This is a genomic window from Bacteroides sp. 51, from assembly GCF_010500965.1.
Lineage (GTDB): Bacteria > Bacteroidota > Bacteroidia > Bacteroidales > Bacteroidaceae > Bacteroides.
Genome location: NZ_QVMI01000011.1, coordinates 123,720 through 181,390, shown reverse-complemented (window position 1 = coordinate 181,390; position 57,671 = coordinate 123,720). Strand labels below are relative to the sequence as shown.

Below are 57,671 nucleotides of genomic sequence, written 5' to 3'. Positions count from 1 at the left end.
CACCGTATCCGCATTTTTCCAACGGATAAGATCCCAATAACGATGGTCTTCGAAAGCCAGTTCCACCTGACGCTCACGCTTTACGGCATTCCTGAATTCATTCGGGTCGGTCGTTGTTATCGTAGCCAATGAAGTACTTGCACTGTTGCGCACCTGAGTCAACGCCTGTCTGGCCGAAAGTGTAAAACCACTTGGTTTTGCATCGGGTCCATAGGCTTCATTCATGGCTTCAGCATAGTTCAATAAGACTTCAGCATAACGATACATTATCCATAAATGCTGTGCGGTACCATCTTGCGTTAAATTCAGATTATCAATCATGAATTTCTTCAGGTAATATCCCGTACGGCTGGTATTGGCTTTCGACATATCATCGCTTCCTCCGGGAGATTGATCAATGATACGGTTATTCCACTTACTTCCGTTCGTTACAACAGTTGCAGCCAGACGGGGATCTCTGTTGAAATATGGATTGGAAGGATCGGCCGGACCGACATATTCATAAACAGATACCAGATTCTCGGTAGGAGTAACACCACTATTACCTCCTGGTGTAGAAATAGGATAGTTTGCTTTTTCCAATGAATTTGATGCTGTTTTACGAATAAGATAAATAGACTCCGGATTATTCAAAGCTCCTGTTCCTGAGAAATAAGCCGAATAATCGCGGTTAGCCGGCATAGTATAGTTCTTAAACACAATCAGATCGTGAGCTGCTTGTGCGGCTTTTGCCCATTTATCCTTATCATTAGCAGGATTATTGCGTGGACTTGCAGCATATAACAACGTGCGGGCTTTGATAGCCAGAGCCGTTGCTTTATCAAATCGCCCTGCCCTACTGGCTACATTATCAGGGTGAGTAGCCCAATCCACTTGCAAGTGATCCAACTGAGAATCGATGAGTCCTACGATATGAGTCACCACATCGTCATAAGAAGAACGGGGAATGGCTCCTTTATTCGGGTCTTTATCCATCGTGGTAGTAACCAGCGGCACACCTCCGTACATTTTTATCAGTTCGGAATAATAGTAGGCCATAGCTACTTTCGCCTCTGCCCTGTACCAATTTAATGAGCGAACATCTTTCTCATAATTAATCCGGTTTTCAATATTTGCTATGCCCGAAGTATCCCGGTTAAGCGCCAGAAATTCTTCACCATCTTTGGCATAATCCAGGAAGAAATGTGCTGCCCGGATACCTTCATAGTAGTTGCTATATAAACTGGTCAATGGATTAATATTAGCATTGATTGTTCCTTTGTTGAAAATAGCAGCATTAGAAACAGCAGCAGTCTGCTGTGCTTCATCTGATGCTGAAGCAAACAAATTATTGTCCATTATATTAAAACCAGACTGCAAAGGGGCATAAAATGCATTGGCAAAAGCCCATAGAGTATTGTATCTTGTCTCCACTCTATCGGGAGTGGTGAATGTATCTATTCTCGTATCTAAAAAGTTATCACATCCGGCCAGGGTTATAACCACTGCCGAAAGGAGAATTAAATATCTATTGTTTCTTTTCATAACAGTACATTTAAAAAGTGACTTGAACACCTACATTATATGACTTGAGCGCAGGATAACCGTATCTGCTTTCGGGGTCCATATCGAAATCCTTCAATAAGTTGCTGAACGTAACGGGATTCATAGCATTCACATATAAACGAAGCTTGGAAATTCCCGATCTTTTCACGAACTGATGGCAGAAGTCATAGCCCAGTTCAATATTCTTAAGTCTCAAGAAATCGTTTTTACGTATCCAGAATGAGCTTGCCCGGTAGTTATTCTCATTTTCCTGAGTAGTCAGTCTGGGATATTTAGCATTTGTCCTGTTGTCAATACCTTGCTCCGGATAGTATGCCCAGGCATCTTTAGCCCAAGCATAAGCATTACCGTTATTGACAAATGCTTTGGATTGCGCACCGTAATCAATCAAGCTAACCGAAGCACCGGCAGAACCTGTGAAGAACACAGAGAAATCAAATCCTTTATAAGCTACATCACCACCAAAACTATACGTCCATTTTGGATAAGACGGGCTACCGATCTCAGTAACGTCTGTCTGGTCAATAAATTCATCACTGTTCAAATCCTTATAGCGAAGGTCGCCCGGTTGTACCTTACCAAACATGGGCTCGGGAATACCGGCTTTCAAAGAACCATCGGCATTGAAATCGCTTAACTGATAATAACCAATGGCTTCCAAACCAATCCGGGTACCATAAGCGCGACCTGTACGTGCGTTATATGGATGTGCCGGTGCAACCTCGGCCATATAATCAATCTTATTCTTTGCATAAGCTGCCATTCCGTATAATGAATAGTTCCAATGGCCAATCTTATCTTCAAAAACAGCACTCGCTTCAAATCCCATATTGGTCATCTTACCTACGTTATTGAACTGCATATTACGGCCATAATAATTCATGATTGAGTTATCCATAGTCAGGATACCGGTACGTTTGTCCAAAAACGCATCTACAGTTATGTCGAGTTTATTGAATAACTTCATATCTATCCCGGCATTGTACTTCATACTTTTCTCGGCAAATACGTTTTCATTGGCTATAAATAGCGGTGCCAATGTTTCCTGTCCGTTGAAAGGTGCAGCATTTCCCTGAAAGAAATTACCTACCATACTGTTCGTATAGTACTGCTGATATAGATAACGACCATCCGATGCAAAAGAACTCATCGAGTTGTTCTCACCCGATTCGGCTCCACCGGTTTTACCGGCTGATGCTCTAACTTTCAGGAAATTTATCACTTTATTAGATTGCATGAATGCTTCATTGGACACTACCCATGCTGCTGATACAGCCGGATAGACCCCCCAGCGGTTACCGGGTGCATAAGCATCACTTCCATAATAAGAGAAACCGAATTCGGCTACATAACGCTTATCATAGACATAATTAACTTTTCCATTATTATTCAGATAGTGATATTTGTATCCGAATAAACCATCACCTTTATAATCTGAAATATGAAAATTATAAGCTGCGTTGACATCATGTTTTCCAAAACTGTTTTCGTAACCTACAGTAAAGGCTGCCTGCATCCATTGATCCATATTATCTGCACTGAGTTTGCTGGCAACAATGGTCGATGTTTGATCTGTTGTCTGAGGAACCCCATTAAAATACCTGGCGTAGTTCTTAGTCTTGCTTGAGCCACCAACGGATTTTACATAAAATGAGAAGGCTTCCTGTAAATACAACCCGTCGAATACAAAGTCAAGTTTCTCTTTAAACTTGAAATTACCTTGCAATATACGCTGACGATCTGTTCTCCATCCTAACCCTTTTACAGAACCCACAGGGTTATTGGGGTAAAGCGTTGTACCCGAGAAATTGCTTAAATCATCTACAACCAGGTTATCATAAACCGGATAGATATTCGACGGGTATCTGGCCAGGTTATTCATTAGATCGCTTGTAGCATAGTTCGGACGATTCCTGTCCTCCAGGCGTCCACCCACATCAATACTGGCTTCCAGATACTTGAATAGATTAATATCTAAATTCGTGCGCACATTATATTTACTGAAACGGATATTAGACGACTCATCACTATTGGATGTATTAAACAATCCTTGTTGATTAGCATAAGCCAGAACAACGTTATAGCGGATCATTTCCGAACCTCCACGAAATGAAAGATCAACATCTGTATAAGAACCGTTATTCTTCATAACTTCATCATACCAATCTACATTGGTTCCGGTACCGTTTCTGTAAGCATTCAACTGATCATCGCTATATGTTGGAGTCCAGACCATACCGTTATCATTGCTGATAGCCTGATTATACAGATTAGCAAATTCGTACGAATCGAGTGGTTTATTGATATTGATGGCGTTCTGGATTCCCGAACGAACCTGAAAGTTCACTTTCATTTTGCCGATATTACCTCTTTTGGTTTCAATCCATACGACACCATTCGCGCCTTTCATCCCGAAAGTAGATAAAGATGCCGCATCTTTAAAAACAGAAACACTACCGATCTCAGCAGGTGTAAGATAGCTCAGGTATTCGCGGTTCACTTCAAAGCCATCCACATAGAATTTCATGGTATTGGCGGCTCCGGCATGAGCATAGCTTCCTATCCCGCGAATATACCAACCCGCTCCATCCGAACCGGGTGTACCGTTACCCTGATTTACGATCAATCCGGGTAATCTACCTGATACGGTATTGGTGATATTTGCCGTAGGAGTCTTGTACAACGTTTCACCCGAGACGGTCGATACCGCCCCTGTCTGGGTAATATCCGTTGTTGAGAATAAACTGCCAGGCACTACAGCACGGGAAGCCAGGCTGTCGCCGTCTGCTAGTATGTCCTGAGACATGACATGGAGTGTAACAAATGAAAGCAAGAATCCGAAGAGCAAGCTTTTAATATATTGTTTATTCATAATTTTAGTCCTTATATGATTATACTGAATATCCTAATAGCCCGGATTTTGAACGATTATCCCCTTATTGACTTCATCCTGTAGGAAAGGCTCCAAAAACATTTTCGGATGCCAGTAAGTAACATATGCATTCGCATCCCAATATTCGATCAAAGCAGATGCGGAACCGGAATTTGCCGTCACGCGGAATTGTAATTCCCGCTTCTGTCCACCATGAATATTCGTTGCGATCTCAGGGTGTTTCCAATGTTTTGCATCATAATAACGATGGTTCTCATGAAAATATTCTATGGCTTTTTCACGCCAGATTCTTCTCTTGAGTTGTTCCTTATCCGTTTCGGTAATAGAGGGTAAACCTGCCCGGTTGTGCACCATATTCAGATTCTTCAATGCATTTACCGGATCGCCTGCCTCATTGTAAGCCTCAGCCAGATTCAGATAGATCTCTGCCATGCGGAACAAGGGTGGTTCGAACCATAATCTTGAACCCGCTTTATAATAGAATTTAGTAGATGGGCCAGCGCCATATCCCACCTGTGAAGCTTCAGGGAATCGTCCGGATGTAGCACCCGAATTGATTTCCAGGTTCACCAACCGACGCCCCCAAGCGGTATGTTGCCAGGTACTAATACCCGGATTACTTAAAGAACCTACCCCTATAGCACATACATCCATACGGAAACGGGGTTCTACTTTATCAATATTATCCAACCAATTCTGTGCCGGACGAGGTTTTGATTCGCCCACTTTAGGCCAATCCATATCGTTACCGTCTTTATCGTAATAATTCTCCAAATGATTAGTTAATAAACCCGACTGACCGCTATCGGAACGAGTAGCTTCGGGATAATTTCCTGAAGTATTATAGTATAAAGCGATCTGTCCATCTTCATCTAATTTATAAGATAAAAGCACTTCTTTATTATTCAATACTGAAGTTGCAGTACCATAATCTTCTCCTGCGTTCGGGTTGGGTTGTCCTACGCCTGCACCTCCGGTATTAATTAACTCATAACCGTTAGCTGCCGCCCAGGTTAATACAGCTTCATTAGCAGCTATCGCAGTGCGCCAACGTTCCGGATCAACCTTCCCGAAACATATAAGACTATTATCTTCCGGATTGTCAAAATCAAGATAAGGGGTTGCTGAGTTAAACAGAGGACGGGCAGCGAACATAAGCAAACGAGCTTTCATGGCTAAGGCTGCACCTTTCGTGATACGACCCACATATATACCGTTACCGCCAATGTTTGCCCATGAATCGGGTAAAGCATTTGAAGCTTCGTCCAACAATTCCAGCGTATAATCCAGCGTTTCTTGTAGTGAGAAACGTGGAATAGCCAAATCATCTTCAGGCATAAACGATCCTTTTACGATCGGAACTCCTCCGAAGCGGTAGAACATTCCCATATAACGATAAGCAATAAGTGCCGTAGCTTCACCTTTGATGTATCCTTTCATTTTATCGTCCATATCGGGCACCCGGTCTATATTTTCTTTCACGAGGAAACAAGCACGGATATATTCCCAGTTCTGGCCAAAATGCTCGGCACCGGCACTACCTGTCGTTGAGTTGGTATGTCGTGTAGGCATCAATCCTACAGAACAGATTTGCCAGGTGGCATGCCAGCTCCAACCTTTACTGACTTCTCCTGAAATGGCACCTAATGTACCGTGCCCCAATCCTATACCCGTAGGCCATCCATGTTTCAACACATCACGATAGCAACGGAACAAGGCAGACTCCGCATTTTTAGTGGAAGAATAGATCTTCTCCAAGTCAACAGTACCTGAAATATCCGGCTTTTGCAAAAAGTCATCCTGGCAGGAGTAACTTCCGGCTAAACATCCTATGATGGATAATATTATAAATATCTTTTTCATGATAATTCCTGTTTTAATATTGAATGGTGAATCCGAAAACAACGGTCGTTGTAATAGGATAGACATAAGAATAATCGCTGGTTTCTCTGGTTTCCGGGTCGATACCGATGTGCCTCATCTTGTTTATGAACGTGTATACATTGTTTGCATTGGCATACAAACGCAAAGATGAAATCTTGGCAGCTTGCATAAAGCGCATGCTGGAAGGGAACGTATATCCTAATTCTATGTTTTTAAGTTTAAAGAAATCATTCGGCATCATCCAATAGTCACTGTTTAAGAAGTTATGACTGTTGATATCGGAGTTAAACGTAGCACGAGGATAGGTGATCTTTTCACCTGCTGCATACTTTTCGGGAGTCCACCGTCCGTCATATTGCCATTTGAAGGCATTTCCTGCATTCTTGTAGAATGGAATAGATATTCTGCGCAGGTAGAACGATCCGTTAGCTGTACCATTGAACAGCATTCTCAAATCAAATCCTTTATAGGTGAATCCTAGTTTAACACCAAATTGGTATTGGGCTCTGTTTGGGTAACCGATAGGAGCAATGTCTTTATTGTCAATTACCCCGTCACCATTTAAATCAATATACTTGATATCTCCCAATGTCGTCTTATTACTGGTAAACGTATTGTAAGGGCGTGAGTTTAGTTCTTCTAATGTATTATATAAACCATCGCTCTTCAATCCGAATCGCTGCCCGATGCTGTGTCCTGTTTCATTCATCCAATCGTAAGGGTTAGGAGCTTCTGCCTTATAAAGAATTTTATTCTTGGTATAGCTCATATTTCCTTCGATCTGGTAACCTACTTTACCGATCTGATCATTCCAACCCAATACAACTTCATATCCTTTATTGTTGGTTTCTCCTACATTGGCAGGAGGTACGCTGCCGGCAGCCACACCATACGAAGCGGGTATTACGCCCAAACGGGTGAGGATGTTTTCACGGTCTTCGTTGAAGTAATCAAATGTAAGGGATAGTTTATCTTTAAAGAAACGAGCCTCAAAACCGATATCATATTTCTTGGCTTTCTCCCACGTCACATTCGGGTTACCCAGATTTCCTTCCGCCGCCCCCGGATAATATGCATTGGGAGACGAACCATCGGAAGTTCCGAAATAATACCCGCCTTGATTTAACCGGTAAGTGTTGGGAAGATACAGGTACCTGCTCTGTCCTAACTGGTCATTACCCACTTCACCATACGAGCCACGGAACTTCAGGAATGTTACCCAATCATTTTCGGGGAAGAACGATTCATTGCTGGGTACCCAACCCAGCGAGAAAGCGGGGAAGAAACCAAATCGTTTTCCTTCGGCAAATTGCTCGGTACCGTTGTAACCCATATTGAATTCGGCCATATAGCGTTGCTTGTAGTCGTAAGTAAAACGACCCACCAAACCCATAATACCGGAAGGAGTATTGTTCACATCATCCGGCATGGTGTACCTTGATGCTTTACCCAGGAATAATAAACCGATATTATGATCACCAAAAGTGCCGTCATACGTAAGCCCGGCGTCGATATATAGTTTATTCCAATTGCTATAACCTTTCGAAGTAAAAGTATCACCACCAATACCTCCGCCGAAGAATTCCAATACATTAGGATCGTCCATTCCTCTTCTTACGGTGTATTCCGGTATGGAAGGTCGTTTGGTCACATATCTGTTGTAGTTGTCCTGATAGTTCAACGATGCCTGTATACTCAATCCTTTGACCAGATAAGTCATAGAGTGTTTGATTCTTATGGTATTATCAAGTAGGGTGTTGTAGAGATAACCTGTTCCCGATTTCAACAGATTGTAAACAGCATTCTGATCTCCTACCGTACTTCCGGTTTTCTGAAACAAACTTTCCTGAACGGAACCAGCGGGTCTGTTTAATCCACTAATCAGGTGATTGTCAATAATACCCGGTGCCATAAAGGGGTTACCGTCATAAATATATTGCATAATGATCTTATAACGTGAACTCAGGTTATAAGGATCCTCTGCATCAATACCGGGACCTTGTGTTGTACCAAACTGTCCGGCCATGTTTACCGAAATCGTTGTATTCTTTATTACATCAATATCTACGTTGGCTCTGAAGTTATAGCGTGTAAATTGCGATCCGGTGTCCGATCCATAATATTTAGCCGCATCGGTAATGCTTCCCTGATTGAGATAACCTAACGAAGCAAAATACTTCACTTTCTCCGTACCACCCGACAGGTTAACATTGACCTGCCACTGCGGACCATATTCACCAAACTGTTGTGCATAAAGGTCGTTACTTCCGTAATACAGAGCTGGACTATTTTTTAGTTGTTCGCGTTGAGCAGCCGTTAAGTGCGTCATCGCATCTACTTCTGCCGGAGTGAAATCGCGGTTGTTTTTAAACTTCCACAAGTCGTCTTCACTGTATAGATAGGATGACAATGCCTGATTTCCAAAAGCATCCATTTCATTCTGCACACCTTCATTACGGAAGCTGGCCCAATCATAAGAAGAAAGACCTTTTTGCAGGGCTGTAGCTTTAGTAAATCCGAAGTTGGAAGAAAGACTGACTCTTGGTTTACCTAAACCACCCCTTTTAGTAGTTACGATAATCACTCCATTGGCAGCACGAATACCATACACCGCAGTGGAAGAAGCATCTTTCAATACACTGATTCCTAAGATTTCATTCGGGTCGATAGAGTTGAATGCGGTGAACGCCTGTTCGGCAGCCTGCTCAATTCCATCAATTACAATCAACGGCGCCGTACTACCATAAGTGGCTACACCACGAATAGTGATGTCTGCTTCATTTCTACCGGGCTCTCCTCCTGCCTGCACAGCGCTTAAACCAGGGGTAACCCCAACAAGGGCATTGGATATATTGGAAACCGGCGATGCCAGAATATCCTTACCGGATACGGCAGAAATTGCACCCGTTACGTTTATCTTCTTTTGTGTGGCAAAAGCCGTTACAACAACTTCTTCAATGCTTTGTGCCGCTTCTGCCATCACCACATTGATTGTTGTACGTCCTGCTACTTTAATTTCCTGTGTCTCCATACCCACACTCGAAAAGACAAGTGTTGCATTCGATGGAGCCGAGAGTCTGTAATTTCCATCCATATCAGTAATTGTTCCGGTAAAAGCATCCTTTACCATCACATTTACGCCAATCATTGTCTCCCCAAACTGGTCGGTAATTTGACCTTTTATCATAATATCATTGGTTTGACTGAAAGCCGTTTGTACAGAAATGGCACAAACAAGCATACATTGTAATATCCTATAAGACAGTACATGCGAAAAACGTCTGATTTTTATTTGTTTTTGCTTTTTCATTATTAAAACAATTTGTTACAATTAGTACAAATATTCCATATCTTGAAATTGGATAATAGGGTTAGAATTCAACTTCATGCATTAGACACAGGTAACCTAAGTATACAGGTTGGGCTGTAAAAGTTCTTTTTTGCTTTTCATGTTTACTAAGAATTAGTTATTAATTAGATTTTCAGATATTTCTATTGGAGATACCAAGTGCGGATACTCTTCCTTCCGGTAGGAAAAGAATCAATAGTCAGAGAAACTTATCGATACGTGCAGTGTCTGCTACGATCAGTTTTGCTGGTTAACAAGCCACTGATAGAGCGACTTCATTTTTTCAGTCCGTATGTGATTGATATATTCTGGTTGTCCGGGTTTCAGATAGTCTTTGTTTAGTTTGATAAATCGTTTGCTTAGTTCGTCCGATTCAGAGATAACAGGTTTTAGTTGATTGATCAGTTGCGAAGCGTGCGAACGGGTGTATTCGGGTGACTCATAAAAGGCTTCTATTTTTTTATAAGTCAGATAATTAATCCGAAGATCCAGCATCAATTTATAATGCTCAAACTCTTCTTTGTTCTTCCCAGGCGAAAGTTTACTGAATTTATCCTTCAACTTCATACAATCATCAAGTACAGTGGCTACAGGAGTACCCTTTTCATCTTTAAACGATTGCAGGATCACGAATTGCGGATGAGTAAGATATTCCCAGAATATTTCGCATTCTGCGGCGGTTAGTCCGTACTGTTTGCGGGCATAATCCATCGCAAATTCCTTTCCGTTCAACGGCTGAGTGGAATTGAAAGCCGTACAAGTAGCATCAATCAATACATTAAATCCTAATGTAGGATATACACTACGCACCGGTTGCATATTAATAATCTCCGAGTTGGTGTCATAATGGAATCCGTAAGTTCCACTAGTAGACCACGATGTCTGGATCATTCCTTTATAGTTTTTTTCCCGGGCAAAAGGAACGAAAGTAGTCAGGTTGTTGAAATGCTTTTCCCATTGCGTTAAATAGATGTTGTCCGGGTGCGAGCGCATAGAGCTCGCACCCCACACTTCGGCACCTGTGGCATATAGGTTTTCAAGTTTACCGAAACGGTCGGGTTCCCATCCGTAGTTCCAATCGATCAGAACCAATTCTTTAGGTAATTCATGTACGGCATCGGGATGCATAAGGATAATATCTGCCCAGATAATCGGGGTTTTTCCCATTTCCGTCACAATCTTGCACATCGCCTTAACATAATCCACAAACAACCGGGATTTACCTTCCTTAGCCGCTACGACAGCACAATTCTTGCAATCGCCCAACAGATAAGTTTCGTCGGCTCCGATATGGAAATATTTCGATGGATGCAGGGCGGCTACTTCGCGAAAGATTTCTCCGAATACTTGCGAGGCTTCATTAATCTTTAGCGGACAAACTTGCGACACCTCTTTTTTATCTTCCCGAAGATGTGCATAACGGTCGTGCCTAAGGATATACTCGCAATGCCCGAAGCAGTTTTGTAAAGGAATAACTTCAACGCCTAATCCCGCCGAATAGCTTACCAAGTCTTTTACTTCTGCTTCCGTATAGGCAAATTCATTGCATAGCGTAGCATGTTGTTTGAATGGGAAAGTAGCTTCATATTCGAACAAAAGTGTATTGATCCCCTTCTGTGAGAGTTCAAGAACCTGCTGTTTGATAGCAGGCATTTTCATCACCTCTGTACGGCAATCAATATAGAATCCTTTAACACGGAAACTATGCTCTGCCTGACTTTGCGCTCTCATACCCAAAGACGTACACATGACAAAGATGAATAAAACAATGCTTCTGATTAAAACCGGATGATTCATAGCGATTTAATTAAATTAGATATTTAGCACTATCCTGATCGCAATATAAGGTCGTTGCCTTATGTGTACGGAGGATGGAAGCAGGACAGGCAGCCGTAATTTCTCCATTGACAGTTTCGGCTACCGCATTTGCTTTGGACGCTGCCGGAACAATACAAAAGATTCGGCGGGCCTTCATCATGGCGGGGATGGTTAGCGTAACCGCTTCCTCCGGAACATCTTCAATGCTGTCAAAGCAACCATCGTGTACTTGTTGTTCCCGGCATACGGCATCCAGTACAACGATTTTCACCTGAGCCGGGTCGTCAAACAAAGCAACATGCGGATCATTGAATGCGATATGCCCGTTCTCTCCGATACCCATGAATACAATATCAACAGGGTATTTATCGAGTATCTCGCTATAGCGTTGGCAGATATCTTCCGGAAGAGCGTTTTCCACAAAAAGATAATGAACCGATTTCAGATTAACCTTATCGAATATTTGTCTCTTCAGGTAGTTACCGAAACGTTGGGTATCATTCTCTTTCAGTCCGATATACTCGTCCATATGCAAAGCATTGATACAACTCCATGTTATAGGGTGCTGTTGTAGTGCCGACAGAAATTCATTCTGTGACGGAGCAGCGGCAAACAGGATATTTACCTCATTTTGTTGTTCCAATAATTCGTTAATATATGTTGCAGCATCGAGAGCTGCAGCAAAACCGAGTTGCTCTCGGGTATCGTATATTTTGATATCCAGGAGATCTTTATTCATTTCTTTCATTATAATCAGAATGTTTTTTTTCCTTTTACGAAGGTGTGTTTAATGTTTACATTTTCGTCAAAAACGATTATATCCGCATCATAACCTACGGCGATCTTACCTTTATGACCTTCGATACCCATCATGGTAGCCGGAGTAAGGCTCATCATTTTTACGGCATCCGTCAACGGTTGCCCGGCCACCTGATACATGTTCCGAACCAACCGGTCTGCCGTAGCGACACTGCCGGCAAAAGATTGCCGGTCGGGCATCTTGGCCACCCCATCTTCAATAATGACTTCTTGTCCTCTGGACAGGCTACCTAGAATACTCTTCCCTTCAGGCATCCCCGCTCCTCTCATAGAATCTGTAACCAGGGCGATTTTATCTGCTCCTTTTATCCTGGTTACAAGCTGCATAAGCGGTTTGGGTACATGAATGCCATCTGCAATGATTTCGAGATACATATCGTCCATCAGATATCCGGCTTCAATACAACCTGCATACCGGAAAGCATTTCGGCGGGTAATGCCATTCATACAAGAATAGAAATGGGTGATATGCCTGAAACCATGACGATGGGCTTCGAGAATATCTTCATAGATCGCATCGGTATGTGCGATGGAAGGTTTGATACCCCGTTTGCACAACTCATCGGCAAAAGCCAATGCTCCGGGCAATTCGGGCGCCAGACTCCATCTTGTAATATCGCTGCAACGTTCCAGTATCTCCATATATTCCTGAGGTTCCGGATTCCGCAGGAATTTAGGATCTTGTGCTCCGCGAAAAGCATAGCTGAAGTAAGGACCTTCGAGGTGTAATCCACCGAAAGCCGCTCCTTCCTGCTGGTCTTTTACACGGTTGTATATATCGAAAAAACGAAATAATTCTTCATTCTCCGAGGCCAGAGTCGTAGGATAAAGCAACGTGGTTCCATACCGGGCGTGTGTACGTGCTATACACAGGCAAGCTTCTTCCGTGCAGTCCATAAAATCGGCATCCCCTGCCCCATGCGTATGGATATCAATAAAACCGGGAGAAATATAAGCACCTTCGGCATCCACCGACAGGCAACCGGGTACTTCGACGTTTCCTTTTTCCACGCCTACGATCGTGCCGCCATCTATCACCACCGTACCTATGCCCAGGTTTTGATCGGGAGTGATGATCTCTCCGTTGTAAATGCGTATCATTTGGTTCCTTTCCATAGTTCCGACCATTTATTCACTTTATGCCCGTAAAAAGCATAAAACATTAAGTAAAGAAAACAAGGAATAAGCACAACGTAACCTATACGCAATCCGTAACTATCGGCAAGCATACCGTAAATGACGGGCATAAAAGCATTACCACATAGTGCCATAACCATGAGAGATGATCCACGGCTCGTCCATTTGCCCAGATCATGGATAGCCAACGGCCATATACCGGCATATATCAAGGCATTAGGAATGCCCAACAGACAAAGGAACCAGATAGAAGCATCCGTATCCATACCCAGAAGATGCACATGGCCCGAAACAAATAGTATGCAAATGGAGAATACAAGTCCCACGGTAGTTACAATCCGGAGCATGTTCTTCTGACTGATTACTTTGGGGATCAACAGAATACCCAGGAAATAGCCCAACAAAGCGCAGGATAGTGTTATGCTTGGAAATATCTTAGCTTCGTTCAGGTCGAGCCCCATCATTTCGGCATAGCTGATAACTGTATCAATGGATATGATCTGTGCAGCCACATGGAAGAATATAGCAATGGCTCCCATTATCAGGTAAGGATAATCCAGAATAGATTTCCGGTCTGTATGACTGCTGCTTTCATCGCTGTCTCCGGATGTTATATCGGGAAGCTTTATAAAGCGGATCAGGCAACCGAAAAGGAATAAAAAGCCGGAAAGTATCAGATAGGGAACAATGACCCGGCGGATCAGTTCATCCAACATCGCACTTTTCTCGGCACCTTCGATAGCGTTGTTCTTTATCATTTCGAACAATGCAGAATCGGACGACTTAAGGATAACGGCGGCAAAAAGTAACGGAGCAATAATACCGGCAATTTTATTGCATAACCCCATGATACTGATTCTCCGTGCAGCCGATTCTATCGGACCAATGATCACTACATAAGGATTGGCAGCGGTCTGGAGTATGGATAAGCCTGTACCGATAGTGAAAAGTCCGGTAAGGAATATGCCGTACGTCCGCGTGTATGCCGCCGGGATAAATAAGAGTGTTCCTGCTGCCATAAACCACAGACCGATCATGATGCCGCGTTTATATCCCACTTTGCTCAACAATTTCGACGCAGGAATTGACATCACCAGATAGGCAATATAAAAAGCCAGGGCCACTAAATAAGACTGGGTATGGGTTAATTCGCAGGCCACTTTGAAATAAGGGATCAGAATGGCGTTTACCCACGAAACGAGTCCGAAGATAAAGAACAACATTCCCAGCGTAAACATAGGAATGAGATTCCCGGTTTTGGTGATATTTGTTTTTTCCTGTGTCATAGTATAGTGAAATCGAGTATGGTTATAGTTTAATATAAATTTTTCTTTTATAGAGTATCTGACCGAATATCCAGATAAAGCCGATAAATAAAAGGGCATATATCAGTGAACCCGGATAATCGCCGAATAACGGCTGCATAACACCTTCGTACAAAAACTTCTTTAGGCTGACTACCTGTTCACCGACAGGTAGGGTTATGGTACCTAAGCCAACGGCAACCACCCACCCCAGTACATACATGAAAAGAGGGTTTATGCCAAAAGCTTCAAAGGGGCGGCACCACTTTCTGTGCCCTCGTATGTCAATGATCCAAATCAGTAAAGCTAAGAACAATGAACCTAATCCGCAGGTGACGATGGCATACGAACTTGTCCAAAGTTTCTTATTGACCGGGTCAAGGTATTGGAGCAAATAGCCGGTAAATAGCAATATAGCTCCGAAAATAAAAATCTGTTCGATCCGCTTATGGTTGTCTTTGATATCCGTTATAATATGCCCGACGAAAGCCCCCAACATAACATGCGCTATACCGGGCAGGGTGCTCAATAGTCCCAGAGGTTCGAAAGGAAAGGTTTCTCCACCGGGCAGGGTTTCTTTGATGATATGCCCGGCTCCTAATACGGTAGTGTCAATGATCGCCAGCAGGTTGCCGGAAGATTGTACATAACCGTTAAAGATTTGCATAACAAGCACATACGCCAAAAGTATGCCCGCACTAACCCATAAGTAATATTTCTTTCCTGCTATCTGAGTAAGGAATGCCGCTCCGCAATACGCCAGCGCTAAGCGTTGCATCACCCCGAGAATGCGTAAACTTTCCAGTGCGAATGTGCCTGCACAAATCTTGGAAAAGGCTTCCAGAGCCAAACCTACTACAAAAAGTGAAAGCGTACGCCTTAGTATTTTAACAATCAACTGCCGACTCAATTCACCCTTGTATCTGCCGAATGAAATATGCAGGGAAACTCCCATAATGAACATGAAGAAAGGGAAGACCAAATCGGTGGGGGTAAGTCCGTTCCATTGCGCATGTTGCAATGGCGCATAGACATATTTCCAGGAACCGGGATTGTTTACCATGATCATTCCTGCTATAGTAATCCCTCTCATCACATCCAGTGCAAGTAATCTATGTTGATGGGTCGACATGTTCATTTTTGAATGCAATAATGGTTTCGATACTGTGTCGGGGTGATATTATATATCCGTTTAAAGGCTTTCGACAGATTAATATAATCTTCATATCCCAGATCAAATGCAACTTCGGATACAGATTTATCGGAAGTAATCAGCTTCTCGGCAAACCATGACAACCGTTGTTTAAGTATATATTGATAGATGGATTCGCCTACCGTACTCTTGAACCGCTTTTCGAGTACCCGGCGCGAAACATGTACCTGTCCGAGTATCTCTTTGATGGTGATCTGCCGGTTGTTGTCATCTTCAATCATGCGGATAGTAGATAGCACCAATGGATCGTCGATGGCATAGCCTTCGGTAGATTTCCTTCTTTCGATCCGGATAGGGTTTATCGTAATGTTGAATTGCGGCAAATCCCGGTTGTTGATGATCTGATGCAAATGACATGCTGCCTGGTATCCTCCATTTTCGACATCAAGAACGATGGACGACAGGGGCGGATCGGACATGTTGCATAGTATTTCATCATTATCCACGCCAAGCACGGCGATATCTTCGGGTACCCGGATATTGTTGAGGCAACATACCTCGGTGATGCGCAGAGCAAATGCATCGTCACAAGCAAAGAGAGCTATGGGTTTGGGTAGTTCCTGGAGCCATTTGCCCAAGGCGGTAAGATCGGAAGTGGAACCATAACGTATGTTATATTCTTCGTTATAACATATCAGATTATGACCACTTTCCGTAATCTTCTCGCGGAAGCCGTCTTCGCGCTCCCTCGACCACACCGTCGTACGTGTACCGTAGAAGGCAAAATTCTTATATCGCTTTTTCAGGAAATAGTTGGCGGCCATGATGCCTGTTCCCCAATAATCGCCTGTGATATTCGAAATGCCACTCACCCTGTCGGTGTAGTTCTGAATTATAATTGGAATACCTATTGATTTTAATCTTTGTATATTTACGTTGGATATTTGCCCGATAATGGCATCAGCACCCCACTTTTGCGCAATCTTAATCACCGTATTTTCATACCGGTCGTCCTGGCTTAGAGGAATGCGGTAGAAACTCCATCCGCCCACTTCTTTTGAATACCTGAGAAAACCCCTGAGCATCAGGCGGCTATATTCGCTGGTAAAATCTGATAGTAGTAGAATCCTAAGCATGTTTTCTGGTATTAGATAGATAAAATGATCTTTTAAATGCTTAATACAAATATAGAGAGATCTATCTACTAATAAACGTCAATGAGCGTTTTATTATTGTGAATTTGCGTCAACTTAATATTTATAATGAAAAAACGCAGAGAACCAATTGCTGATTCCCCACGTTTCTTACATTTCAAAAAGAGGGTTTATCTTTATCTCACTTCAACTTTCTGTTCTTTCACGTTATATCCGGAGGCGGTGATAATCAAACCGTTCGTGTCGGGTTTGGCATTATCCGTATCGCAATGAAGCACTACTTTCTCGCCGGGTAGGATGCTGATGTAATTATCATCCCAATACGACGGGCATACAATCTCGCCTTGTGCATCTTTCAGTTTCAAACAGGTAAAAAGCGCAATAGTCGAAGAAGGATTTTCTATTTCCAACCGGATTAGCTTGCCGTTTTTACTATCTTGAAGAGAGGTATTCAGTTTCAAATCGACGTTGGGCATTTTGCGCAGATCTTTAAAATCGGCAAAGCCTGTCATGGGTGTTCCTACCCAATCGGTTTTCTTCCAGTCATATTCATTGGGTATGGACGACAGGCAGTAGAAGTTCTCTGCGATTTGTTCTCCGGCAGCGTTGTAGATATTCAATGATACGAAAGAGTTTTTCAGGGTATTTTCTATCGTGAATATCTTCTTTGATGAGTTGGGTTCGGTAGAAAATGCAATTTCTTCTTCGTATACCGGCTTCGAGTCTATGGAGAAACCTTTGATTACGGCTTTCAATCCTTCACCGGGCGTCAGTGTTTCGTTCACAGCATATATGCCGTTATCTTTATAGTTATATATGAGTTGGTGCGGCATGTTTGCAGTTTTCACCCCATAGTAGGCCGGTACGGGTATTTGGTAATAATCGTACAACTGCCAGTATAGTGAGGGCCATGCAGAGTTCAACATCCACTGAATAAGCCCGGTAGCTTCCTTGCGATTCACGCGGAAGGCTTCGAACATGCTCTTTGTAGATTCATAATTGAGCAAGTATGCGCTTTGAAGATATTCCTGAAGGTTTTCAGGTTTGCCGTACATTCCATCAATCACATTGTTTTGGAAATCAAGTGTATTTAAAGCTACGCGGGCGGTAGTACAGTGGTAATTCCATACGTCGTTCAAGGGCCAGAGCTTATCTTCGGGAATCATTTTCACGATCGACTCATAGACGGGCATCTGAGCGCCGGGACCTGTTTCGGTGTTGAATCCGTAGGCTCCGCCGTATATGGAATCAAGAAACCAGTAGTCCGGACCGACATATTCGTAAGGGCCTACCATCTTCATTCCGGTTCGTCCGGTAACAGAGCTGGTTAATCCTTTTGCCGAACCGATATACGGACGGTTGTCTATGGTTGGCAGAAGCGCCATATATTTCTTTTCCAACTCGGGACGCAACAATTTATCGCTACCGCCATACCAGGCTATGATACTGGGATGGTTTCTGAGCCACACCACCTGATCGTTCAGGAAGCGGGTAAGCAGGTTCATGTCTTCTTCGGTGCGGATGCATCCAAACTCATCGTCGGGAACGCCCAGATAGCCTTTCCACTCCCATTGGCAACTCCAGCCTACGAGTGCGAGGATACCGTATTTGTCGCACATATCGTATAGATTTTGGCTATTGCCCCAGATGTTCTCGAAGCGTATGGTATTCATATTCATATCGCGCACGTACTTCACTTGCCGTTCGTTGGTTTCGGGGGTGTCGCGCAGGAAGATGTCGTCCGTCCACCCGGCACCTTTGATGAGTACTTTCTGACCATTGAGGATAAAGCCCCTGTGTCCGGCTTCGGTGAAATAGGTATCAATCTGGCGGATACCGAAAGTGACGTCTTCCTGGGAAGTGATGTTGTTTTTTGCGATGAACTTTAGGTTGAGTTGGTATAATTCCGGTTGGCCCAGATCAGCGCTCCACCATAAGCGGGGATTGAGGATATGGAGGTCTTTGATGGTTTCCGGGTCTATCTTTACGACTTTTCTTTCTTTTGCATCGAGCTTTACGGGTATGGTGAACTTGATGTTTCCGATCTCTCCCACCAACTTTCCGCTGACGCTCTTATCGGATAGGTTGGAGAGTTCGGTTTCGACAGTCACCCAGGCCTCTTTCAGGGTTTCGGTGTTTACGCGCGATTGTACGTGGGTGTTTTTCATCTTCACATCTCCGGTAATGTTCAGTCTTACCTCCCGGAAGATGCCCATGCTTTCGTCTAATGGTCTTGGATTCCAATCGACAAAGCCAATGTTGGGCTCGGCAACCTGGGCACGGAATATCTCTACTGCGAGTACATTATCTTCCCCGGCAACATCGGTTATGTCGTACGAGAAGCGGCAAAAAGGTCCATACATATCTTCTTTAGAGGCTATCTGCCGGCCATTGAGCCAAACATTTGCTCTATAGGTGATTCCGTCGAAGTCGAGACTGATGTGTCTGTTTTTATCTTCTTTAGATAGTTTGAATGTGGTACGATACCACCAGGACGAATCGAAAGGCGTTTTGTCTGCCTCTTTATAATTCATGTCGATAAGTAAATCTTTATACAGTCCGTTGGCAGTCAATACTCCCATAACGGTAGAGGGTACGGTTGCTTTATACCAATCGCTGGTGGAAACGTTTGTTGAAGATAGCGCCTGTCCGTTGGCCACGGTCTTACCGGATTGCTGGATTTGCCAGTTGTCCGACAGTAGAACTTGCCTGTTCTCGGCAATCATGTTTGTACATGCCAACAAATTTGCACATACAAGGATGGATACTAGAATTGAACTAAAGTGTTTCTTCATGGTTTTTTCTTTCTTTATGTGGAACAAAAGTACACCAAACACGATAGAGCTTTTGCGCACATTTGCGAATAAAAATTGTCGATTTGCGGAAATATGCCGAATAACATTTTATACCAATCTCTGATTTCCATCTCTATTCCCTCCTTTTTAGTGGGGTTATGATGTAATAGAAAGATACGTCATTGCGAGAACTTGTTCGAAGCAATCCAGAAAACGGCTAATCCCTAGCATACTGGATTGCTTTGGGGCAAGCCCCTCGCAATGACGTGCCCTTTCTGTTTCCTTCATTTCCAACCCGTTTTGACTATTTTGTTTATTAACCATTCTTACCCCTATTTCGACCTTCATTTGGTTGCTGCCATTATAAATGAAAAACGTACAGGAAGTAGCACTCATTTCGCTAAAAGCCTTTGTCCATCGGCCACCCAAGGATGGTACTTACCCCTTTATTTGCTAGCATTCGTCTAGCACTGGTAGCACCAGACCCAAAATCGGAGAAATCATCAAGAAGAAATATATGCAATTGCACTGGGTCAAATGCTATATGAGTGCTAGCAAAAAATAGAGGAAGTCTCATTCTTATATCCCCATGACTAACGGGTTGAAGGAAATGAGTGCTACCTTTTACATGTTTTTGAAAACATATAGTAGAATCACCAAACTCTTATAGAACTCGGGCTGAGTTCCTATAGAGTTAGCTCTGAGTTCCTATAGAGTTGAGTGCGAGTTCTTATAGAATCCGGAAGCAGTTCTTATTGAATTGCAGCAGATTTCGGATCAGAATGCACCATAGTACTCTGGCAATTCTACCATACCACCCTGGCTGTGCTACCATGCCGCCCAACGAGTCGTAGGATACTACCCAACGACCACCACCATAGTACCCTACGGACGCTACGATAGTATGCTGTAACTACAACACTTAATGATAGTTATTTAAACTCAGTATGTGCGTACCCTCCTCCTATATCTTTTCGGTTTTCTCGCCTTCACCCCCTAAATGCCGATGAATAGACAGATATAACAAGGTGAAGAAAACATTTTTCTTTTCTTCTGTAGGGGTAGAATTATAACCCAACTACCAAGGCATTTGCATTAAAACTTAATTTAAGCAATTATCTATATATAATTTTATAAGATAACAGTGAGAATATGCAAAGTTGTTGCATATTCTCACTGTTATTTTGCAAATAATAAAGCAGTTCGTGATATTGTTTGATAATAGTTTGTTTGTTTCCACCTTTTTATTTTACTTTACGTATAATAAAAAAGGAGGAAAAAAAACAGATATATTAAAAGAAAGACATATTGCATAACTTGCAGACAATTATTTGGCTTGGTTAAATCTGGTAAATTTAAAAAGAAGTTCAAAATAATAAGTCATAGCATAGTTTGTACCCATAAAGGGCGCGGACTGCTTTTCTTATTTGAACTTCGGGCTTACCAGAGCCTTACCAAGCAAAGAGGAAAAAGTGATGATCGTGTCCTTTTTCTATTGTATAAACAGCCAGAATATTCAAAACTGTTAGCATATAGATATTTCTTGCTTTGAAAAAAGAAAGAGTGAAAGTAGAGAACAATGGTGTACTAATTTTAAAAAACAAACAATATTATGAGAAAAATAGTTTTATTCTCTTTGATGACATTCATATCATCAGTTAGTTTTTCACAAAAAACAACAACACAAAATCTTCAAGAACAATGCATTGCTACATATCAAGAAATTGATTTTGTTCCAAATGGAAGTTATAAACTTACTCAAACATTAAAAAGCAATAATGGTGGAGCGAGATCAACCATTATTAATGGTAGAATGAAAAATGGTAAAAAGATTGGTGTATGGACGGGAACCATATCTTTTTCCAACTGGATTAATGGTAACAGCATTGCAATAACTGGCAATATTAGTTTTAAAAGAAGTTATTCCGAATCTAACCCTGGAGTAATGAATGGATCTTTTTCATATATCCAAAATACCACAGAAAAAAAGGCTTCATATTCATATATTTACAAGAAATGGGAATATACTCCACATAATCCTGGAACAACAAAAACGAATATTACATTTTCAATGATAAATGGATTGCTAGATGGAAAATTATTTGTGTCTGATACAAGATTTGGTAATAATTATAATGCCTCCTTTAAAAATGGCGTACAAGTAGGAACATCCGAATCCGTTACTAAATTAGGATACAAATATAAATATGAATTTGATGATAATGGATATGTACGAAGATTCATCGAAATGAAACCTGAAGGTTGGGGTAATGAACTCAATTTTACCGATGAAGACATACAAAATAAAGATCAATATGAAATCGTAAAAGTTAAACATGGTGGTGAATCATTTCCATATTTCACGTATTATATGAATTGTACTGATATTGTTTCGTATTTTATGACCGAAGTAATTGGAAGTAATACATCTGATGATAAGATTGATAACTCATGTTATTATTATGTATTAGAAGTACCCAATAATAAAACATTAATTGGTAATGTACCACAACACATTATAGATCAATTAGAAAGAAATAAAGAAACTGCAAAGGAGCAAAAAGATATAAACGAAGCATTGGAATACTGGAAAAAAATCAAAAGCCAAATAGATACAGCAGATTTATCATCTTTTGACAATAACGAACATTATATAAAAATTGATGACAAATTGGTTGAAAGTGCATGGTTCGTATTTACTAGGAATTTTTTATATGAATATGCGCAAGATACAATATTTCAAACTCGCCACAATAATTCTGAAATAAAAAGGTTTATTGAGAATTATAAAGATTGGTTATCAATAATAAAAAATGAATATGAAGATTTTAGAATTAAAAAGAATAATGTTATTAATGACCTCAAAAAGATTGATGGCTCTTTAACAAATGAGACTGCATGGGATTATGCACTTAAGAATAGAAAATATACTGGAAAGAAAAATATACGAGATGAATATGTTTATGATTATGAACCATTGAAACAAAATATTGCGAAAAGACTACAGGAAAAGAAAACAGAAATGGAAAATGAATTAATATCTGATAATGATTTAATTTATTATTTCTTAGAATTTGGTAAATGGTCACCAGCTAGGGATAAATTCCTACCACCAACAAAATTAACATTAGAAGAACTAAAAGTATATCAAAAATGGATTGTTGATAAGAAAATAAAAAGGTTTGAAAAATCAGGTACGTATGAATTATACACTGATATAAATAAAGAGATAGAAAGCAAGATAAAAAACAAGTATAATATAAATCAATTTAATGCTGGAATGATCAAGGTATTGAAACTTAAGACAAAAGCAAAATAATAAATCTTTTGATAAGAATTTAGGAACTCCTTCTCTGTTATATACAATTATACTAACAACAAATATTATATGATTAATCAAAACCCCAATTACTACATACTATGGATTACAAATTAGATTACATCTCTCGTTTATTTGCTAAAATTAGTAAGAAAAGGATTGAAACTTATGTCATTGCCCGAATCTGGAATCAATTAGATAATGACAAGGTGCAATTTGTTACACAACAATACATTCGGCGTACACAAGATAAATATGCTATGGCAGATTTATATCTTCCACAAATAAACCTTTTCATCGAAATAAATGAAGAGTTTCACAAAAACAATGAAGAGGTAGACCGGGTGAGAAATGAAGAAATAGTCAACGTTACCCATGCCGAAGTTAAGATCATCGATTGTGACACTCCATTGGAGAGTATTCATTTACAAATAACAGAGGTAGTAGAACTTATTCGCAGAAAAATAGACGAACAAGGAGAAAAATTCAAACCGTGGGAAGGTGATAATACTCTTTCCGTAGAATACCATCAAAAGAAAGGATATTTATCTGCCAATGAAAAAGATAGTGTACGTACCATTGATGAAGCTTTTGCCATATTCAATGTTAAGGCTAAACACAGAGGGTTCTTACGTGTATCGGGAGTTGCTCTTCCATACGAAAAGAATACTACGGTATGGTGCCCCAATAGCAATCACCGAATTTGGGGCAATGAATTATCGGAAGATGAATTAACCATTTATGAATACAATAAGACCGATGAAAAGGAGCGTACCAATCATGTAAACCATTGGATCAATCATCCTCACCACCGGATAACTTTCTTCCGCGGAAAAGATGAACTGGGCTTTTGTTTTTATCGCTTCGTAGGAGTGTTTGAAATTGATAGAGATAAATCACTTAAGGAAAATAAATGTGTTTGGAAACGTATCGAGGACTATTATAAACTTTATGTATAACATATAAATCGTAAAATAAATGACAGTTACAGGTAAACGAGCTCAAGAGATTCGAGAGAAAAGAATCAGTGATAAAGAAGAGGATATACAAGATCGTATAGATGACTTATCATGTTCTTCTGATAGAATCAATGATCATTTTTCTGATTACAGAGAGATGAAAAGAAAGGGACAAAAGAAAGATCGCTTGGGATATACATTAAAGTATCACAAAGAACAAATCGAGAATGAAATTTCCGAACTCGAAGATAATATAATAAGATTAAAAAGTCTCAATAAAGACAATTGTGTGATACCGCATTACCAACAGAAAGTAGAAAAATGGCGCGAAGCTCTAAACGATTTGGACGACCAACTTGCAGAATCAAAAAGTACAGGTTTGTTTAGTGGATTGTTCAATGCTCCCAAAAAGGAAAAGGATATAACACTTACAGTAGCGTCTTCCACAAAAAAGAAGGTAGAAGAAATTGAAGTTTTTTCCAGTGATTCAGAAAAAATCAAGGCTACTCTTGCCAAATTGAGTACTAATATAGATTCAAAGATTGAAGGTCTCCTTTCTACAAACAAGGCTATAGCATCCGACATATCAAAATTCGACACTAACATTGCAGTACTAAAATCCATTGCTCCTGACGATTCAATAATTTCCTATTTCGAATCTAAGCAGAAAGAATGGAAAACGAAGATGGAGAGAGCTAAGTTGAGCTTGATAGTTATTGTCTCCGTGGTCATTATATTTTTCCTATTATATTCGTTATTTACAGAGGGTACGGTTTAATAGTCGAAATACCTAAGTACACTGAATACGTATTGAATTAATTTAAGAGAATAAATGTATCTGAGAGCATATCGCAGATTATTATCAGCTTTAAACTATAATATTATGGATAAAAAATCGGAAATAGAAAACATCAAAAAGCGTATTGAACAAGAAAAAGGGAAGATAAAAGCTTGCCAAAGTAATATTGCTCACTTCCGCCGTAGCGGTCGTGCGACATATCAAATAGATGGAGAAAAGAAAAAGATCGAATCAATAAAAAAGACTATTTCCAAAATGAGAGAAGATATAGCTAAAATCAGAAGTAAAAAATAAAAGTATGGGATGTATCACAGGTTTTTTATTACTTTGCAACATTGCATTAATTATTGTTGCAGATATTCTATTATGGATGTTCTCCGCAACAATGGGATTATTCGGATTGATAGGTGTAGCCGCTTTTTTTATCGGCTATACATTTAGTGTGGAAATGAGCATTGCTCCGCGCGATTTTTGGGTAAACCCTGAATTTGATATCTTTATCAAAAAACTTGCTTATGCCAATACATGCGCCCTTGTGGCATGGGGAGGAATTATGATGATTGCCGGATTTTGCGGAAATGAATCGGTTATGGAAATAATACACTGGGCGTCAAATTAGCAAATGACAAGAGATTTATTTAACAGATATCTTTGGTTGGTAGATATAATCTACCGTTCCGGTAAAATCACTTTTGAAGACATCAGCAGAAAATGGATAAATAGTGAACTTAGCGGAGGGAAACCTTTTTCTCTCCGCACGTTTCATAATCATCGGAGAGCCATTGAAGAACTCTTCGATATAGATATTATATGCAATAAGAGTGCAGGAAACTATTATTACATAGAGAATGATGACTCTATTAAAAACAATGCGCTCCGACATTGGATATTGGACACGTTTTCTGTAAACTATCTATTAAAGGACAACAACAAGCTGCAAGACAGGATTCTTTTGGAGAATATACCATCGGGCAGAGTATTTCTATCATCTGCAATAGAAAGCATGAAGGAAAATCGCATTTGTCAGATTGTTTATCAAAATTTCGTGCAGGATAAAGCTACAACACTCAAAGTGGAACCATATTGTTTAAAACTTTTCAAAAAGCGGTGGTATCTACTAGCGCTTAACATAGAACGAAAGCAATTACGGATTTATTCACTTGATAGAATAAAAGACTTTATCATAACTGAAGATAGGTTTGAATACCCTTCCTCTTTTCACCCACAAGATTATTTCAGTGTTCATTATGGAATTATCGTCAACGAGGCTATTAAGTCAGAACATATTCAGATTAAAGCTTATGGGATAAAAAAGGATTATATTCGTTCTCTACCATTACATCATAGCCAGGAAGAATTGTTATCTGAGGATACTTTTTCTATATTCCAATATTATATCCGTCCTACTCACGATTTCTATCAGGAACTTTTGTCACATGGCGATGAAATAGAAGTAATATCTCCCGATTGGTTTCGCAAAAAGTTTTCGTCAATCATTGAAAAAATGAATAAGGCTTATTGCTATTCAGAAGAAGACTTATCATGAGGAGGGGCAATTACAAGATTAGTGAATATAGGAGTAAATCTTAAAAGTAGATTGTTAGTTATTGTATAGTTACTATGTAGTTGGGATGCCTTAGGCATCCTAATGGTTTGCCTAGGGCATCTCACTAGGATGGCACCGACCTTTTTTAGGACTAAAACAAAGAGATAATTTAAGTATTCAACTAGTTTTCTACTTAACTCATTATAGTGCTGATTTTGAAAAGAATATAAAAATCCAGGAGTTCCTGGCACCTTGGTTGCGATTATGAGAATTGGGTTAGAGGAATTATAATTCCTGCTTTAAGAGTTCATAAATTTCTTGCCAGTTTTTCTTAAAAAGCTGAGTAGATTCATCTGATAATTGAAGGAAAGTTTGAGAAGAAAAGAAAATATCAGTAGCTTTCTCTTCATCAATATCGTAGTCAAGCATTAGCGTTCCTATTATTCGCTCTCCAATATCTTCGATATTAAACAAGACATCTATGTTTGTATCTGTCTCATTTTCAATCATCATCAATGCTCTGGGTGTACAGAAACAAATTTGATGGGTATCTTCATGATATCGGAGTTCGTTAAGAAAATCTTCTCTTGAAATTTTGCCTTTTAAGAACTTATCTAAACGTCGCTGTATTTTATCATCAGCAATAGGACCCTCTACAATATCGTAATCATGTGCAGGACTTTCATTACTTGGATTTCTGTTTAATACGATAAAATTCAACCATGCATCAGAATAACTATCGAAGCGCAATACTTTATAATTCCACGAAGAAAATGCGCTTTCGAAAAACTCAAACTCAGTAACTACTCCTTGAACACCATGTTTTTGCCCGATTCTTTTTGCCCATTCTTCTGCTTGCTTACGAAAGCGAGTAACATAAAATCCTTGTCCAAAATCCTTATATTTCTCACATTTCGACAGGTCAATCTGTGAAATAGCCATATAGCTTCCATGAAAAACTTTCATTTTAAATAACCTCCATTTTTACGGCATACATCGTATATATCAAGCAATGTCCAATATTTATTGTCGGTATGCAATGCCCACCAATGTTTTGTCAGAAAGTCAAAACCACCATAACGAACTAAATAATGATATGCTTCCGCCATATCCATTTTAAATGCAGCTGCAAATTCAGGTATGATAAAACTAATAAAACTAACTTTATCACTTGTTGTTTTATCCAACTTGCGTGTGTTTTCAATTGTCTTATCCATGCTTTCTTTAACTTGTTACTATGCGAAGATAATAATTATTTGAAGTACAGATATTATAAACTCTTAAAATAATCACACGGTCAATAAAACTTTTACTTGTGCGGAAGAGTGACGGAAGGCATTACAAAAAAACACTTCGCACGTCTTTATCCATACGAACCTGTTTTAAAACAAAATAGAATGATGAAAACGTTCACTTATCCGCTTCTCCCTGTCGACATTGTTTTTCATCCGTCATGGTGGAATAAACATACCGGAATCATTTTTGATGAAGATTTCTTCTATCATCCGGTACGGCGTGTCGAAGATGAGCGCCGAATGGAGAAAGAACTTTATGAACGTTTTGGCGAATTCGGATTGGGCGCAGACAAGGATAAAGACCTTCCACAGATCGGAGCCGTTCATCTGGCAGCGGGATATTTACTCTCGGAGATGCTGGGCTGCAAGATTGAATACAGCGACAATTCCTCTCCACAAGTTATCTGCCCCTATCGCGAGGACTTTGAAATTGACGAAGAAGCCGCTTTCCAAAGCAGTGATTTCAAAAAACTACTTAAACTGATTGAAGCACTCAAAGCCAAATACGGCTATGTGTGTGGCGATATCAACTGGGGCGGCGTACTCAACCTGGCCATCGACCTGAAAGGAGAAAACGCACTGATGGACATGGTGATGCAACCGGAAGAGTGCGAACAGTATTTTCAGAAGATTGCCCGTGTAGTAGAACGTTTCTTCACCTTCATACAATCGCAGAGCGACACGAACTCCATCTCCGTAAACCGGGTGGTACGCCATATCGAAAAGCCCGTATATCTACATTCGGAATGCACACATACCATGATTTCGGAAGAAGATTACCGGAGATTTCTGTTTCCTATTGACGCAATATGGAGCCGGAAGTATCGTCCGTACGGCATTCACTATTGCGGCCGCGACCCTCACCGCCATGCCGCAGCGTATGGCGATCTGCCATTCCTTGATTTCTTCGACCTGGGTTGGGGAGGCGACATTGCTGAAATCCGTAAACATCTGCCCAGTACACTATTGAATATCAGACTGGATCCTACGGCTATCAACAGCTATTCACATGCCGAAATTGAGAAGATCATTACAGATGGCATAGCCGCATCCGGCAATCCTTATCTAACGGGAGTATGCTGCATTAATATGGATGCGGAAACCGACGATGAGAAAGTTCGGACGATTTTCCGCACGGTAGAGGCAGCGAGACAGTATATTAAAGGTTAAAATAGCAGATCAGGCTTTTACCTTGGGTTTATTAATAAACAGAGTCAGATATACGACTAATGCCCCACATAACATTGGGATTAAAGTACCCACAACCCTGTCCCATTTAAAAAAATTTGCAACAATACAATAAACAGAGAGCGTAATAACTACTACTGCCAACCGCTTCATGGGAGTATACCTTTTCTTATACAGCCAGGTAAGCATCAGGTAGCAAATAGGAACAACAAATAATTGCCCTATGGAGAATTGTTCTAATGGAGTTCCTACAAGTTTGGGTACAAAAAATGTATTCAATAGTGCGCCAGCTACAATCATAACAACGATCACAGCGATTTTAGTAAATGTATTCATGGTTGTATTGTGTTTGATTGTTATCAATTAAATAAATAATATATAGCCTGCTTAAGTAAAGGATAGCCATACTTAATCAATAATAGAATGGTTAATGTTCCGATAAACACTCTATCTCTTTTCATTGCTTCTGTTTTAGTAAACCATTTCATTGTTTTCATTTTTTAGTTATTAAATCATTGTTTATCTAATCAGTCGCCAGGCAAAAAGAAAAATCACAAGCACAAGAAAAAAACAAAAGATATTGTACTTTTGTAAAAAACCATTTGATAAAGGCACTATGAAACTAAAAGTATTCCTTCTTACACTCCTAACCGTCAGCTTGTCACTTTCGGCACAACGTACCGAACAGTTATTGGAAAAGAACTGGAAGTTCACTAAAAGTGATTATCCCGAAGCCATGAACCCGGAATTCAACGACTCCCGCTGGGAAACCGTGACCATTCCTCATGACTGGGCCATCTTCGGACCATTCGACCGTAACCACGACTTGCAGAACGTTGCCGTAAGCCAGAACTTTGAGAAAGCGTCTTCCGTAAAAACCGGACGCACCGGAGGTTTACCTTATGTCGGTATCGGCTGGTACCGCACCCAATTCAGTGTAGACAACAGCAACGATCGCCGGGTTACCCTTATCTTCGATGGAGCTATGAGCGAAGCCCGCGTTTATGTTAACGGTAAAGAAGCCTGTTTCTGGCCTTTTGGTTATAATACTTTCCACTGCGACGTGACTGATTTACTCAACGAAAGCGGAACCCCCAACCTACTTGCCGTAAGATTAGAGAACCGTCCGCAATCTTCCCGTTGGTATCCCGGAGCCGGACTTTACCGCAATGTACACGTAGTAACCACCGATAAAGTACATGTACCCGTGTGGGGAACATATATTAGCAGCAAATTTGTACCCAATGGCGATATCCGCATCGAAAACGGGGCGCCCTGCCTCGAGACGGCCTCTGTACGTTTGCAAACCCGCATTGAGAATGCCGGAAAAGAATTTGTACGCATCAAAACAGAAATACATTCACCTGCGGGAACCATCGTTGCATCCAAAGACGATACCCGCAAAATCAACCACGGACAACCATTCGAGCAAAACTTTATCGTTAATGCTCCCGAATTGTGGTCGCCCGAAACACCTCACTTATACAAAGCCGTTTCCAAAATCTATATAAACGAAAAGTTAGTCGATGAGTACACCACCCGGTTCGGTATCCGCGATATTGAGATCATTGCCGATAAAGGGTTCTACCTCAACGGTCAGCACCGTAAATTCCAGGGTGTGTGCAACCATCACGACCTTGGCCCATTGGGAGCCGCCGTCAATGTTGCTGCTCTACGCCGCCAACTTACCATGCTGAAAGATATGGGTTGCGACGCCATCCGCACGGCACACAACATGCCTGCCCCCGAACTTGTTGCCCTTTGCGACGAAATGGGCTTTATGATGATGATAGAACCTTTCGACGAATGGGACATTGCCAAATGCAAAAACGGATACCACCGCTTTTTCAACGAATGGGCGGAGAAAGATATGGTAAACATGCTGCACAATTACCGCAACAACCCTTGTGTAGTGATGTGGAGCATCGGAAATGAAGTACCCACCCAGTGTAGCGAAGAAGGCTACAAAGTAGCTTCCTTCCTGCAAGACATCTGCCACCGCGAAGACCCTACCCGTCCGGTGACCTGCGGAATGGATCAGGTGACCTGCGTACTAAACAACGGTTTCGCAGCCATGATTGATGTACCGGGCTTGAACTATCGCGCTCACCGCTATCAGGAAGCATACGATATGCTACCGCAGAACATTGTGCTTGGTTCCGAAACCGCTTCTACTGTAAGTTCACGCGGCGTATATAAATTCCCGGTAGAGAAACGCCCGCATGCCAAATATGACGACCACCAATCTTCTTCTTACGACCTGGAATACTGTTCCTGGGCTAACGTACCGGATGACGATTTTGCGCTGGCCGATGATCATCAGTGGACCATCGGGCAATTCGTTTGGACAGGATTCGACTATCTGGGCGAACCATCGCCGTATGATACCGACGCATGGCCAAGCCACAGTTCTTTGTTTGGTATCATCGACCTGGCAAGTCTGCCGAAAGATCGCTATTACCTCTATCGCAGTCAATGGAACAAGACGGAAAATACCCTACACGTACTTCCACACTGGACATGGCAGGGACGTGAAGGTGAAATCACTCCGATATTTGTATATACCAACTACCCCACCGCCGAATTATTCGTCAACGGTAAGAGTTACGGTAAAAAGCAAAAGAGCAACGAGTCCCTGCAACACCGCTACCGCCTGATGTGGATGGACGTTGTGTACGAACCAGGCGAAGTGAAAGTCCTAGCCTATGACAAAGCGGGAAAACCTGTAGAAGAAAAGATCATCCGCACCGCCGGAAAACCGGATCATATACAATTAACCGTTGACAGGAAAGAACTCACCGCCGATGGTAAAGATCTGGCATACATTACGGTAAGCGTAGTGGATAAAGACGGTAACCTCTGCCCACATGACAACCGCCTGATTAACTTCTCTACAAAAGGAGCTGGTAAATACCGCGCCTCCGCCAATGGAGATGCTACTTGCCTCGATCTGTTCCATTTGCCACAGATGCACGCCTTCAGCGGACAGTTGACAGCAATCGTACAAGCTGGGGAAACCGCAGGGAATATCCAGTTTGAAGCGAAGGCAAAAGGTTTGAAGAGTGGCAAGATTATGATTACCACGAAATAAGTTTGTAGCGCTGTTTCTTAAGAAGAATAGTGCTATTCTTCTTAAGAAACAGCACTATTCTTCAAACATTGTAACATACACTCTATTTCCCTACCGGATCAATAATAAACGTAAATTCATAATCTCCATAAGGTAAGCGGTATTGCGGCAAGGGCAATGCCCCCCAACTATTGACACAGCCTAATCCCATTTGTGCTTTATCAATACATAGATTGATGCAGTCTACCGGAGTAACTTCGGGAGAGTGACGTTGAATCTTGTGGGTACCTTCGTCCAAAGACGCAATGGAATAATTCAAAGCGGAAGCAGAGAAAGGATCTTCTGCCACAAACTGTAATCCATAACCACCGGTATTCAGTTGATTCCAATAGCGAATATCTGTTTTCGTACCCGTTTCCTGCGGACGGATATAAGGATAGAACTGTTCGGAAACAGTTTGAGCATATTTCCCGATAAAGGTAGAATGATTACGGTCTGAATAGTTCTCTATAGGTCCACGCCCATAATATTCAATTTCATCATAAGATTGTGGCATTTGAAGTTGCATCCCGAAACGGAAAAGATCAGGGACTTCCGCATTCTTATCTGCCGTCATCTTTTGAGTAACTTTGATAGCACCCTTATTAGATATAGTATAACTCAATGATAGTTTTGCAGAAACTACAGGCATTTCATATTCGGCTGAAACAGTGATCTGATCGTTAGCTGATTCGTGTTTAAGTGAAGTCAGTTTCATTTCAGGATTCAACCAGACACGGTATTTATTCTGTAGGTTAGCACCCATATCATTATCTGTAGGAGCACGCCAGAAGTTTGGAGTAAGACGGCTACCCTCATTAAGCATTACCCTGCCTCCTACTTCATATCTGCACAAGAGGCCATCGCGGCGGCTAAAGTCAAGGACAAAATCTTCCCCCTTTACAATTAGATAATACATATCATTGTCGATAGCAACAGGGGCAACAGTTTTAATATGACTTTGAGTTATATTCTGTATGTCTATAACAGGTGCCTGATAAGGCTGGATTACAAGCTGATCTTTGGCAACCAGAAAGCCAGCGGGTAATAAAGTTTCAGCCGATTTAAGTCTATAATAAACGTTCAACAAGACTTCGGTATTTTCGTTTATGTCTGCTAAAGAGTAACTTAGTTTTAGTTTTGCAGTTTGTTGTGAGGCAATTTTCAAGTCATTGACAATTCCGGTTTGTACTACTTCCCCATCACTAAGTAATTGCCATTCCATATAATAGGCTGAAAGGTCACGGAAGAAGTTTTCGTTATACACATTGATCTCTCCATGCTGCAAATCAGAAGGTGTAGTCCAGATAGATTGGTAGAAATATCCCACTTCATACATATGAGGATTAGGTACCCGGTCGGGGCTGATCAAACCGTTATCACAGAAGTTATAATCGGAAGCATCGTATGGGTTAAAGTCACCACCATAGCCATAGATTTCAATACCATTCTTGTTCTTCCAGCGGATGGATTGATCAACGAAATCCCAGATGAAACCACCTTGATACTTGGAGTACTTGCGTACCAGATCCCAGTATTCTTTAAATCCACCCTCGGAGTTACCCATGGCATGGGCGTATTCGCACTGAATCAATGGTTTTTCATAACCGGGGTTTCGGGAGAATTCTTCGCACCACTCGTAATCGGCATACATTGGGAAATACACATCGGAGCATGGACCGTTACCAGCCTGTTCATAAACTACAGGGCGAGTATTATCTTCGTTCTTTATCCATTTATAGCAAGCCTCGAAGTTGGGTCCAAAGCCTGCTTCATTACCTAATGACCAGAAGATGACCGAAGGATGGTTATAATTCCGTTGAACATTCCGTTGGTTTCTTTCCAGATGTGCTTTGGCATACATCGGGTAACTGGCCAGACTATTCGTTGCGGAAACTGTGCCGTGGGATTCAATATTGGCTTCGGCCACTACATACAGTCCGTACTCATCGCATAACTCATACCAAAGGCTATTGTTAGGGTAGTGAGAGGTGCGGACGGCATTCACATTAAATTCTTTCATGATCTTAATGTCCTGGATCATTCGCTCCCGGGAAATGATATAGCCCATATCAGGGTCCATTTCATGACGGTTAACTCCCTTGAAAAGGACAGGCTGGCCATTCACAAGTATCTGGGAATTTTTCTGTTCTACTTTGCGGAAACCAGTCTTAACAGGAATGGCTTCCAGAAGCGTATTGCCGGAAAGCAGACGAGCAGTCAATTGATATAAATAAGGAGTTTCTGCGGTCCATTTTTCGGGTGAGGTTACAGAAAAGGCGGTGGTAAGTTTGCCGGAACCTTTTAAAGTGGTGGTGGCAATGGTGTTCTGTTTAGAATCGGTCAGTTGAAGCTCTACAGTGCCGGAACCTTTTAGTTGAAGTTCAATATCAAGGGTACCGTTGTTGTATTGCGCATCTAAATCGGGGGTGATGCGAATATCTTGTATGTATTGTTTGTTTCGGGCATAGAGGTAACAATCACGCCCTACACCGGACAGGCGGAAGAAGTCCTGATCTTCGAGATAGGTACCGTCGCACCAGCGGAATACCTGAAAGGCGATCAGGTTCTTGCCGGGTTTCAGGTATGGGGTAAGGTTAAACTCGGCTTCCAGTTTGCTGTCCTCACTATAGCCTACGTATTTTCCATTTACCCATAGGTACATATTGGAAGTGACGGAGCCAAAATGGGCAAAGATTTCTTTGCCTTTCCAATCGGTGGGAAGGGTAATCTCCTTGCGGTAGGAACCTACATGGTTATTCTCTACGGGAAACTCTGGGGGATTATTCTTATATTGGTGCCGCCACGGATAACCGATGTTGACGTAAAGGGGATCGCCATAGCCGTTGAGTTCCCAGATAGCGGGTACTTTAAGATTGTCCCATCCTTTATCGTTGAAGTCCATGCGATAGAAGTCGAGGGGGCGTTGATCGGAGTTACTCACCCAATTGAATTTCCAGAAGCCATTCAGGGTCATGTAATTGGCAGACTCTTCTTTAATAGCTTTACCAGCAGCTTCTACGGATTCATATGCGAAATAGTTGGTATGCATCGGGGCGCGGTTTACAGAGTTTACCTCCGGGTTGCGCCATTCGTTGTTTTGCGCTTGTCCTGCTACACCCAAAAGGGCGAGGCTGTATACAAGACTACAGGAGAGGATGTATTTTTTAATGTTCATATATATTTCAGTAAATTGGTATATATTATTTAATAGGCCGGTAAATGGCAAGGCAATCTTAGATGCCGCAGGAACCAGGATTCCTGTAGGGGCGGTTCGCGAACCGCCCGAAAATGGATTCCTGTGTATTCTGTGTATTGGGCGGTTCTCGAACCGCCCCTACAGGATTGGTTGTTTGGTCAACCCCAGTTCTATGCAGTGTCTTAATACCTATATTTTGTCCGGTTCGTTATATCCGACATATTGGAAACCGGAATAAGTGTAAAGCCCCACTTATATTCCTGATTAGCAAAGATGCTGTACTCCGGTTCGGGTCGTGCACCCCAGCTATTATACCCGGCTACGCCGGATTGTTTCATGTCAACGCAGACTTCGACAAAATCGCGCGGAATGATATCATACTCGTGGGTTTGCTTTCTTAATACGTCTTTGGCGGCTGTATAGTCCTTATTGGCTAGCTCTTCGGGTGACATATTACGCCATTGATAATCCGCATCGGATTCCTGGGAATCAAAGTCCTCTACCGAGTTTCGCAATGCATTGAAACCAATGGTCTGATCTGCAAGGATAAGTAATCCTTTTCCGTTGGTCATATTTAGTGCTACCCAACGGGTATCAGTATGATGACCGTTTTCCTGCGGACGAACATACGGATAATACATCGCTTCGGCCGTTGTTTTATAAAGCCCCACGAGAGTGCCCTTCTGACGATCAAGATAGTTCTCTTCCGGTCCCCGGCCTAAATACTGCACCTGATCCATCGCAACCGGCAAGCGGAAACGTATACCGATGCGGGGGACTTCGAGGGTAGAACTTTCTCTTCTGCGGCGATCTCTTTCGGCACTCTCTGATTGTGTGGCTTCGCGCGCCTCTGCGGTGAGTTCGGCCTTGGCTTCCTCGGCTGTGGTCGAAGTAAAGGTAATAGAGGCGTTCACGATACCTGTTGGATATATTTTATAATCTACCAGGTAGTTGTTTCCGGCAGCCAGTTCGTAGTTAACAGACAGCAGGACAAGGTGATCTTTCTTTGTGGCTTTCACCGCAGCAACTTTAAAGTTCCTGCTGGATTCTTTCCATACCTGAAGGCGTTTGGGAGCACCGTTTCCATAATCATTATCCACGGGAGCACGCCAGAAATTGGGCTGCACACCGAAGTTATCCATAAAATATTCCATGCCATCTACTTTATACGAGCTCACCACCCCTTTGTTTTTATCAAAAACAAAGGCAAGTTTGGAAGAGGTTACAGATACGTGATCTGCGGACTCGGAGATGTTCAACAAAGGATTGCTGCCGCTTGCATACATGGGCCGGGCTTGTTGTGCCGGTAATTCGAACTGTTCGTGTGCAATCTGATGTCCGGCAGGTACAAGAGGTTCCGCTTCTTTAGTAATGACCTCGAAGTTCACAAAGTATTCCACTCCGGGTTTTTCTTTAAAATAGCCAAACGGGATGTTTATCATTGCAGATTGCTGTGGAGCAAGTGATAAAGGTATAGTACCTTCTTTCAGTTTCTTGCTTCCTTCAAATATCTTATATACAATCTTGTATTTGAATAAATCGGTAAAGTAGAAACGGTTTATTACTTTGAATTGCCCTTGACGGGCATCCACCGCTTCGAAACCGACATTCTGATGTACATACTTGACTTCTGCCATAGCCGGGTGCGGGTCCTGGTTGGGGTTAACGATTCCATCGGCTACAAAGTTACCGTCTGATGGTTGATCTTTGCCAAAGTCTCCGCCGTATGCCCAGAAAGGTTTACCGTTCTTATCTTTAATCTTCACAGCATGGTCAATCCATTCCCAGATGTATCCACCTTGTAGGTTGGGGTATTGATAAACATGCTTCCATTGATCATAGAGGTTACCGTTGGAGTTGCCCATGGCGTGCGAATATTCGGAAGGAATATAGGGACGATTGTCTGCGCTTTCCACTCCCCTTCCGTTCTTGCCGTAGTATTCAAAAGAAGCTGCCGAAGGGTATTGAGGTACCACCATATCGGTGTTCCACTCCTCCAATGCTCTTTCGTAGCATACGGGACGGGACATAAGGCTTGCATCCAGGTCTTTCAACAAGGCATAACCGTTATAGAAGTTATATCCATTGCCGGCTTCGTTTCCTAATGACCAGATGGTTACGGATGCATAGTTCTTGTTGCGCTCAAACATGTTACGTATGCGCGAGAGGTGGCTTTCCAGAAAATCCGGGTTATGTCCCAGGGTTCCTTTCTTACTGCCGTCTTCATGTCCTGCAGCGCCTTTGCGCATATCATCCTGATAGATGGTGTAATACAATCCATGCGATTCAATGTTAGCCTCATCATATACATACAGTCCATACTCATCGCACATTTCGTAAAACTTCCGGTCTTGCGGATAGTGGCTCAGGCGTACGGAATTGATGTTATTGAGTTTCATCAGTTCGAAGTTACGGCGCATTTGTTCAGGAGTTATGTAATGTCCGGTTTCGATGGTTTCGTGTATGTTTACGCCTTTCAGTTTAATGGGTTGACCATTAAAATAGAACAGACGTAAGGGTTTTCCGTTGACGATGTATTCGCTGTCCTTTATTTCTATCCGGCGGAACCCGACTTTGAAGGGGATAACTTCTTGTAGTTTTCCATCGGCTTCGATATTCATCAGGAGTTGATAGAGGTTAGGATGTTCGGCCGTCCAGGTGGAGACATTGGGAAGATTGTATGCGAAATCAATAGTTTTAGCTTCCGAAAGGTTCGAGCCGCACAGTATAAGAACCAGTGGTTACAATAGTTCCTTTAGCGGTAAGCAACTGATAGTTGACCTTTACGTCTTTGGCGGATGGCTGGCTATTTGCAATATCTACACCTAGTTTAAAGATACCGTCTTGATAAGTATCACCGAGTGTTGAAACGATACGGAAATCTTTTATCGCTGTTTTGGGTTGCGACCAGATAAAGACGTCGCGTTCTATACCGCTCATCCGTAGGAAGTCCTGGCATTCCAACCATGACCCGGTGCTCCACCGGAAAATCTTGAGGGTAAGTACGTTGGTACCGGCTTGAAGATAGGGGTTAATCAGGAATTCGGCCGGGTCTTTGGAGTCTTCGCTATAGCCCACTTCTTTCCCGTTGATGTAGACATACACGCCTGATTTTGCTCCGGCAAGGTGCAGGAAGATATCGCGGTTCAGCCAGTCGGCGGGTATTTCGATATCACGACGGTAAACACCTACCGGATTTTCTTCGGGCAGCAAGGGAGCCACAGGGTTCCATGTGGCAAATTCAAAGGGTTGGTTCACGTAGAAGGCTTCTCCGTGTCTTTGGAGTTCCCAGTTGCCGGGTACTTGGATATCCGTCCAGATGCTGGTATCGGCAGTTGGGGAGGTGATATCGGTGGGAAGGTCTTTGTATCTGTCGACAAAGTAGAACTTCCAGGTTCCGTTGAGCAGGTAGTAGTGCTTGCTGTTTTCATAGTTATGAGTAACGGCTGCTTCGGGGGTATGGTAACTCATAAAACTGGTGCGAGGAGGTTGTTTGTTAACCTCGACAATGTTTACGTCTTTCCAGTATGGAAGGGGCACGGTTTCCTGAGCGGTTAGCTGGCCTGCTTGCAGGAAGAGGCCAATGCTTAAGAGGGATGTGTATAGTTTGTTCATTGAAAAGATCATGGTATTAGTTTAAGTTGGATGGGCGGTTCGCGAACCGCCCCTACATTTTACTCAGCAAAAGTCAAACCTTTTACTTTATCCCATGCACCGCGCGTAAAATCCGGAACTTCTACAGGTGCACCGTTATTCTGAACTGAGAGTTCAGTTAATGGCACCAGGCACGACCATTCTGCTGCATCGTACACGTCCTGATCTAGCGGTAGACCATTACGCAGGCAGTGCACCAGGCGGTAATCCATGATATAATCCATGCCGCCGTGAGATATGGCTCCCAACTCCGCAGCCTGTTTTCCGGCTTCTTTGTAGAAAGGATGCTCGTAAACCGTCAGGATAGAATCCAGTTGATGATCTGATAACTGGTTGTGCGCATTCGGTTCCAAAGCGATGTGTGTAAGCGGATACTTCTGTGCAAATCCTTTTGTTCCGCTCACCAGGTGAATGCGGCTGTATGGACGCGGACTGGTTACATCGTGTTGGATCATGATGGTTTTACCTTTCTCGGTCTTAATGAGGGAAGTATTCATGTCACCCAGTTTATAAGGCTGTTTAGCTTGTGGAGAATCTTTGCCGTAACGTTCTTCCGCATACGCCGTAATACCAAACTGGTCGGAAGATACGGATACCAGATAATTCATCTTATCGCCACGGTGGATGTTTAGTATCTGGCATACCGGGCCGAGGCCATGTGTAGGATATGGATTTCCGCTATGTTCGATATTGTAAGCCATACGCCATTTCTTCCAGTAGCCTACCAGTCCGGGGCCGTCGCCTTCGGTGTTGCCTACACCGGGGGTATAGGTACTTCCTTCGGTAAGGCGGTCGTTCAGGTTTAGCTCGCGCAGGTCGTGGATGTATGCACCTTCCACATGAACGATTTCGCCGAATACACCTTGTTGCGCCATATTCAGTGTGGCGAGTTCAAAGCGGTCATAGCAACAGTTTTCGAGCATCATGCAATGGCGGCGGGTCTTCTCTGCCGTGTTCACCAACTGCCAACATTCGTCGAGCGATACGGCAGCGGGCACTTCAATGGCCACATGCTTGCCGTGCTCCATGCCATAGACAGCAATAGGGGTATGGCTCAACCAATCGGTACAGATGTAAATGAGGTCGATGTCGTCGCGTTCGCACACTTGTTTGTAACCATCATCGCCCGAATATTCTTGTGCAGGGGTAAAGTTGGCGTGAGCAAGCAATCCACGTGCTTTTTCGAGGTTGTAAGGTTCCAGATCGCAAAGGGCTTTGATCTCCACGCCCGGAATGGAAAGGAAACGATGCACGGCTGCCAGGCCACGCATACCCACACCGACAAAAGCTACACGAACGGTTGGAAGGGGTTCGCAACGCAGGCCGAGTACATCTGTCTGCCCTGCCGGACGGGACGGTGTTTCTACCTTAATTATTCCTTGCTGTGCAGCATGGTTACTACAAGAAATGCAGAACAAGGCGATAAGTGAGTACAGTAATAGATTCTTCATTTTCAATTATTTTATGGTTTATGATTCTTCTTTTCACAAATGTATGCGCAGGAGAGGCAAAATGCTTTGCAGGATGGTTTAAAAAGGGTGTAGAAGCACACACGCCCCATCCCTTCTACAAGAAATGAACAAATAGATATGCCGGCTTAACGAATGTGCACATATTCCCGTAACATTGTACCGATATATATCCTATCTTTACGGAGAGACAGTATGAATAAACACATCTTTATATATCATCCTATGAGAAACCTCATCCTAATAACAATTCTTATCCTTTGGTTTACTTCGCCGGTTGGTGCGCAGGAAGAGGGCGTTATTAAGAACTACATCCATATCAGCAAGAAAGAAGGGATATCTAATAATAATGTAAAGGCCATACAGGATGATGTTTACGGGCGCATCTGGATTGGTACGGAAATGGGACTGAACATTTACAGCAGTTCCAGACTCGTAAAACCCGAGCATTATATGGGGGTGAACGTATGCTCACTGTTGGATACGGGAACCGAGATGCTGATAGGTACGCATAGCTTTCTCGAATCATACAATTACGAAACAGGGGTCTACACCCGCATCAAGGACGGCAAGAATGAGGTTCCTTACATCTTCTCTATTATCCGTGTAAAAGATAAAATCATTGTTATTTCCGGCGAAACGGCCTATACGTACGAGAATGGCAGCTTAACGCTGATCAACTATAACCTGCCGTGTTTCTTTCTCAGCGTCGATAAGTTCAATGTCATCTGGGGATTTAAGGAAGATATGGTGTATCGTTTTGATGAACAGTTCAATGTACAGAAATCTTATAAGATCAGGAGTGTCGACCTCTCCCCGCTTACGGTGATCTGCATGCATCCCGATTCGAAAGGGTGCGTTTGGCTGGGCACGGAGAAGGATGGGCTATACAGATACAACCGTGTGCAGGATGAGTTTTTCCATGAAGACCTGATGGCTAAATATGGCATCAGCGCTATGGGAAACATCGGAAGCATTAACGAAGACGAGTACGACCGCCTTTGGATTGGCCACAGCAGCGGTTTGTCGGTATACGATTACACGAACAATTACCTCAAGTTCTATATGCTTGAGAATAATTATAATATCCAGCTCGTAAACATTATCACCCGCATTTTCCGCACCAAGAGGCAGGAGATGATTCTGGGCACGCATTTCACCGGACTGTTTCTGATCAACGAACTGAACTCGGCCATCCGGTTTTACCACTTGAGCGGATGGGGCGAAAAGATGGGGGGAGTCACCGTGAACGGGATCACAAAAGACGGCCAGGGCAATCTTCTGGTAGCAACTAATTACCTGGGGGTAAACATGCTCGACCAATCGGGTAAGGTGGTGCGCCAGTTCAACTACCGCAATTCGGGAATTAACGATAATGTCATCGCCCTGGAGTGTGATAAAAAAGGGAATATCTGGGCAGGCTCGGCATCCGACGGATTATATAAGATAGACCGCAACCTACAGGTAACACGCCATGTGAACCGCCCGAACGACTCGACTTCCATGTCGGGAAAGTCCGTACATGCGCTGTATTCCATCAACGAAGACAGTCTGCTGGTGGCCACCAACAAGGGCATTGACATCTACCACTACGAGCGGAATGCATTTGAAAACATCATTGCCAGTAAAAACCAGGACTATGCGTTTACCAATATTCTGCCCTACCGGGACAAGATTTATGCTGTCCATTTCAAGGCGATCTTCTGTATCGACCGCACAACGAAGGAGATAACCGAGTATAATATGCTTTCTTACAAGAACCTGTTCATACAGTCGGCCTACATAGACAAGACCGGACGCTTGTGGCTGGGTTCTTCCAAAGGGGAGCTTTACTATCTGGAAGATGGCAAACCGATACAGTTTATTGACAATAAAGAGCATACGGAAAGCCTGAACAACATCCGGGGCGATAGCCTCGGCAACCTGTGGATTACGGCGGGGAATACGCTTCTGTTCGTACCCCCATCGAAGGATGTCAGGGTTATCAATCTGGCTTGGGGACTGGGCAATAATGAGTTCAACGTGCGCTCGTGCTATACCGATGCGAAGGGTGATATTTATCTGGGCACTTCTAATGGGTTGATCGGCTTCGACCCCATGCAGATTATCAGTCAGGAGAAAGAGGAGCCTGTGCTTTATATTGCCGACTTCAAGTTGTTCGATAAAACGGTACAACCCGGTGCATCTTCTTTACTCAAGAAGCACATCAACCATACGGATGAGCTTGTACTGGAACACAAAGAGAATTTTCTTTCTTTCGTGGTGAACAGCATCGACTATGATCCGGCGCGTTCAGCACCTTACCGGTGCCTTTACCGCTTAGAGAATTTCGATAACAACTGGTATGAAATCAACCCGGCATCTAACGAGATTATCTTCACGCGCCTGGCCACCGGAAAGTATAAGCTACACGTCCGGTTGCAAGCCGAAACCGGAGAAACATTGGACGAAAAGACGATTGCCATCCGGATTAAACCGCCTGTGTGGCTCAGTACACCTATTATTATACTGTATATCCTGATTTTCGCGGCTGTGATATGGTGGATCAGTCGTGTGGTAAAAAGACGCCGGGCCACGCGCGAACTGATTGAAAAGGTGAAAAGGGAAAGTGATGAGGAAACAAGGCTGAACGCCATGAAGCTGGATTTCTTTACGTACATCTCGCATGAGTTCAAAACGCCGCTGGCCATTATATCGACGCTTCAGAACGAAATACTGCCTTACAGTGATAACGAAGACGATGATACGGAGATTTTCAAGCGTAACATCAAGCGGTTGGAGTACCTGATCAGTCAGTTGATGGAGTTCCGCAACATGGAGTCGCAGCATGCTTCGATCAGCTTGAAGCAGGTTGACATGATTCCATTCCTGCGGGGGATATACGAGGCGTTTGTACCGCTGTATAAATACAAAGAGATATCGCATGAGTTTATTACGGACATGGATTCGCTGCCGATGATGATTGATGCGGATAAGATTGAAATGCTGGTGGGTAATTTGTTGAGTAATGTTTCGAAGCATACGGCGCAGGGCGGACGGTTTTACATCAAGGCATCACGCGACAATGAAAAGTTGGTTATTGATGTGTTCAATAGTGCTGAGTGCCTGACGGATGAACAGAAATCGGCTATTTTCCAACCTTATAATAAGACGGATGCATCGAGTCTGTATTCGAATAGCGGAATTGGACTGGCAATTGTAAATAGTATTGCCAAGCTGCTGGATATCCATCTTTCGGTGATAGCGGTAGAGAATGCAGGGAATATATTCAGGGTGGAGATCCCGATTGTAGAGGGTAAAGGGAATGAAGCCAGCAGCGAGGTGACGTATACAAATATTGTAGACCGGATTATTGACAATACCATGTATTTTGAAGAGCAATCGGGTGCGCCGGATGCGGAAGAGGAAGCCCGGAATCCGTTCCAAATCCTGGTAGTCGATAACGATCATGATACGAAGAAAATACTTAAGAAGAAGTTGCAGGAATACTTCCACGTACTGACGGCTTCGAATGGGAAGGAAGCGCTTTTGCTACTGAAATCGCAGAACGTAGACGTCGTGATCAGTGATATCATGATGCCGGAAATGGATGGGTATGAGCTTTGTAAAGCAATCAAAGGAAACAGCAAAACGAAGCATATCCCGGTGATTCTGATTACGTCGGACTTATCGGCGGAGGGTAAAATAAAGGGCTTCCAGGCGGGTACGGATGCTTTCTTGCATAAACCGATCAATATTCAGGAGTTGTTGCTGCGACTTGAAAATATCCTTAAGAATAAGCATGTACTGCGGACGTACTATTCGAGTTTCGGGCAAATGAATATGGAAGAAAAGGAGGTGAATAACGCGGACGAAACGTTTATCAAGGAGCTAACCGATTATATTCATGATCATCTGAGCGATTCGGAATTGTCTGTGCAGCAGTTGGCGCAACACGTAAATATCAGTCGCACGCAGTTGTATCTGAATATTAAACGCCTGACGGAACAAACGCCGTCACAGTTTGTACTGAATATTAAAATGGCGCAGGCCAGGAAGATGATATTGAATACGAACATGACGTCGTCGGAGATTTCGTATAAACTGGGGTATTGCAACCCGAATCACTTTAGCCGGCAGTTTAAGGAGTTCTATGGAACATCGCCTAGTGAGTTTAGGAAAAAGGAGGAAGCGGACAAGTGAGGCAACCACAAGTGCGGCTTTTTTACCCACATACCCCTACGGCTGTGTGGGTAAAAAGGAACTTCGCAATACTTGGATTGCACTTATATCAAAATGTCAAAATGATAATGGAAGAAGGCTGGATTAACGTATTTAGCCCTCTTGTTGTATGGCGATGGGAATATAGCAAAGGAGTGGATTTAAAGAAATACAATTAGACAACAAATCGAGCAATATCAAATCCATTTTACTCAATCTTTAATTATTTACAATCAAAAAAGCATATCAATCCATTATTTGTTTTGATTTTAACATCTAAAACAATCTTCAAAAAGAAGACAAACCAGAATTCGCACCCCCTAATTCCACCCCATTTTAGAACCAAAATCGTTTCTTTTTTCGGATGCTACCGGCATTTGCACAAAATGAAACCGGCATTCGGGCCAGATGCTACTAGCATTTCAACCAAATGCAAGTACCATTTGAACGATATGAAACTTTCATATCCCCCAAATGCCGGTTTCTCAAACCCATTATGAAACTTTCTCAGACTCCATAACCCATAAACAGGAGCATTTTTTGCGCTAGTTCGTGCATTTCAAAGAAAGCACCGGTTACAAAAACCGCCGTATTCAAATCTATTTGATTCAAATACGGCGATTCTTATTTCTTTTTGTATAATCCGTCGGCTGCCTATTCCATCGGTATCTTAAACCAGAAGCGCGAGCCTATACCCCGCTTTGATTCTACTCCCATCTCCCCGTCCATCTGATACACGATGTTGCGGCTGACAGCAAGGCCGAGGCCGGTTCCCTGCACAAATGAATCGAGCTTAACGAAACGGTCGAATATCGCTTCCTGGTCATCGGCAGGTATTCCCATGCCGGTATCTTCTACATAAAAGAGCAACATATTGTTGTCCGCCGTTGTATAGCCGAGACGTACATGCCCCTCGTTGGTAAACTTAAGCGCATTGTTCACCAGGTTCACAATCACCTGGTTGATTCGTTCCTGATCGCCATGCATGGAAATATCGGGCGAATCCTCGTCAAACAACACCGCTACCTTATCGTCTGTCTTCTCCCTAGCTACGTTAACGATGCCCCTGACGAACGGCTTCACTTCGAACTCGTGCTTGTGAAGCTCCATCATGTTAGCTTCGATTTGAGAGAGGTCGAATATGTCCGATATCAGTTTCAATAATAGTTCGTTATTGTGCCTGATAATCTCCACGATCTCCGCCCGTTGTTCTTCATCGTCCATCTCGCAGAGCGCTTCGGAAAAGCCGACGATGGCATTAAGCGGCGTCCGTATTTCGTGACTCATGCTGGCCAGGAAGGCCGATTTCAACCTGTCGGATGTCTCCGCTTTATCTTTAGCAATGATGGTGAGTTTCAGTTCGGTCACATCGAGCAGCAAGCAGACAATCATGTCTTTCAGCGGAGAGAACATGATGGCGCGGCAATGGGTGTCGGTATTTGCCTCGTAGTAATCGTACTCGATGTGCTTATTGGTGTTCACCACCGCGGTCATGCGTTCCAGTTCCTCGGCAAAGTGCGTTTCGATGGCGCTACCGCGGGCGGCGATGATTTCCCTGCGCCGTTTTCCACGGATTTCTTCAATCTGTTTGTTGATTTCGAGGAAGGTATAATCTGTCGGAATGCCGTTATCATACACCATCTGGATTTGCTGATAGCCAATGGGCATGTACTGATAAAGGCGTTCGAGGTATTGTTTATCTCTCAGGTTTGTCTCGTCGGCAGCTTTGATCGGGTCGCGCGTGGGTTGCAATATACCTAGCAGCCGCGTGGGGCGATTACCCTGATATTCGATGACGCGGTATTTGGCATGGAGCCATCCCGTTCCCAGCCCTACGGTACTGGGGAATATCACGCTACTGGTGATTCCTTCTTTAATGGTCAGGAACTCATCAACGAATGCTTTGCGATAGTCCTCGCGTACTGCATTCAGGAAGTCGTTAAATCCGCAACCCACTTTATCAAGGTCCAGTAGATGCGCTGTGAGCTCGGAATAAACAGAATTACCCGAGATAAGATCCGTTTCCCACCATCCTATCTCAGCAATATCAAGAAGTAAATCTGCTTTTTCTCTCTCAGATAAACCGTTGCCGTTCATTGCTTGTTGCCTTATTATAATTTTAGTCGCGCAAACTTACGTAAAAATTGTGATTAATAAGCGTTCGAATAAGAATAATTAATGAATATAGAGTCACAGAAGAGGGTAAAGCCGGATTGCTTCACTGCGTTCGCAATGAAGAAGTGGCTTTACCGACTTATGACACACCCTCCTCCACGACTCTGTGTGCATTCTTTCAGGATTTGCTGCAACCGCTGTACCCGATCAGGATGCTTCGCGGCCACATTCTTCTTCTCTCCTACATCCCTTTTGAGATTATAAAGCTGAGGTTGAGGGTTATTTCCGGTTTCGGTATTGGTCAGGACGTTAAGCGGCCCGCCATTATTGGGAGCAATATACTTCCATGTGCCATCGTACACAGAAAGGCTTCCGGCCTGGAGAATCACGTAATCACGCCCTTTCTTACAGGTTCCCAACCAGGCACCAAGCTCATTCCGGCTATCGTTTTTGAGGTGATCCGGAAGATCTTTCCCCAGTAAAGAACCCATCGAGGCAAGGAAGTCCACCTGAGACACCAAAGCATCGGAAACGCCTTTTTTAACCCGCCCCGGCCAGTTGACAATGAACGGCACGCGCGTACCGGCTTCGAAACTGCTGTACTTTCCACCCCGGAAATCGCCCCAGGGACGGTGCTGTCCAAGCAATTCCACGGCACGGTCCTGGTAGCCATCGTCAACCACAGGGCCATTATCGCTGGTAAGGATGATGAGCGTGTTATCGCGGATTCCCAATCGGTCGAGCGTTTCAAGCACCTGCCCCACCGTCCAGTCGAACTGAAGAATGGCATCGCCACGGGGTCCCATGCCGCTTTTACCCTCAAAACGGGGGTGCGGCACGCGGGGCACGTGGATATCATTCGTGGCCAGGTAAAGAAAGAAAGGGGTATCGCGGTGTTGTTCCAGGTAAGATATGGCGTGCAGGGTAATGCTGTCGCCAATGTTTTCATCTTGCCAAAGGGCCGACTTACCGCCTTTCATGTAACCGATGCGGGAGATGCCGTTCACTATCGCCTGATCGTGCCCGTGGTTGGGGCTTGGGCGCTGTACGGTGAGGAGTTCGGGGTGTGTACTGCCCAAAGGTTCGCCGGGGAATGGCGTTTCGTAGCTCACTTCAATGGAGTCATTAGGATCAAGGTTTACGATTCGTTGATTTTCCACCCATACACAAGGCACGCGGTCGGCAGTGGCGGCCATGATAAACGAATAGTCGAAGCCGATATCCGAGGGGCCGGGGATGATATGCCCGTTCCAGTTCTGGCTGCCGGTTGTATCGCCCAATCCCAGGTGCCACTTTCCGATAACGGCTGTGGCATAACCACAGGATTGAAAGAGTTTGCCTACGGTATATTGTTCGGGACGGATAATCATGCCGGCGTTACCTGCCGCAATGCCGGTATCGTTCCTTCGCCAGGCGTATTGCCCGGTAAGGAAGGAATAGCGCGAAGGGGTGCTGGTAGCGGCCACGGCGTGCGCATTGGTAAAGCGTATGCCATCGCCGGCCAGTTTATCAACGTTGGGGGTATGAATAGTCTTTTCGCCGTTGCAGCTAAAATCACCGTAGCCGATATCGTCGGCCATGATGACGATTACATTGGGGGGATTGGTAGGGGATTGCGCAAAAGTAAGTACAGGGCAAGCGGCGGATATAAGGCCGAAGAGGTTGATGGTTTTGGTTTTCATATTGTAAGTTTTAAAATTGCGCTAATCTACCATATTCTTCTCTCCATACGTGCCGCTTTCGGTCGGGATCAGCTTCACTCTAACGATGGTTACAGCATTCGGGTTGGCATCTTCATACAGATAAACACCCGGCAGCTTGATACCTCCGATACCCTGCATAGCCTCATCCCCACCCAGATACTTGGTTGTTTTCCACTCGCCGTCTACGAAATACCCTTCCTGCAAAGTGCCATAACTAACGCCGGGAAGCGATTTTATCTTCGAATGAAAAGAAATATCCGCCCCATTGCCCGCTACGAGAAACTCATCATCGGCCAGGCGAATCACCAGTCCATAACCCTGGTAAGGATAGCGGTAGTTCATATGAATATCATAATCTTTAAAGCTAACCACCTCATTCTGGTCTTTCTGCTGCATGAAACCCTTCATCTGACCCGTGCCATGCTCTTTTACGATGAGAGGCAAGAGATTATTGAGCACCCGGTATGCATCTCCCACGGGATGATTTTCGGTATATATGGCATTGTCAATGCCAAAAGGAGCAAAGCCGAGCGCATTAAACTCGCTCAGCGTATAAAACGCTTTCGCCGGGGCACTCTCTTTATCGCCCATCCACAGTCCAACCGCCTCGGGGACGAATATCGGATTGCCGTTGCGGTTATACAAATGACATTGCGCAATGTAATCCTCCGCGTAATTATCGAAAGCCAGGAAGTCGACGGACGGAGCGGCGGCCTGCCACACATCCAACATCCGTGAGTTAGGTCCGCCACTCGGGTAAAGCCCCGGCGTTGGTTCATGGGGGAAGATGATCCATGCATTCACGAACATCGGAATGTTGTATGCCTTCTTGCCCTCCGTGGCCACGTGATTGATAAACCGGGCGTAGTGCCAAGACATAAACATCTCATCGGCCAGGTGGTTGCAACCGTTACCAAAAAGTTCCAGCCACGACCCGTTGGTTTTCTTTCCGTTGGCTTTCCACTCGTTTATGATTTCGGGAAGTATACGCTTTTCATTCTTTTGCAGATGTTTAATGAGATCGGCAGGAACTTGCTGACGGAATTGATTTTCGGCCTGGACGGAGCGGTCGCGGGTATCGCCCAGCAAACCTACTTCGTTTTCTATCTGGCACATAATGACAGTCTGCCCGTTGCGGTCTATCTCTTTGATGCGGTTCATCAAGGCGGTGTATGCGCGGGCATCGGCCTTCATCAATTCTTCGGACAGTATGGAAAGATACGGACGGTTTTCGCCTTCTTTGTTCTTCATTCGGGGGAAACGCTTAGTATCCCTCAACACCCAATGCGGGGCGTAACCCGACGAACCATTCTTCCAGCTTCCGAACCAGAGGAAAACAAGTTTCAGGTCGTGTTGGCGGGCTTCACCGATAAGTCCGTCCACTATGCTGAAATCGTATTTCCCCTCTTCAGGCTCCAGTTGTTCCCAGGAGACGGAAAGAAGCAGGGTGTTCAGGTTCAGGTTCTTCATGCGCTGCCATACGGGAGCCATGCTTTCGAGTGTAGACGAAGTGGAGTTCATCAGCTCACCCGCCAACATGACGTAGGGTTTTCCATCGACCATTAGTTGGGCAACCCCGTGTTTGTTGCGCACCAGTTGCGGGGGTTGCTGGGCATTAGCAAACAGGAAGACGGTTAATAATAGGAGAGTATAAAAGAACTTTTTCATGGGGTAGGATAATGATTTATTATTTTGAGATTTGACTGTAGGGGCGGTTCGCGAACCGCCCGAAAATGGTTTCCTGTGTATTGGGCGGTTCGCGAACCGCCCCTACAGTGACGCCATACATTAGTTTATTGCTATCCGGGCCACTACCGCAGCATGGTCGGAAATGTACTGTCCGTTCATCTTTTCGGGCAGCACATGATGACTCAGAACACTGACCGGCTTACTGACAAAAATATAATCAATAAACGGACGCTCCTCTTCGGGAATGCCATACCCGTGGTATGTCCAGGAGGTACCGGTGGTTTCCTGTGCCACCTCTTTAGTATGTACCAAGGGTTTAGACAACACCGGATTGGTAATATCGCTTACAACCTCGGAACCGGGAGGTGAGTTAAAATCTCCCGTCAACACTACGGGAAGCCCTTTATGTAATTCAGAAATCTTATTAAGAAGCAGCTTCACCCCTTCCTGACGGGCGACGGGACCTACGTTATCGAGATGCGTGTTGATAAAGAAGAGCTGCTTCCGGGTGGCAATGTCTTCTAATATAATCCAGGTGGTTACCCGGTTGTATCCGGCGTCCCAACCTTTCTTCCCGGGAACGTCAGGGGTTTCGCTTAACCAGAAATTGCCGGATTCAACCTCCCGGAACCGGTCTTTTTTATAGAAGATAACGCAATGTTCGCCTTCCTTCATACCATCGTCCCGGCCTACCCCGACGTAATTATACCCGGGCAGGTTGATGCGGAAGTCGTGAAGTTGGTTGATCAGAGCTTCCTGTGTGCCGATGATGTCGGGACTCTGCTTTTGAATCATACGCATGGTTACGTCTTTGCGGTAGGGCCAACTGTTGAAACCGTCGTTGGGATTATCAAAACGGACGTTGAAGGACATGATGGTCAATTCCATCGGGGGACTTGCACAGGAAAGAAGCAAAAGCCCCAGACTGAGGATTAAAATTGTTTTTCTCATGGTATACCTATTTAAAATGATTATGTATGTTGCTCTGAGATATAATATACCTACCTCCCCTTCGGGTAGGTATAATGACATATCCAATCTAATCTAACTGCTTCAGGGCGGTTCACGAACCGCCCCTACGATAACAACTTTCTTTTTTGTTACCCTCTTGCTATCCTGAAAACTATTTTAGTCCTGCGTCCTCACACAGCGTACATTTATCGCTTTGGATGCTGTGCCGTCACCTTCGCTCCACGGACGGGCATTATACGCCCACGGGTCAGGGTTCCAGCGGTCATTAAAGACCTCGTACATATAAGCGGAGGTTGCTGCGGAACCTACGGTTGTCGTCCAGAAACCGGCTTTGCCGTCTTTGCCTGCGCCATCCGGATCACCACCGTAGTTACCATGCCAGTATTGTCCACCCGGCACCACGGATAGTCCCGAACTGTTTGTCGTAGCACTGGCATCCTGCCAATAACCCGGCTTCTTCACTTCGGCGGCTGCTCCTCCGGGATAAAGGGCTATTAAGTCCTTCCATTCCTTCATCGTAGAGATGTGCCAGCCATCGGGACAGATTCCCTGAATGATGGTTGTTTCGCTCGCTCCTGCCTGGTCATAGTTGCGCAACGCTGTAGGCCAGGTATAATACACCCCGATTAATTTCGGATCGCTTACGGCTCCACCCAGGTATTCGCGTACATCCAGATCGACGGTAGTAAAGGCCGTGCCATCACTGTATGTTCTGGCGCGCATATTCTCTGCCATCCAGAAGTCATTACCGATCTTCACCACATTATACGTTTCGGGACTGGCAGCGTCGCGACGGTCAACAAAAGGTTTCAGCATACCAGACAGGTTCAGACTGCGGATTTCGGTTGGCTCCGTGCTTACACTTACCGTAGTCGTGATACGCCAGTAGAGCTTCTTGGTGAGGTATGCAGCACCTACATCCGTAAGCGCCTCATCCAGTAAAGCATGCGTAAAGTCCACGGACTTATTCATGGTGAAGGGTTTGATCTTCGACTGACTCATATCAGCGTTCAAGCTGTATTCCAGCGCATACGTTACATTTCTTGCCCCGCAATCCCAGCTAAGCGAAGACAGTACGGCATCCGGTGTCGAATAAGATAAGGCATACGCCGTTCCATCCGTTGGAGCAGTAATCAGGGTGATAGGTTGTGCAGCCAACATGGCAGCGAAACGACGAATCGTAAACTCACCCACCGTCTCGGATACAGCACGCAACGGGTCACTAGGAATCACCTCCCAACGCATTTTCTTCTTTTGCGAAGCTACCATTTCGTACTTCTGTTCCAATAACAAATCCATATCGGCCTGCGAGATAGCGAAGGATGTATTCTCTCCGGCATCAAACATCTCAACCGCGCCCAGCTCCACATCATAGAGTTTGATCTGGAAAGATACCCCTGTGGTATCGCACGCCCATTTAAACTCGAACATTTCGTCGGCCTGCTCCACTTCAAGCAACACCGTGCTGCCAGCTTCGGGCGATAATAAGGCAATCTGCACCGGATCGCGGGTAAAGCGTTTTATAGATATCTCGCGCACAGCGCTGTTCTCAATCGGGTTAGTCGAGGTACCGGTGCCGGTTACTTTCCAATATACCGGAGTGCTCTCGCCCAACTCCGCCCCCTGATCCTTCATCAGGTTATCCAGGTATCCGGCAGTAAAGTCGTAGCTCTTAGACGATCCGCACTTTATCTCTATCGGACTTTCAAACTCTTCGTTGAAGCTCAGGAAGAGCGTATAGTCTTTGACTTCCGTCTTGCAATCCCAACTGAATGTGACCAATCCTTCGGGCTCCTCCTTATTCAAACCTACCTCCGCCTGTGCGCCCGGTTCCGATAGCATAATCACATTGGCCGGCAGGTCGCAACGGGTGATGGATATCTTCCGTACATCATCGCACCAGCCCGCTTCGGGGTCGAGTACATTGACTGTCCAGTAGATGTCTTTCTTCTCGCCGATTCCGATGTCCATTGAGCTCAGGATGGAATCCAGCACCATAGTGGTGTAATAGTTATCACGTTTGATTCCTGTCGGAACCACAGCGGTCTTCCCGGAGAAGTCGGCATCCAGACCGAACATCAGGTCGTAATAGATATACTCACGCTTGGTTTCCCACATGAAACGGTAAAGCGTATCGGGTTTCTGGTAGTCGAGCACCCAGAGGGTATCGTTCGAAGGATAAGACAGGAATACCTGCTGGCGTCCTACTTCATAGAAGTTATTATCATTATCGCAACCAAACAGTATGGCAAGCATAAGGCCGGCTGCAAGGCCAAGATGTTTTATTATTTTCTTCATGGCATTCCTGTTTTAATGGTTATATGCACCAATGTTTTTGTTATTACCTACAGGGCTTCCCCAGAAGTCGTTGGTGATGGGGAAGAAACCTCCGTCGTTCACTGCCGCTCCGGCACCGATACATGGCGATCCTGTAGCGAGTTTCAATCCGTCGAGTATCTCCTGTTTATCGATCAAATCGTTATTCTTTATGAAGTCCTCTATCAAACGGACAAACTTAGGGTCTGCGTTGATATTGCCCGTGTTGTACTCACCTGTTCCGGGAAGTTCATTGGAATATCCGTAGATCAGGTTGTTTTGCATCACCACACCCACATTTTCTTTAAACTCACCGCTAGCTACCCTGTAGAAAGGATTGGCCACGCCTGTGGTGTTGTAGAAGATATTGTTGGAGAAGGTCAGCGACTTCGGCAGATTCATATAATCGGCAAAGGCAATGGCTGTATTGTCCATATTCTGTGTGGCCGATTTGGTTTTGATGATGGTATTGTTATAGAAATGCGCATCCTTCACACGTCCCGAAATATCAATACTCGGAGCGTGAATGTCGCCGTTTTCCTTCACGTAATCGCGCAATCCGTCGTTGATACTGATGTTATAGCGTACAATCGTTCCGCTGTGCTCGGCATAGCCTTTATTAAAGTAGGCATCCAGGGGGCAAAGCAGGAAGAATCCGCCCACGTTGTTGTAAGAGATGTTGTACTCGAACAGGGTGTTCACGCAGTTCTGGTCGCAGTCGAATGCCTGTCCGTCCCACGTGGCTTTCATATCCTGCACGATGTTGTAGCGGAAAATCGTGTTATCGCTATGGATGTTCCAGATGGCAGCAGAAGCCTCGGCACGGAAGTCGGAACCTTCGGGCGAGAATCCGCCCATGGCGCACTTGCGCACGATGTTATGCTCTACGATAGCGCCGTCGCAACCGATTACCACGATCTGGTCGCCCGGTATACCTTCGAAGGTATTCCCACGGATCACATAGTTTGTATTCGCCTTGCGCATACTCCGGTCACCATCGGCGATGTAAGCAATAATACCGTCGCGTTGGATATTGATAAACTTACAATCTTCAATCAGGATATCATTGAAAGAAGACGGTGTGGCACTGTTTATGATATTATACAAGAACAAGCCTGCTCCTCCTCCACCGATATTGTGGGTAAGGGTTCCGTATACATCTTCAATCACGCAACGTTTAATATGGATGTGGTTCATTACGCCACCAGGTATGTTCTCGGCGGTGAGTTGTATACCAACAATCTTGGGCACCTCTTCTTCGCCTTTATTGGTTACCTTCAAGTCGTGTACTTCCCAATACTCTACGTTACGGATAAGGATAGACTCAGGCTTTTTACCCCCTGTACGAATCTCGGGCAGGGGCAGACTTTCGTCGCCATACGAACCCAGCACGATCGGTTTGCCGGGAGCGCCGCTGCCTTTCAATACGAGTTGCCCTTCGTAAACCGTTCCGCGTTTAATCAGAATGGTATCGCCGGGACCCCATGTACGTTCCGTAAAACGATCCATGCTTTCCCATGCTTGCGATGGCGAATGTCCGGTATTATAATACGCTCCGTTTTCGGGGTCAATGTAATAGCGGTTCGGGTAGGATACTTCCTCTTCTACCGGTGGTAGCGGGGAATCATTATTGTTATCGTCGCATGCGGTCAATAACTGCATGGACAGGAGTGACATAAGTAAAATACTATACATTTTCATTGTAGTTCAAAGTTTAAATCAGATTATTACAGGTCATTCATAATACATCTTATCGGATAGTGGCGGTTCTCTCCACCGGGCACAATTCCGTAAGCCTGTATGTTAGCTTCGGCAGCATCATCGTAGAAGGTCATCACCGTAGCTCTGTCGCGCTCATCATCCAGCGCAATATCTCCCCAGGAGTATTCTATGCCTTTCAGGCGAGGGGTTGATGTCCAGAAGCCGGATACCGGCATATCAGCAGACTCAAACCAGTTGAATAACGCTTCCGAATCCTCGCGCCAGTAATAGCCACTGGCTATAACATTCATTTTGGAACTGTTAGTGACCTCGCTTGTTGTTCTCCAGAATGAAGGGTCTTTCATTTTCAAACCTGTATCCCACCGGCCGATATGTTCGCGCAGTTTAACGAACTCGCTATAAGAAGGCACATGCCAGCCATCGGGACAAATGCCCTGGATGGGTTTTCCGTCAAGCGAAGCCGCTTTAGCTTCGTCCCAGGTTACCCGCACGGCGGTTTGCCAGGAGTAGTATCCTCCGGCTTTATAGTCGAATACGGTGTTGCCTGTTATGGCAACTCTGGCCGGGAATGGAAGCGCTTCGCCATCGGCATACACCTTAGCCCTGAGGTTCTCGGCCATAATGGTAATCAGTGAGCCGTCTTCCATTACAAACTGACGGGCCTCGTAGCGTTCGCCATCGCGGGCATCGATAAAACTTTCAATGGAAAGCATGGCGCTGAAGTATCTCCAACTGGTTTCTATCTTGCCATTGGTGTTTTGTTCTACCTTCCAGAAGAAGCGTTTGATGCTACCGAAATCGGGCCATACGGTGCGCAGGGTTTCAAGTAGTTCTTCGTTCCGGATTTTGAGGGTATCGGTGGCGTTGCCCATATCGAACTCAACTGCATTCTCGAAGTGCATATCTACATCGAAGTAGACTTTATAGGTTGAGTTAGGCCGCACTTCCCACACGAAGGGTTGTATCTCGTCGGGTTTAAAGAAGTCTATCTTTACGGTCGATCCTTCTTCGGGGAAGACCTGGCGTGCCCAGGTGGGGTTCACATATTTGACATCATCTTCGCATCCAACAAGTAGGATGACGGTTAAGAGAGCGATGCAATTTATTATCTTTTTCATATCGTATGCTTATATTACAGGTTAATAGCCAGGGTTTTGATCACCTTCCATCTGTTTATTGGCATTGATCTCCTTCTGGGGAATAGGCCACAAATAGTCGCGGTCTTTATTGAACGACCGTCTGTCAATAACCATCGGTACATACTGCCAGGTATCGCTTACGTTTCCGTTGGTGTATGTTTTCATCTTGGTCACGTCTAGTCCAACACCGTCTACCATTACCTTTTCGGCAATCTTCCAACGGCGGATGTCGTGCCAGCGCTGGCCTTCGTTGAAGAGTTCCACGCGGCGTTCGTTGCGGATTAGTTCGCGCATGGTGTTCTTGTTGAGGTTGGGCAGTGAAGCGCTGAGCGTAATCATACCAACACGGTTGCGTAACTCATCAATCAACGGATACGCGCCCGCCGGACCATTCAATTCATTTTCCGACTCGGCCCATGCCAGAAGTACCTCGCCGTAGCGCATGTAAATCTTATCGGTACCATCGTTATTGGTATTTGCCAGTTCTACGTCTGCACCTTTCTTCGGACGAAATCCGGTGTTATTACCCCAGCTTGCGGGTACCCAATTGGCTTGATAACGGGATTGAGCATCCAAACGGTATTCGTAGCCCGGGCAAAGAATAGACAGATGCAGGCGCGGGTCGCGGTTAAGGAACGGATGATCCGGATCATACATGGGGTCTTTCAGTATAGAACCACCGCCATCAATATCTATATCCTTAATAGGTAGTCCGTTGGCAGTAAAGAAACTCTCTACGACAGGAAGCAGTGTCTGAAAAGATGCCCAGTGATACCAAAGCATAGTCATACCGCTACTCCGAAGGTCGGTTGCATAGTTGACTTTAAAGATAACCTCGTGATTAGATGCATCGTCAATTCCCTTTTCAAGGAAAAGATTCGTGAAGTTATCATAGAGTGAATATCCCAATGCTTTAATGGCTTTGGCAGAGGCAATCACCGTGGCATGATCGTATTCATATTGTGCCACACGCATCTTAAGCATATAGGCAGCTCCTTTGTTGGCCGATTCTCCGCCAAAGGCATGCGGCAGGTGTTCGATGGCAAAATCAATATCTTCATGAATAAAGGTCAGGACCTTGGATAGTTCTTCGCGTGCAGGATCTTCCAGCGGAGAGTTTTCGTCAAGCAAAGGCACCCGTCCGTAGAAACTTACCAGGTCGAAATAAAAGTAAGCCCGCAAGAAGCGACTCTCGGCTGTTAGTTTATTCTTTTCTACGCCGGTAAGTGAACTGTTGATGGCCAATCCGCGCAACAAAGAATTGGCACGGGAAATAGCCTGCCAGTCTTTCCGCCACTTATATTCGGCCAGGTGGCTACTTGCCGTCTGGGTACCTTTGGCAAACTCGGCCGAGTACTCCCATGTGTTGGGGTTGTAGGAGTTGTCGGACATGTTTTCGTAGGTATAGGGGTTGATGTAGCCTGCGC

General features: G+C 44.0%; 33 protein-coding genes and 1 pseudogene (2 of these 34 cut by a window edge). 9 read left to right on the top strand and 25 right to left on the bottom strand.

The window, feature by feature from the left end; all coding sequences use genetic code 11:
- The 11 genes from D0T87_RS10800 to D0T87_RS10750 all read right to left on the bottom strand — a co-directional run.
- A protein-coding gene (locus D0T87_RS10800) for a RagB/SusD family nutrient uptake outer membrane protein (RefSeq protein WP_163175134.1) crosses the window boundary here: on the bottom strand, positions 1-1,524 show its 5' portion. Its footprint begins 174 nt before the window's first position; the window shows 1,524 of its 1,698 coding nt (coding positions 1-1,524); the start codon lies at positions 1,522-1,524; its stop codon lies beyond the left edge, outside the window.
- Positions 1,525-1,534: 10 nt separating this feature from the next.
- Complete coding sequence (locus D0T87_RS10795; RefSeq protein WP_163175133.1) at positions 1,535-4,417, bottom strand: SusC/RagA family TonB-linked outer membrane protein; 2,883 nt, start codon at positions 4,415-4,417, stop codon at positions 1,535-1,537.
- Positions 4,418-4,450: 33 nt separating this feature from the next.
- Positions 4,451-6,301 (bottom strand): RagB/SusD family nutrient uptake outer membrane protein, encoded by a 1,851-nt coding sequence (locus tag D0T87_RS10790; RefSeq protein ID WP_163175132.1) that lies wholly within the window; start codon positions 6,299-6,301, stop codon positions 4,451-4,453.
- A 13-nt stretch (positions 6,302-6,314) separates the two neighbouring features.
- A complete protein-coding gene (locus tag D0T87_RS10785; RefSeq protein ID WP_163175131.1) occupies positions 6,315-9,509 on the bottom strand; it encodes a TonB-dependent receptor in 3,195 nt (1,064 codons plus the stop codon).
- Between the two features lie 399 nt (positions 9,510-9,908).
- Positions 9,909-11,468, bottom strand: coding sequence for a family 20 glycosylhydrolase (locus tag D0T87_RS10780; protein WP_163175130.1), 1,560 nt, complete (start codon positions 11,466-11,468; stop codon positions 9,909-9,911).
- Positions 11,469-11,478: 10 nt separating this feature from the next.
- Positions 11,479-12,237: a 6-phosphogluconolactonase gene (locus tag D0T87_RS10775; protein WP_203558667.1), complete on the bottom strand. Its 759-nt coding sequence runs from the start codon at positions 12,235-12,237 to the stop codon at positions 11,479-11,481.
- 5 nt (positions 12,238-12,242) lie between these two features.
- Positions 12,243-13,424: an N-acetylglucosamine-6-phosphate deacetylase gene (gene nagA / locus D0T87_RS10770; protein ID WP_163175129.1), complete on the bottom strand. Its 1,182-nt coding sequence runs from the start codon at positions 13,422-13,424 to the stop codon at positions 12,243-12,245.
- Positions 13,406-14,731, bottom strand: coding sequence for a sugar MFS transporter (locus D0T87_RS10765; protein ID WP_163175128.1), 1,326 nt, complete (start codon positions 14,729-14,731; stop codon positions 13,406-13,408). Before D0T87_RS10765 ends, nagA begins: the two co-directional genes overlap by 19 nt.
- Before the next feature lie 22 nt (positions 14,732-14,753).
- A complete protein-coding gene (locus D0T87_RS10760; protein ID WP_370526836.1) occupies positions 14,754-15,881 on the bottom strand; it encodes an acyltransferase family protein in 1,128 nt (375 codons plus the stop codon).
- Between the two features lie 2 nt (positions 15,882-15,883).
- Positions 15,884-17,038 carry a DNA-binding transcriptional regulator gene (locus D0T87_RS10755; protein WP_163175126.1) on the bottom strand — a complete coding sequence of 385 codons (1,155 nt, stop codon included), beginning with the start codon at positions 17,036-17,038 and terminating at the stop codon, positions 15,884-15,886.
- 194 nt (positions 17,039-17,232) lie between these two features.
- A complete protein-coding gene (locus tag D0T87_RS10750; RefSeq protein ID WP_163175125.1) occupies positions 17,233-19,851 on the bottom strand; it encodes a sugar-binding domain-containing protein in 2,619 nt (872 codons plus the stop codon).
- A gap of 1,612 nt (positions 19,852-21,463) precedes the next feature.
- On the opposite strand from D0T87_RS10750, the gene D0T87_RS10745 reads away from it, so the two are divergent.
- The 6 genes from D0T87_RS10745 (at position 21,464) to D0T87_RS10720 (ending at position 26,474) form a co-directional block, all read left to right on the top strand.
- On the top strand, positions 21,464-23,170 hold the full coding sequence (locus D0T87_RS10745) for a hypothetical protein (RefSeq protein WP_163175124.1): 1,707 nt from the start codon (positions 21,464-21,466) through the stop codon (positions 23,168-23,170).
- Between the two features lie 101 nt (positions 23,171-23,271).
- Complete coding sequence (locus D0T87_RS10740; protein ID WP_163175123.1) at positions 23,272-24,129, top strand: AbaSI family restriction endonuclease; 858 nt, start codon at positions 23,272-23,274, stop codon at positions 24,127-24,129.
- A gap of 19 nt (positions 24,130-24,148) precedes the next feature.
- Positions 24,149-24,907, top strand: a complete 759-nt coding sequence (locus D0T87_RS10735) for a hypothetical protein (protein WP_163175122.1) — start codon at positions 24,149-24,151, stop codon at positions 24,905-24,907.
- A 105-nt stretch (positions 24,908-25,012) separates the two neighbouring features.
- The gene (locus tag D0T87_RS10730) at positions 25,013-25,222 is read left to right on the top strand and encodes a hypothetical protein (protein WP_163175121.1); all 210 of its coding nucleotides are present in this window, start codon (positions 25,013-25,015) and stop codon (positions 25,220-25,222) included.
- A 4-nt stretch (positions 25,223-25,226) separates the two neighbouring features.
- A complete protein-coding gene (locus tag D0T87_RS10725) occupies positions 25,227-25,547 on the top strand; it encodes a hypothetical protein (RefSeq protein WP_163175120.1) in 321 nt (106 codons plus the stop codon).
- A gap of 3 nt (positions 25,548-25,550) precedes the next feature.
- Positions 25,551-26,474 (top strand): YafY family protein, encoded by a 924-nt coding sequence (locus tag D0T87_RS10720; protein ID WP_163175119.1) that lies wholly within the window; start codon positions 25,551-25,553, stop codon positions 26,472-26,474.
- A gap of 285 nt (positions 26,475-26,759) precedes the next feature.
- Here the strand turns inward: D0T87_RS10720 and D0T87_RS10715 are convergent, their stop codons facing one another.
- Complete coding sequence (locus D0T87_RS10715; RefSeq protein WP_163175118.1) at positions 26,760-27,440, bottom strand: DUF3990 domain-containing protein; 681 nt, start codon at positions 27,438-27,440, stop codon at positions 26,760-26,762.
- Entirely contained in the window at positions 27,437-27,691 is a 255-nt protein-coding gene (locus D0T87_RS10710; RefSeq protein ID WP_163175117.1) for a DUF3791 domain-containing protein, read from the bottom strand. The genes D0T87_RS10715 and D0T87_RS10710 overlap by 4 nt, the downstream gene beginning before the upstream one ends.
- 180 nt (positions 27,692-27,871) lie before the next feature.
- On the opposite strand from D0T87_RS10710, the gene D0T87_RS10705 reads away from it, so the two are divergent.
- Complete coding sequence (locus D0T87_RS10705) at positions 27,872-28,939, top strand: uroporphyrinogen decarboxylase family protein (RefSeq protein WP_163175116.1); 1,068 nt, start codon at positions 27,872-27,874, stop codon at positions 28,937-28,939.
- A 9-nt stretch (positions 28,940-28,948) separates the two neighbouring features.
- On the opposite strand, the gene D0T87_RS10700 is transcribed toward D0T87_RS10705, so the two are convergent.
- Positions 28,949-29,293: a hypothetical protein gene (locus tag D0T87_RS10700; protein WP_163175115.1), complete on the bottom strand. Its 345-nt coding sequence runs from the start codon at positions 29,291-29,293 to the stop codon at positions 28,949-28,951.
- 280 nt (positions 29,294-29,573) lie between these two features.
- Between D0T87_RS10700 and D0T87_RS10695 the strand changes: the two genes are divergently transcribed.
- On the top strand, positions 29,574-32,048 hold the full coding sequence (locus D0T87_RS10695; RefSeq protein ID WP_163175114.1) for a DUF4982 domain-containing protein: 2,475 nt from the start codon (positions 29,574-29,576) through the stop codon (positions 32,046-32,048).
- An 82-nt stretch (positions 32,049-32,130) separates the two neighbouring features.
- Here D0T87_RS10695 and D0T87_RS10690 read toward each other — a convergent pair whose 3' ends face one another.
- From D0T87_RS10690 to D0T87_RS10680, 3 genes and pseudogenes are all read right to left on the bottom strand, one after another.
- Positions 32,131-35,238, bottom strand: coding sequence for a glycoside hydrolase family 2 TIM barrel-domain containing protein (locus D0T87_RS10690; protein WP_370526839.1), 3,108 nt, complete (start codon positions 35,236-35,238; stop codon positions 32,131-32,133).
- Positions 35,239-35,447: 209 nt separating this feature from the next.
- Positions 35,448-38,892, bottom strand: a pseudogene (locus tag D0T87_RS10685) (glycoside hydrolase family 2 TIM barrel-domain containing protein).
- A gap of 47 nt (positions 38,893-38,939) precedes the next feature.
- Positions 38,940-40,370, bottom strand: coding sequence for a Gfo/Idh/MocA family protein (locus D0T87_RS10680; RefSeq protein ID WP_163175112.1), 1,431 nt, complete (start codon positions 40,368-40,370; stop codon positions 38,940-38,942).
- 243 nt (positions 40,371-40,613) lie between these two features.
- Between D0T87_RS10680 and D0T87_RS10675 the strand changes: the two genes are divergently transcribed.
- The gene (locus tag D0T87_RS10675) at positions 40,614-44,570 is read left to right on the top strand and encodes a hybrid sensor histidine kinase/response regulator transcription factor (RefSeq protein WP_163175111.1); all 3,957 of its coding nucleotides are present in this window, start codon (positions 40,614-40,616) and stop codon (positions 44,568-44,570) included.
- Between the two features lie 672 nt (positions 44,571-45,242).
- Here D0T87_RS10675 and D0T87_RS10670 read toward each other — a convergent pair.
- The 8 genes from D0T87_RS10670 to D0T87_RS10635 form a co-directional block, all read right to left on the bottom strand.
- Positions 45,243-46,685, bottom strand: a complete 1,443-nt coding sequence (locus D0T87_RS10670; RefSeq protein ID WP_163175110.1) for a HAMP domain-containing sensor histidine kinase — start codon at positions 46,683-46,685, stop codon at positions 45,243-45,245.
- A 149-nt stretch (positions 46,686-46,834) separates the two neighbouring features.
- Positions 46,835-48,385, bottom strand: a complete 1,551-nt coding sequence (locus D0T87_RS10665; protein ID WP_163175109.1) for an arylsulfatase — start codon at positions 48,383-48,385, stop codon at positions 46,835-46,837.
- Between the two features lie 21 nt (positions 48,386-48,406).
- Positions 48,407-50,074 (bottom strand): DUF5597 domain-containing protein, encoded by a 1,668-nt coding sequence (locus D0T87_RS10660; RefSeq protein ID WP_163175108.1) that lies wholly within the window; start codon positions 50,072-50,074, stop codon positions 48,407-48,409.
- A gap of 120 nt (positions 50,075-50,194) precedes the next feature.
- Entirely contained in the window at positions 50,195-51,046 is an 852-nt protein-coding gene (locus D0T87_RS10655; protein ID WP_163175107.1) for an endonuclease/exonuclease/phosphatase family protein, read from the bottom strand.
- A 177-nt stretch (positions 51,047-51,223) separates the two neighbouring features.
- The gene (locus D0T87_RS10650; protein ID WP_163175106.1) at positions 51,224-53,365 is read right to left on the bottom strand and encodes an FISUMP domain-containing protein; all 2,142 of its coding nucleotides are present in this window, start codon (positions 53,363-53,365) and stop codon (positions 51,224-51,226) included.
- 12 nt (positions 53,366-53,377) lie between these two features.
- The gene (locus D0T87_RS10645) at positions 53,378-55,084 is read right to left on the bottom strand and encodes a right-handed parallel beta-helix repeat-containing protein (RefSeq protein ID WP_163175105.1); all 1,707 of its coding nucleotides are present in this window, start codon (positions 55,082-55,084) and stop codon (positions 53,378-53,380) included.
- 26 nt (positions 55,085-55,110) lie between these two features.
- Positions 55,111-56,223 (bottom strand): FISUMP domain-containing protein, encoded by a 1,113-nt coding sequence (locus D0T87_RS10640; RefSeq protein ID WP_163175104.1) that lies wholly within the window; start codon positions 56,221-56,223, stop codon positions 55,111-55,113.
- Between the two features lie 21 nt (positions 56,224-56,244).
- A protein-coding gene (locus tag D0T87_RS10635; RefSeq protein WP_163175103.1) for a RagB/SusD family nutrient uptake outer membrane protein crosses the window boundary here: on the bottom strand, positions 56,245-57,671 show its 3' portion. Its footprint extends 178 nt past the window's final position; 1,427 of the gene's 1,605 nt are visible here — the last part of the coding sequence; its start codon lies off the right edge, out of view — the gene reads right to left on this strand; it ends in the stop codon at positions 56,245-56,247.

What these genes read in the sequence shown, in the direction of transcription:
- D0T87_RS10795 (WP_163175133.1), bottom strand. Translation starts at nt 4,417, where the DNA reads ATGAATAAACAATATATTAAAAGCTTGCTCTTCGGATTCTTGCTTTCA.
- D0T87_RS10790 (WP_163175132.1), bottom strand. Translation starts at nt 6,301, where the DNA reads ATGAAAAAGATATTTATAATATTATCCATCATAGGATGTTTAGCCGGA.
- D0T87_RS10785 (WP_163175131.1), bottom strand. Translation starts at nt 9,509, where the DNA reads ATGATAAAAGGTCAAATTACCGACCAGTTTGGGGAGACAATGATTGGC.
- D0T87_RS10780 (WP_163175130.1), bottom strand. Translation starts at nt 11,468, where the DNA reads ATGAATCATCCGGTTTTAATCAGAAGCATTGTTTTATTCATCTTTGTC.
- D0T87_RS10775 (WP_203558667.1), bottom strand. Translation starts at nt 12,237, where the DNA reads ATGAAAGAAATGAATAAAGATCTCCTGGATATCAAAATATACGATACC.
- nagA (WP_163175129.1), bottom strand. Translation starts at nt 13,424, where the DNA reads ATGGAAAGGAACCAAATGATACGCATTTACAACGGAGAGATCATCACT.
- D0T87_RS10765 (WP_163175128.1), bottom strand. Translation starts at nt 14,731, where the DNA reads ATGACACAGGAAAAAACAAATATCACCAAAACCGGGAATCTCATTCCT.
- D0T87_RS10760 (WP_370526836.1), bottom strand. Translation starts at nt 15,881, where the DNA reads ATGTCGACCCATCAACATAGATTACTTGCACTGGATGTGATGAGAGGG.
- D0T87_RS10755 (WP_163175126.1), bottom strand. Translation starts at nt 17,038, where the DNA reads ATGCTTAGGATTCTACTACTATCAGATTTTACCAGCGAATATAGCCGC.
- D0T87_RS10750 (WP_163175125.1), bottom strand. Translation starts at nt 19,851, where the DNA reads ATGAAGAAACACTTTAGTTCAATTCTAGTATCCATCCTTGTATGTGCA.
- D0T87_RS10745 (WP_163175124.1), top strand. Translation starts at nt 21,464, where the DNA reads ATGAGAAAAATAGTTTTATTCTCTTTGATGACATTCATATCATCAGTT.
- D0T87_RS10740 (WP_163175123.1), top strand. Translation starts at nt 23,272, where the DNA reads ATGGATTACAAATTAGATTACATCTCTCGTTTATTTGCTAAAATTAGT.
- D0T87_RS10735 (WP_163175122.1), top strand. Translation starts at nt 24,149, where the DNA reads ATGACAGTTACAGGTAAACGAGCTCAAGAGATTCGAGAGAAAAGAATC.
- D0T87_RS10730 (WP_163175121.1), top strand. Translation starts at nt 25,013, where the DNA reads ATGGATAAAAAATCGGAAATAGAAAACATCAAAAAGCGTATTGAACAA.
- D0T87_RS10725 (WP_163175120.1), top strand. Translation starts at nt 25,227, where the DNA reads ATGGGATGTATCACAGGTTTTTTATTACTTTGCAACATTGCATTAATT.
- D0T87_RS10720 (WP_163175119.1), top strand. Translation starts at nt 25,551, where the DNA reads ATGACAAGAGATTTATTTAACAGATATCTTTGGTTGGTAGATATAATC.
- D0T87_RS10715 (WP_163175118.1), bottom strand. Translation starts at nt 27,440, where the DNA reads ATGAAAGTTTTTCATGGAAGCTATATGGCTATTTCACAGATTGACCTG.
- D0T87_RS10710 (WP_163175117.1), bottom strand. Translation starts at nt 27,691, where the DNA reads ATGGATAAGACAATTGAAAACACACGCAAGTTGGATAAAACAACAAGT.
- D0T87_RS10705 (WP_163175116.1), top strand. Translation starts at nt 27,872, where the DNA reads ATGATGAAAACGTTCACTTATCCGCTTCTCCCTGTCGACATTGTTTTT.
- D0T87_RS10700 (WP_163175115.1), bottom strand. Translation starts at nt 29,293, where the DNA reads ATGAATACATTTACTAAAATCGCTGTGATCGTTGTTATGATTGTAGCT.
- D0T87_RS10695 (WP_163175114.1), top strand. Translation starts at nt 29,574, where the DNA reads ATGAAACTAAAAGTATTCCTTCTTACACTCCTAACCGTCAGCTTGTCA.
- D0T87_RS10680 (WP_163175112.1), bottom strand. Translation starts at nt 40,370, where the DNA reads ATGAAGAATCTATTACTGTACTCACTTATCGCCTTGTTCTGCATTTCT.
- D0T87_RS10675 (WP_163175111.1), top strand. Translation starts at nt 40,614, where the DNA reads ATGAGAAACCTCATCCTAATAACAATTCTTATCCTTTGGTTTACTTCG.
- D0T87_RS10670 (WP_163175110.1), bottom strand. Translation starts at nt 46,685, where the DNA reads ATGAACGGCAACGGTTTATCTGAGAGAGAAAAAGCAGATTTACTTCTT.
- D0T87_RS10665 (WP_163175109.1), bottom strand. Translation starts at nt 48,385, where the DNA reads ATGAAAACCAAAACCATCAACCTCTTCGGCCTTATATCCGCCGCTTGC.
- D0T87_RS10660 (WP_163175108.1), bottom strand. Translation starts at nt 50,074, where the DNA reads ATGAAAAAGTTCTTTTATACTCTCCTATTATTAACCGTCTTCCTGTTT.
- D0T87_RS10655 (WP_163175107.1), bottom strand. Translation starts at nt 51,046, where the DNA reads ATGAGAAAAACAATTTTAATCCTCAGTCTGGGGCTTTTGCTTCTTTCC.
- D0T87_RS10650 (WP_163175106.1), bottom strand. Translation starts at nt 53,365, where the DNA reads ATGAAGAAAATAATAAAACATCTTGGCCTTGCAGCCGGCCTTATGCTT.
- D0T87_RS10645 (WP_163175105.1), bottom strand. Translation starts at nt 55,084, where the DNA reads ATGAAAATGTATAGTATTTTACTTATGTCACTCCTGTCCATGCAGTTA.
- D0T87_RS10640 (WP_163175104.1), bottom strand. Translation starts at nt 56,223, where the DNA reads ATGAAAAAGATAATAAATTGCATCGCTCTCTTAACCGTCATCCTACTT.